The 57671-nt window shown below is 37.1% G+C and carries 47 protein-coding genes, 1 pseudogene and 1 CRISPR repeat array (1 of these 49 only partly in view); of the genes and pseudogenes, 38 read left to right on the top strand and 10 right to left on the bottom strand.

Translation table 11 applies throughout. The annotated features are described in order from the left end of the window. Positions 1–348 precede the first annotated feature (348 nt). Genes CFPU101_RS26220 through CFPU101_RS04260 form a run of 3 tightly spaced genes read left to right on the top strand, consistent with a single transcriptional unit; the run spans position 349 to position 1574 of the window. The gene (locus CFPU101_RS26220) at positions 349–636 is read left to right on the top strand and encodes an HPP family protein (protein WP_374191928.1); all 288 of its coding nucleotides are present in this window, start codon (positions 349–351) and stop codon (positions 634–636) included. Then, positions 554–736, top strand: a complete 183-nt coding sequence (locus CFPU101_RS04255; RefSeq protein ID WP_206814077.1) for a hypothetical protein — start codon at positions 554–556, stop codon at positions 734–736. The genes CFPU101_RS26220 and CFPU101_RS04255 overlap by 83 nt, the downstream gene beginning before the upstream one ends. Positions 737–767: 31 nt before the next feature. Next, the gene (locus CFPU101_RS04260; protein ID WP_206814078.1) at positions 768–1574 is read left to right on the top strand and encodes a potassium channel family protein; all 807 of its coding nucleotides are present in this window, start codon (positions 768–770) and stop codon (positions 1572–1574) included. A gap of 55 nt (positions 1575–1629) precedes the next feature. Here the strand turns inward: CFPU101_RS04260 and clpP are convergent, their stop codons facing one another. The 3 genes from clpP to remA form a co-directional block, all read right to left on the bottom strand. Further along, a complete protein-coding gene (clpP, locus tag CFPU101_RS04265) occupies positions 1630–2235 on the bottom strand; it encodes an ATP-dependent Clp endopeptidase proteolytic subunit ClpP (protein ID WP_206814079.1) in 606 nt (201 codons plus the stop codon). Positions 2236–2343: 108 nt separating this feature from the next. Beyond that, a complete protein-coding gene (gmk, locus tag CFPU101_RS04270; protein ID WP_206814080.1) occupies positions 2344–2910 on the bottom strand; it encodes a guanylate kinase in 567 nt (188 codons plus the stop codon). A 29-nt stretch (positions 2911–2939) separates the two neighbouring features. Beyond that, entirely contained in the window at positions 2940–3206 is a 267-nt protein-coding gene (remA, locus tag CFPU101_RS04275; RefSeq protein ID WP_206814138.1) for an extracellular matrix/biofilm regulator RemA, read from the bottom strand. 229 nt (positions 3207–3435) lie between these two features. On the opposite strand from remA, the gene CFPU101_RS04280 reads away from it, so the two are divergent. Continuing rightward, positions 3436–3843 carry a thiol-disulfide oxidoreductase DCC family protein gene (locus tag CFPU101_RS04280; RefSeq protein WP_206814081.1) on the top strand — a complete coding sequence of 136 codons (408 nt, stop codon included), beginning with the start codon at positions 3436–3438 and terminating at the stop codon, positions 3841–3843. Between the two features lie 65 nt (positions 3844–3908). On the opposite strand, the gene CFPU101_RS04285 is transcribed toward CFPU101_RS04280, so the two are convergent. Next, entirely contained in the window at positions 3909–4643 is a 735-nt protein-coding gene (locus CFPU101_RS04285) for a TerC family protein (RefSeq protein ID WP_206814082.1), read from the bottom strand. Between the two features lie 216 nt (positions 4644–4859). Between CFPU101_RS04285 and psaM the strand changes: the two genes are divergently transcribed. The 8 genes from psaM to CFPU101_RS04325 all read left to right on the top strand — a co-directional run bounded on the left by psaM (position 4860) and on the right by CFPU101_RS04325 (position 12849). Beyond that, the gene (gene psaM / locus CFPU101_RS04290) at positions 4860–4955 is read left to right on the top strand and encodes a photosystem I reaction center subunit XII (RefSeq protein ID WP_073596774.1); all 96 of its coding nucleotides are present in this window, start codon (positions 4860–4862) and stop codon (positions 4953–4955) included. 151 nt (positions 4956–5106) lie between these two features. Then, on the top strand, positions 5107–5466 hold the full coding sequence (locus tag CFPU101_RS04295; protein ID WP_206814083.1) for a hypothetical protein: 360 nt from the start codon (positions 5107–5109) through the stop codon (positions 5464–5466). A gap of 30 nt (positions 5467–5496) precedes the next feature. Continuing rightward, the gene (locus CFPU101_RS04300; protein ID WP_206814139.1) at positions 5497–6387 is read left to right on the top strand and encodes an ABC transporter permease; all 891 of its coding nucleotides are present in this window, start codon (positions 5497–5499) and stop codon (positions 6385–6387) included. Positions 6388–6472: 85 nt separating this feature from the next. After that, positions 6473–7627, top strand: coding sequence for a DegT/DnrJ/EryC1/StrS aminotransferase family protein (locus CFPU101_RS04305; protein ID WP_206814084.1), 1155 nt, complete (start codon positions 6473–6475; stop codon positions 7625–7627). A gap of 17 nt (positions 7628–7644) precedes the next feature. Next, positions 7645–8544 carry a cyanoexosortase B gene (crtB, locus tag CFPU101_RS04310; RefSeq protein ID WP_206814085.1) on the top strand — a complete coding sequence of 300 codons (900 nt, stop codon included), beginning with the start codon at positions 7645–7647 and terminating at the stop codon, positions 8542–8544. Further along, positions 8537–9244, top strand: coding sequence for a cyanoexosortase B system-associated protein (locus tag CFPU101_RS04315; RefSeq protein ID WP_206814086.1), 708 nt, complete (start codon positions 8537–8539; stop codon positions 9242–9244). Before crtB ends, CFPU101_RS04315 begins: the two co-directional genes overlap by 8 nt. Positions 9245–9377: 133 nt before the next feature. Then, positions 9378–10517 carry a polysaccharide biosynthesis/export family protein gene (locus tag CFPU101_RS04320; RefSeq protein WP_374191930.1) on the top strand — a complete coding sequence of 380 codons (1140 nt, stop codon included), beginning with the start codon at positions 9378–9380 and terminating at the stop codon, positions 10515–10517. A 109-nt stretch (positions 10518–10626) separates the two neighbouring features. Further along, positions 10627–12849: a polysaccharide biosynthesis tyrosine autokinase gene (locus tag CFPU101_RS04325; protein WP_206814088.1), complete on the top strand. Its 2223-nt coding sequence runs from the start codon at positions 10627–10629 to the stop codon at positions 12847–12849. On the opposite strand, the pseudogene CFPU101_RS04330 reads toward CFPU101_RS04325, so the two are convergent. Next, a pseudogene (locus CFPU101_RS04330) lies at positions 12850–14375 on the bottom strand (YifB family Mg chelatase-like AAA ATPase). Between the two features lie 147 nt (positions 14376–14522). On the opposite strand from CFPU101_RS04330, the gene CFPU101_RS04335 reads away from it, so the two are divergent. From CFPU101_RS04335 to CFPU101_RS04370, 8 genes are all read left to right on the top strand, one after another. After that, on the top strand, positions 14523–14864 hold the full coding sequence (locus tag CFPU101_RS04335) for a histidine triad nucleotide-binding protein (RefSeq protein WP_206814089.1): 342 nt from the start codon (positions 14523–14525) through the stop codon (positions 14862–14864). A gap of 164 nt (positions 14865–15028) precedes the next feature. Continuing rightward, entirely contained in the window at positions 15029–15586 is a 558-nt protein-coding gene (locus tag CFPU101_RS04340; RefSeq protein WP_206814090.1) for a TIGR02281 family clan AA aspartic protease, read from the top strand. Between the two features lie 126 nt (positions 15587–15712). Continuing rightward, the gene (gene glyS, locus CFPU101_RS04345) at positions 15713–17842 is read left to right on the top strand and encodes a glycine--tRNA ligase subunit beta (RefSeq protein WP_206814091.1); all 2130 of its coding nucleotides are present in this window, start codon (positions 15713–15715) and stop codon (positions 17840–17842) included. 441 nt (positions 17843–18283) lie between these two features. Next, complete coding sequence (gene bchL, locus CFPU101_RS04350; protein ID WP_206814092.1) at positions 18284–19156, top strand: ferredoxin:protochlorophyllide reductase (ATP-dependent) iron-sulfur ATP-binding protein; 873 nt, start codon at positions 18284–18286, stop codon at positions 19154–19156. 134 nt (positions 19157–19290) lie between these two features. Then, on the top strand, positions 19291–20691 hold the full coding sequence (locus tag CFPU101_RS04355; RefSeq protein WP_206814093.1) for a ferredoxin:protochlorophyllide reductase (ATP-dependent) subunit N: 1401 nt from the start codon (positions 19291–19293) through the stop codon (positions 20689–20691). A gap of 89 nt (positions 20692–20780) precedes the next feature. Next, positions 20781–20963: a hypothetical protein gene (locus CFPU101_RS04360; RefSeq protein ID WP_206814094.1), complete on the top strand. Its 183-nt coding sequence runs from the start codon at positions 20781–20783 to the stop codon at positions 20961–20963. 48 nt (positions 20964–21011) lie between these two features. Continuing rightward, positions 21012–21530, top strand: a complete 519-nt coding sequence (locus tag CFPU101_RS04365) for a hypothetical protein (protein WP_206814095.1) — start codon at positions 21012–21014, stop codon at positions 21528–21530. Positions 21531–21535: 5 nt separating this feature from the next. Continuing rightward, positions 21536–22603, top strand: coding sequence for a hypothetical protein (locus tag CFPU101_RS04370; RefSeq protein ID WP_206814096.1), 1068 nt, complete (start codon positions 21536–21538; stop codon positions 22601–22603). Here CFPU101_RS04370 and CFPU101_RS04375 read toward each other — a convergent pair. The 5 genes from CFPU101_RS04375 to CFPU101_RS04395 all read right to left on the bottom strand — a co-directional run bounded on the left by CFPU101_RS04375 (position 22595) and on the right by CFPU101_RS04395 (position 27008). Next, entirely contained in the window at positions 22595–22873 is a 279-nt protein-coding gene (locus CFPU101_RS04375) for a glutaredoxin family protein (RefSeq protein ID WP_206814097.1), read from the bottom strand. The two genes, CFPU101_RS04370 and CFPU101_RS04375, sit on opposite strands and share 9 nt — an antisense overlap. A 4-nt stretch (positions 22874–22877) precedes the next feature. Then, positions 22878–23471: a ribonuclease HI family protein gene (locus tag CFPU101_RS04380; RefSeq protein ID WP_206814098.1), complete on the bottom strand. Its 594-nt coding sequence runs from the start codon at positions 23469–23471 to the stop codon at positions 22878–22880. A 508-nt stretch (positions 23472–23979) separates the two neighbouring features. Continuing rightward, positions 23980–24555 (bottom strand): hypothetical protein, encoded by a 576-nt coding sequence (locus tag CFPU101_RS04385; RefSeq protein ID WP_206814099.1) that lies wholly within the window; start codon positions 24553–24555, stop codon positions 23980–23982. A gap of 117 nt (positions 24556–24672) precedes the next feature. Further along, a complete protein-coding gene (locus CFPU101_RS04390) occupies positions 24673–25563 on the bottom strand; it encodes a pirin family protein (RefSeq protein ID WP_206814100.1) in 891 nt (296 codons plus the stop codon). Between the two features lie 113 nt (positions 25564–25676). Beyond that, positions 25677–27008 (bottom strand): TIGR03985 family CRISPR-associated protein, encoded by a 1332-nt coding sequence (locus CFPU101_RS04395; protein WP_206814101.1) that lies wholly within the window; start codon positions 27006–27008, stop codon positions 25677–25679. A gap of 71 nt (positions 27009–27079) precedes the next feature. Here CFPU101_RS04395 and crn3 point away from each other — a divergent pair, with 71 nt between their 5' ends. From crn3 to cas2, 18 genes are all read left to right on the top strand, one after another. Next, a complete protein-coding gene (gene crn3 / locus CFPU101_RS04400) occupies positions 27080–27418 on the top strand; it encodes a CRISPR-associated ring nuclease Crn3/Csx3 (protein ID WP_206814102.1) in 339 nt (112 codons plus the stop codon). Between the two features lie 2 nt (positions 27419–27420). After that, positions 27421–28347: a CRISPR-associated protein Csx3 gene (locus CFPU101_RS04405; protein WP_206814103.1), complete on the top strand. Its 927-nt coding sequence runs from the start codon at positions 27421–27423 to the stop codon at positions 28345–28347. 98 nt (positions 28348–28445) lie between these two features. After that, on the top strand, positions 28446–29801 hold the full coding sequence (locus CFPU101_RS04410) for a DUF1887 family protein (RefSeq protein ID WP_206814104.1): 1356 nt from the start codon (positions 28446–28448) through the stop codon (positions 29799–29801). A gap of 11 nt (positions 29802–29812) precedes the next feature. Then, positions 29813–31450: a hypothetical protein gene (locus tag CFPU101_RS04415; protein WP_206814105.1), complete on the top strand. Its 1638-nt coding sequence runs from the start codon at positions 29813–29815 to the stop codon at positions 31448–31450. After that, entirely contained in the window at positions 31425–32120 is a 696-nt protein-coding gene (locus tag CFPU101_RS04420) for an RAMP superfamily CRISPR-associated protein (protein ID WP_206814106.1), read from the top strand. Before CFPU101_RS04415 ends, CFPU101_RS04420 begins: the two co-directional genes overlap by 26 nt. Continuing rightward, positions 32117–33721: a hypothetical protein gene (locus CFPU101_RS04425; RefSeq protein WP_206814107.1), complete on the top strand. Its 1605-nt coding sequence runs from the start codon at positions 32117–32119 to the stop codon at positions 33719–33721. Before CFPU101_RS04420 ends, CFPU101_RS04425 begins: the two co-directional genes overlap by 4 nt. Beyond that, complete coding sequence (locus tag CFPU101_RS04430; RefSeq protein WP_206814108.1) at positions 33721–35247, top strand: RAMP superfamily CRISPR-associated protein; 1527 nt, start codon at positions 33721–33723, stop codon at positions 35245–35247. Before CFPU101_RS04425 ends, CFPU101_RS04430 begins: the two co-directional genes overlap by 1 nt. Further along, the gene (gene csx19, locus CFPU101_RS04435; RefSeq protein WP_206814109.1) at positions 35240–35830 is read left to right on the top strand and encodes a CRISPR-associated protein Csx19; all 591 of its coding nucleotides are present in this window, start codon (positions 35240–35242) and stop codon (positions 35828–35830) included. The genes CFPU101_RS04430 and csx19 overlap by 8 nt, the downstream gene beginning before the upstream one ends. Beyond that, the gene (locus tag CFPU101_RS04440; RefSeq protein ID WP_206814110.1) at positions 35827–38061 is read left to right on the top strand and encodes a TIGR03986 family CRISPR-associated RAMP protein; all 2235 of its coding nucleotides are present in this window, start codon (positions 35827–35829) and stop codon (positions 38059–38061) included. Before csx19 ends, CFPU101_RS04440 begins: the two co-directional genes overlap by 4 nt. Positions 38062–38080: 19 nt before the next feature. Then, a complete protein-coding gene (cas3, locus tag CFPU101_RS04445) occupies positions 38081–40810 on the top strand; it encodes a CRISPR-associated helicase Cas3' (RefSeq protein ID WP_206814111.1) in 2730 nt (909 codons plus the stop codon). 44 nt (positions 40811–40854) lie between these two features. Next, positions 40855–42666 carry a hypothetical protein gene (locus CFPU101_RS04450; protein WP_206814112.1) on the top strand — a complete coding sequence of 604 codons (1812 nt, stop codon included), beginning with the start codon at positions 40855–40857 and terminating at the stop codon, positions 42664–42666. 30 nt (positions 42667–42696) lie between these two features. After that, positions 42697–43638 carry a DevR family CRISPR-associated autoregulator gene (locus CFPU101_RS04455; RefSeq protein WP_206814113.1) on the top strand — a complete coding sequence of 314 codons (942 nt, stop codon included), beginning with the start codon at positions 42697–42699 and terminating at the stop codon, positions 43636–43638. Between the two features lie 161 nt (positions 43639–43799). Further along, a complete protein-coding gene (locus CFPU101_RS04460; RefSeq protein WP_206814114.1) occupies positions 43800–44516 on the top strand; it encodes a hypothetical protein in 717 nt (238 codons plus the stop codon). Then, positions 44503–45495: a CRISPR system precrRNA processing endoribonuclease RAMP protein Cas6 gene (gene cas6, locus CFPU101_RS04465; RefSeq protein ID WP_206814115.1), complete on the top strand. Its 993-nt coding sequence runs from the start codon at positions 44503–44505 to the stop codon at positions 45493–45495. Before CFPU101_RS04460 ends, cas6 begins: the two co-directional genes overlap by 14 nt. Then, positions 45492–46073, top strand: coding sequence for a CRISPR-associated protein Cas4 (gene cas4 / locus CFPU101_RS04470; RefSeq protein ID WP_206814116.1), 582 nt, complete (start codon positions 45492–45494; stop codon positions 46071–46073). The genes cas6 and cas4 overlap by 4 nt, the downstream gene beginning before the upstream one ends. Positions 46074–46154: 81 nt before the next feature. Then, positions 46155–47003, top strand: a complete 849-nt coding sequence (gene cas1 / locus CFPU101_RS04475; RefSeq protein WP_242577757.1) for a CRISPR-associated endonuclease Cas1 — start codon at positions 46155–46157, stop codon at positions 47001–47003. Further along, entirely contained in the window at positions 47000–47131 is a 132-nt protein-coding gene (locus tag CFPU101_RS25950) for a hypothetical protein (protein WP_277988733.1), read from the top strand. Before cas1 ends, CFPU101_RS25950 begins: the two co-directional genes overlap by 4 nt. Next, a complete protein-coding gene (gene cas2, locus CFPU101_RS04480) occupies positions 47128–47421 on the top strand; it encodes a CRISPR-associated endonuclease Cas2 (protein WP_206814117.1) in 294 nt (97 codons plus the stop codon). The genes CFPU101_RS25950 and cas2 overlap by 4 nt, the downstream gene beginning before the upstream one ends. A gap of 203 nt (positions 47422–47624) precedes the next feature. Further along, positions 47625–57671: direct repeats of the CRISPR family, unit length 37 nt; unit sequence CTTTCTATTAACTGAATCCTGTTTACGGGATTGAAAC; it runs 2181 nt beyond the window's last position.

Raw genomic sequence — 57671 nt, forward strand, 5'->3', positions numbered from 1 at the left:
AACTCATAAATTATCTATTTAAGAACTGCAATATTCAAAAAAAGATTAGACTCAATTTAAGCATTGCTGCCATGATCATGAAAAGAGAAAAATATTTTAAAAAAGATAAATTTGTTTCGGAATCTTCAAATTAGTAAAATTATCTCTTAGGTGTCTTTTCGAGTGACTCGTTCCAAGCAACAATTGTGACAAAAAATAATGTTCTGTCCCTCATGAATGAAGACCGATCCAGTTTAAATCATTGAGGGAGCAAATCGCTCTTTAAGAAAACGCCTCAACTTACGAGGAGAACTCCTTTTAGCCCTAAGTCCAACTATCCTAGTCCTAATCGTATTAGCCTTAGTTGAGGTGTTAACTCGGCAAAGATTACTTTATGCTTCTCTAGCTTCAAGTGCTTTTTTGATCTATCTCGATCCCCAACACGGGACTAACTCGGCTCGGACACTTGTTATTTCTCATCTAATGGCGGCTATCATTGGCTTTATCGCTTTTGTCTGTATAGGCTCAGGATACTTTTCGGGTGGTTGTGCGATGGTCATATACGATCATATTAATGATTGTTTGCGATGTCGTCCATCCTCCTGCTGTGTCAACTTCATTAAGTCATCGCAGTTTTGCCTTACGTGCGGGGAATGAAAATAATTTAGTCTTGTTCGGTTTAGCGGTAGGTATTACTGCTATCTTAGTCGTCTTAGAACGTTTAGCTCTTTGGATATTAGCCTATTGCAACCGTTGAGCAGGAAAACTTAAAAGCAGGAGTCAAATCGATGAATCCATTCAGTCGAAATTCTAAACAGATTATAGAACAAGAAAGATATGAAATTTTGCAACAGATTGAGGATTGGCTGGATTTACCGATGCTGTTTCTCAGTTTTGTGTGGTTAATTCTTTTTATTGTTGAATTGGTCTGGGGACTAAACCCTTTCCTCGATACGTTGCAAGTCGCTATTTGGATTCTATTTGGGCTGGATTTTTTGCTAGAGTTTGCCCTAGCACCAGTAAAAGTTACTTATCTAAAGCGTAACTGGTTAACCGTTGTTTCTCTGCTACTGCCTGCGCTTCGGCTTTTTCGCTTTACTCGTATTCTTAGAGTTTTCAGGAGTGCTAAAGGGATTCGTAGCTTAAGATTATTACAAATCATGACGCGTACCAATCGAGGAATGCGTTCTCTGGCTACCAGTTTTCAGCGTCGAGGCTTTGGTTATATCATTGGACTAACCACTTTTGTGTGCTTGATTGGGGCGGCTGGAATGTATGCTTTTGAAAAAGATGTTCCATCGGGCTTATCAGATTATGGAACGGCTTTGTGGTGGACAGCGATGGTTATGACGACGATGGGAGCAGATTATTTTCCTAAAACGCCAGAAGGCCGTCTGCTTTGTTTTTTCCTCGCTGTTTATGCTTTTGCGATTTTCGGTTATGTGGCGGCTACCTTAGCGACTTTTTTTATCGGTCAAGATGCGGAAAACCCTTCGGCTGATGTTGTAGGGATGGAAGCCCTTGCAAATCTTCAACAAGAGGTTAAAGCACTTCGTGAGGAAATTCAAGTTATGTTAAACCAAAAACTAGAATAAATATGGATAGCCTTCACTCATCATCAACTAACTGAATCAGGCTATCCATCATAAATCAATTGGTATCAGGAGGATTAAAAGCTGAGGGACGACGGTTAATCACTTGGTCAATGAGTCCATAGTCGCTTGCTTCTTCAGCAGACATAAAGAAATCACGTTCGGTATCCTCAACAATTTTTTCTAATGGCTGTCCAGTATGATTAGCCAAATGTTCGTTTAATAACTGTTTAAGATACAAAATTTCTTTAGCTTGAATTTCGATATCAGTTGCTTGTCCTTGTGCGCCGCCAAGAGGTTGGTGAATCATAATTCGAGAGTTGGGTAAACTCATGCGTTTACCTTTTGCACCAGAACTGAGCAGAAAAGCACCCATACTAGCAGCTAGTCCAATACAGATGGTACAAACATCGGGGCGGATTTGATTCATTGTATCAAAAATCCCCAAACCAGCTGAGACAGAACCACCAGGAGAATTGATATAGAGATAAATATCTTTTTCAGGGTCTTCTGCTTCGAGAAAAAGTAATTGAGCAACAACAAGATTCGCGAGTTCGTCAGTCACTTGTTGCCCTAAAAATACAATGCGTTCACGGAGAAGGCGAGAATAAATATCAAAAGCGCGTTCACCTCGCCCAGAGGTTTCAATTACGGTAGGAATCATTGAGTTTTAGTAAGTAATGACTGATATTTTTCGATTGTACGCTAGTCTTCTACGAGTTGACCAACCCTACAAGTAGTGATTACCATATACTTCTGACTGGGGGATACCTTATTCTTTTTTAAGAATGGAATCAATTTCTTTAATTAGCTCGGCTAGTGCGGTTTCTAGGTCATCATTAATAATCTGTCGATCAAATTCCTCCTTTAAGGCGATTTCTTCTTTAGCGCGTTCTAAACGGCGTAGAATCGCGGTTTCTGATTCAGTCTCCCGTTGACGCAAACGGTGTTCTAATTCAGTAAAAGAAGGAGGCAGAATAAAAATCCGAAATGCGTTAGGAAAGGTTTGTTTAATCTGCTTTGCACCCTCTATTTCGATTTCTAGTAAAACCGAGATATTTTGTTTGAGTTTTTCTTCGACTGCAAAACGAGGAGTTCCATAGCAATTTCCAGCAAATTCCGCCCACTCTAATAACTTATTTTCTTGAATCATTTGTTGGAACAGTTTTTGAGTCACAAAATAGTAATCTTGTCCCTCAGTTTCGTTTCTACGAGGAGGACGAGTCGTAGCAGAAACGGAAAGATGAAGGTTAGGGTAATGTTCCAGAAGACGACGAACTAATGTTCCTTTGCCAACACCACTAGGGCCAGTGATGACAATCAGTTGACCTGATGACATGAATGATTCAGATTAAGTTAGGGTAAAACTTAATTATTATTGAGTTGCGCGTCTTTGTTAATCACAAAGCGATGGGCAACGGTTTCGGGTTGAATGGCAGAAAGAACAACGTGACTAGAGTCAGTAATAATGACGGCACGAGTACGACGACCATAAGTTGCATCAATGAGTCGTCCTTGTTCTTTCGCATCACTTATAATACGTTTAATAGGGGCGGATTCGGGACTAACGATCGCAATAATGCGATTAGCAGAGACAATGTTACCAAAGCCGATATTAATTAGCTGAATATCCATACGCTTACTATAGGGCTTACCCTTATGACAAAGAATTGTCGAGAGAGGATTATTTACCATGTTATCGATAAAAATTGAGCCTTTCAAGGTAAAAAGACATATATTTATCTAATTATTAATTTTTTTTTCGATTTTCTCAGATTTTCCTCCTAACGGCTGAATTGATGTCCAAATATGAAACGCTAAAGTATTAGATATAGTCCAAAATCAAGGTTTAATTGAATGACTTATGGTATATTGTGTTATTTATGATGGTCAATGTAATCTTTGTGTAACATTTACTCAAGTTTTAGAAACATTTGATCAAGGAAATCTATTTCAATATGTTCCGATGCAGGATGAACAGACTTTAAAGCAATTTGGCATCACCGCAGAGGATTGTCAAATGGGGATCATTTTAATTGATAGTCAGCATCCTGACTCGCGTTGGCAAGGCAGTGCAGCAGCCGAAGAAATTGTACGATTATTACCGATGGGAGCATTATTTTTAACTGCTTATCGGAGTCTACCCGGAATGAAATTACTTGGAGATGCCACTTATGAACAGGTTCGAGATCATCGATATGAGTGGTTTGGGAAACGAAACGCCATCTATCAATCGTCTTATCCTATGGGGTGTGCGAATCAAAAAGACTAACCAAAGTTAGAAAAATAAAAAAAGAGACGTTCTTAAAACGACTCTCTTAGCATTATTTAAAAAGATTAATCGACCAATGACTTTTCGGTATTTGCTTTGTCACTTATTTCATCTTGAGGTTTACGCTCAGAAAATCCCCAACTAAACAAAATGGCAATTGCCGCAATCATCAACCATTCTGGAGGGGCTATATGATTATCAAAAACTTTTAGGAATAAGCGCAAACCTACGAAGCCAACCGTAATAAAACCCGCATCTTCTAAATGGACATATTCATCTAACCAGCGAATAAATAAACCAGCTAAAAATCTCAGTGTGATGACACCAATTGTTCCACCCACTAAAATCAACCAAGTTTCATCAGCAACAGCGATTGAAGTTGTTACACTATCTAAAGAAAAAGCCAAATCGGTAAAGGCAATCATTGGAATTGCTTGCCAAAGCGACGTAAAATTAAGACGACGATGTGAGGAGTCATCGTCTTTTTCGCCATTACTCTTAGATGTAAAATAATTAAAAACCAGCCATAATAAATAAACGGCTCCCATTAACTCAAATTGCCAGTATTTGATCACCCAAGTTGCAGTCAAAATTAAAATCACTCGTAGTACATAGGCAACCACTAGCCCAATATTCAGAGCTTTCCTTTGTAGTTGACTATCTTCTAATCCTTGAGCGATCGCAGCAAGAGCGACCGCATTATCAGCCGATAAAACAGCTTCTAGAGCGATGAGAACCAATAGAATAATCGGGGTTTTGAAATTAACACCCACAGATGGATCTAAAATTTGATCTAACATTAATAATTTTTATCAGACAAAAGAGCAGATGAGCCAAACTAGCTACTAGGACTTTTGAAAGTCCTATATTACAGTGTATTATTTTTTCTTTACAATTACCGAGTGGCTCCCCTTGACTAACCCTCTCGGATATAAAGACTTGTAACAAGGTATTTTACAAAAGGCCAACCTTAAAGCAAATTAATGATTGAATGGCTTATTTAGGAGTTATCCACAATGTCAATTTCAGATACCCAAGTTTTCGTAGCTCTCGTGGTTGCTTTGATTCCAGGCATCTTAGCTTTTCGTTTAGCGACGGAACTTTATAAGTAGGTTTTTTCGTCTTAAACCTCAATCTAATCATCCCTTTTTTGGGGTGATTAGTTTTAGCATAGGTAGCCTGTCTCGCTTGTCGGGTGATAAGCTTCATAAAGACGTAAAATGCTTTCTGTGTTTGATGTGACAAGATTATATCTACTTTCTAATGAAAACTGAACTCAGACGACGACAACCGCCCTCTAAATCGAAGAAGACATCAAGACGCTATGATGCTAAACGAGTCCATCAAGGTATAGCGATCGAAGCAACTCTTAAATTAGGAATGAATCTCATCCTGTCAGTTGCTTCAATTACTGCTTTAATCAAGCTTTGGCCCTATCAAGAGATACAACAAGCGAAATTAGCCGAAGTCCGTCGAGCAGTACAGGATACAGAAATTAGGGTGGATAAATTGCGAGGTCAGTTAAATCGAAATTTTGACCCTGAACAAACTCAAAAACTGATGCAAGAACAAAGTTACCGAGTCGATCCTAATCAACGGCGTATTTTCTGGATGTCTCAATAATAATCGGTAGGGTCTAAAATCAGTAATATGATGCCTACTGACGCAATTGAAGTAAGGAGTTTATGGGGTCAAGCTTGGCGGCAGTTTTCCCGTAACAAACTGGCGATGCTTGGGTTACTCCTCTTAATCGTTATTATTTTGGGTGTTTTAATTGGCCCTGTAATTAATCCAACTCCCATCAATCAAATTAATTTTAGTCAATCAACTTTACCCCCAAACTTACAACATCCATTTGGTACTAATGATCTAGGGCAAGATCAACTTGCTAGAGTCTTATTTGGCGGTCGTATTTCTTTATGCGTTGGTTTAGCCGCAATGGTTGTCGCCATCAGTTTAGGCACCCTTATCGGGGCAATAGCTGGCTTTTATGGAGGGATGCTCGATAGCGTGTTAATGCGGTTAACAGATTTATTTTTATCCCTACCACAACTCCCATTATTGCTGTTGATGGTTTATTTGTTTCGGGATTCTCTAAAAGCGATCGCAGGGCCAGAACAAGGAATTTTTATTTTAGTCGTTTTGTTAATTGGTGGATTAAATTGGATGTCGGTTGCCCGTCTAGTCCGCGCCAACATCCTAAAATTAAGAGAAATGGAGTTTATTAGCGCAGCCACGGTTAGTGGTGCTTCTCCATTCCGTCTTATTTGGGTACATCTGCTACCGAATGTAACTGGAATTATTATCGTCGCTGCGACCATTGCCGTCGCCAATGGCATTATCACCGAATCTACACTCAGTTTTTTAGGGCTAGGATTTCCACCAGATGTACCGACTTGGGGACAAATGTTGTACAAAGCAAAAGATTATTTAACAACTGCGCCTCATCTGGCTTTATTTCCTGGTTTAGCTATTTTTATCACCGTTTTATGTATTAATTATGTTGGGGAAGGATTACGCGACGCATTTGATCCAAAATCTTAAGACGGGATTTTAGTCATGTTCCCGTCAATTTTGCTCAATATGTGATATCCTCTTGAGTCAAATATGACGAGTTAAAAAAAATTTAATGACTGCTAATTTAATAAAAGTTCCTTTTGTTGATCTGACTTGGCAGCATCAACCAATTCTAGGAGAAATAGAACAAGCGATCCAAACAGTGATCAAACGGGGCGATTTTGTGCTAGGACAAGCTTTAGCAGAATTTGAAAGCGAATTTGCTCATGCTTGTGGGGTCAATTATGGTGTCGGAGTCGCATCTGGAACTACAGCGATCGCAATAGGTCTTCAAGCTCTCGGAATTTCTACAGGTGATGAAGTGTTAGTCCCTGCGAATACCTTTGTGGCGACTTTAATGGGAGTTATTCAAGCAGGAGCTAAACCCGTTTTAGTCGATTGCCATTTAGACACAGCACTGATTGATTTAGAATTAGCAGTTAAAGCTATTACCCCAAGAACTAAGGCGATTATACCCGTACATTTGTATGGACAGATGGTTTCTCCTCGGCAACTCATCGATTTTGCCCAGACTTATAATTTACAAATTTTTGAAGATGCAGCCCAAGCTCATTTAGCAAGTTGTGAGGGTTACAAAGCGGGTTCAGTCGGTATTGCTGCGGCTTTTAGCTTTTATCCGAGTAAAAATTTAGGAGCCTTTGGCAATGGCGGAATGTTAATCACCCGTGAGCTAAACATTGCTCAAACCGCTAAGACTCTACGCAATTATGGCGCACCGAGTAAGTATTTTCACACCGAAATCGGGACGAATAGTCGGTTAGATACGCTTCAAGCGGCAATTTTACAAGTTAAATTACCCCATCTTGAGCAATGGAATCAATGGCGAAATACGACTGCTCAAATGTATGATCAGCTTCTTAAACCTTTACACTTCTTAGGAATTCAACCCATTGATAACCAAACCAATACAGGTCATGTTTATCATCTGTATGTGATTCGGATTGATCCGACCAATTGTCCTCTACAACGCAAAGAAATACAAGAAGCTTTTAATCTAAGAGGCATTCAAACGGGTATTCATTATCCAATACCCTGTCATTTACAACCAGCTTATCAAACTCTAGGATTCTCTACAGGAGCGTTTCCCAATGCCGAAAAATTGTGTGAACAAATCCTCTCATTGCCGATGTATCCTGGTTTGAGCTTTGAACAAGCTCAATATGTTATTGAACAATTATCTATAATCGTTGGTGGAATCCTTCCTTAAAATGATCTTGAAAGCTTATGCAAACTTCTTTAACTTCGACAAGTTTCCGCGATCGCAATTTTTTTACTTTTTTAATAATAGGTCTATTAGCTATTCTCTATGGGCCAGTGATCCTTCATTGGTATGACGGTTGGCTCAATAAAAGTATTAATATTGAACATGAATATTTTAGTCATGGCTTAATTGGTTTACCCTATGCTGCTTATTTAATCTGGGAACGGCGGAAACAATGGCAGCGTTTACCAAATACCTCTCATCCAGTCGGCTTAAGTTTACTGGTTTTAGCTGGAATTCTCTATCTGACTGGCGTGGCACAATGGGTTAATCTATCTTTTCCCGTGATGCTGATCGGGGTGTGTCTTTGGCTCAAAGGAATCAAGGGTTTAAAATTACAGTGGATTCCTCTTTTATTCATTGTTTTAGCTACACCGAATGAAATCCCTTATTTAATGACCCCTTATACACTGCCTTTACAAACATTTATTGCTAACGCCGCTGGCTTTATCTTGCAACAATTAGGCTTCAATGTCACAGTAGAAGGCATTCATTTAGCGGTACAAGGTAGATTTGTTGAAGTTGCGCCTTATTGTGCGGGACTCAAAATGCTTTTTACCAGTGCCTATGTCACGCTTTTGTTATTAAACTGGACAAACAATTTAACGAAAATCAGATTAGTGATTGTTATGTTAGCCAGTGCGATTAGTATTAGTATTATTGCTAATATTTTTCGCAATACCATTTTAGCCTGGTTATATGGCATTGGTAGAAAAGATTATTTTGATATCGTCCATGAAGGTTGGGGCGGAGATTTATATTCAGTCTTCATGCTATTAACGATTGTTGGTCTGTTTCGTTTGATCCAAAATTATCAAACAAACGAGCCAGTTCAATCAATTGAGGAGCAACATCATGAGTAAATCCTTAAAGCCTTGGTTATTTTCGCAATACATTCTGGTGGGTTTATTAGTGTTGCTGATTGGTATTGGTACTATTCCTAGCTATTTTAGTGGTCGTTGGACTTGGCAAGAACTTTCAGACATTCCTAATATTAAACATCTGAAAAATTTGAGTCAAACGGGATTAACATTACCTGATGCTCAACTCAAAGAACATCAACCATTTTTGCTCGGAAATAAAAAATGGTCAGCCCAAGTTTTCCAAAAATCTGAACAACCTTTTGTGTTGCTGTTGATGCCACAAGATTATCATAAAAATTTACCTCAAACCGAATTAAGTGATCTAAGATACTTGGAAAAATGGAAAATCGATTCAGAGCAATCCATGAGGGTTCCAGTTGAAATCAATCAAAAACGTTATTCAGTAGTCCCACGTTATTTTAAAGCATGGACTAAAACCACCTTTATTATTGTTCAATGGTACGCCTGGCCAGGGGGTGGAAGCTACGCGGCCTCTAATTGGTTTTGGCAAGATCAATGGTTACAATTGCGGCAAAAACGGCTACCTTGGATAGCTGTCACCCTGAAACTTCCGATCGAACCTTCTCAGGAACTTAAAACAATGTTACCTAAAATTAATTCATTAGTTCAAACCGTGCAAACTAATTTAGAAACACAAGTTTTTTCTCAACTCCAAAATACCTCATCTTCCGTCAAGTAATATTCGTCTATTGACAATAAAGAAGGAAAATCCGAGACTTGAACCATTACTCTTACATTCAAAAATAATTACGATGACTAACCGACGATTAATCCGTCCCTTCAATCAATTGGTTTACGTTTGTAGTAGTGTCATGTTGTGGGGCGTACTAGAAATCAGCTTCGGCACATTACCAAGTTTAGGTCAGCGTTCCATTCCTAGACCCGATCCAGAACTACAGCCTGCACCAGAGGCACCCCCAACCTTTACTCCCGAAGATATTCCACCCAGAAATTTTACTCCCCCATTATATGAAGACGAATCAAAGCAATTTCAACTCTATCGTTTAGATATTGGGGATACAATCAATGTGTCTGTCGCCGAATTTCCTGAATTTAATGCTTCTAGCCCGATCGATCCAGAAGGAAATATTCAACTCCCACTGGTTGGAAGAGTGGCTGTAAAAGGTTTAACTCTCGATGAAGTCGAAACCAAAGTGCGTTTTGAATTGGGTCGCCGCTTTTTACGCTCTGAACCAGAAGTATCAGCCGTGTTAGCCCAGCCTCGTCCTGCTCAACTAACGGTTTTAGGAGAAGTGGCTAGACCTGGGTTTTATGTAGTTGCCCCGAGTAGTGACTTAACAGCAGTGATTACTGGTGCAGGAGGAAGTACCTCTAGGGCTGATCTAAGATCCATTATTGTTCGTCGTCCTTTGGTCGATGGCACCGTTTTAGAAGAAAAAGTGAATTTGTATGATCCTTTGATTAAAGGTAAAAGTGTTCCCGATTTTCGGGTGCAAGGTGGCGATACGATTATTATTTCTCGCTTAGAAGTTGGACAAGACAAAGATTATGATCGCTATTTAATCTCTAGAACCAGCCTCAATCAACCAACGATGACTGTTCGCGTTTTAGTTCCTTTGTTGCCTTCGGGACAAGCTTTAAGAAATGTTACCCTTCCTAGTGGTAGCACCTTTTTAGATGTAATTGCTTCCTTGCCCACTACCGATCGCTTACGAATTAATGTGACCGAAGTGGCTTTACTTCGTTTTGATGAAGAGAAACGCGGGGTCATCTCACAAACCGTTAATCCACAAGCAGCACTTAGGGGCGATGTATCCCAAAATTTCCCCTTAGAAGATCAAGATGTAATTGTCGTGAGTCGCACGATTTTGGGTAAAATATTTGCCGTGTTTAATATCATTACGCAACCGATCCGAGATGTTCGCTCTTTTACAAATACAATTACCGATTTTGCTGATGGGAATTTTCGCGGCGGTAATAATAATCGCTAAATATATTAAATTAAACACATTCATTGTTTAGACAAAGAAACAGATTAGAATATTGATCTAAAAGTAACGGTTAAAATAAAGGCATCTTGAAAGAAAGTCTCTTGAACCTATGGCTCCACCAATTATTAAACGATTTCTTATATCCTTCAATCAGTATAAATTACTAGGTCTGTTGGCTTTTCTGTTATCGCTTGGCGGGGCAGTCGTTCTAGCCATTCAACCCGATCCCGAAAGGCCACCAAGAGTTTATAAAGCGATCGGACAATTGGCTTTTCAGACTCCGCCACCTGCTTTTACCAGTACTGGAACACAGATTCAGGAGCAAGGGAGAACCATTAGTAAAGATATTCTGATCTCTCCTAAAGTGTTACTTGGGACGGCGGAAAGGTTACGACTTTCTCAAGAACGGATTCTCGACATTAGAGATAAAAAATTAATTATTACTTTTCCAGATGATAAAGCAGCAACCGATCCTAATCAACCTCAACCTCAACAAGCTCAACAAGACTCGCAGCCTCAAGTCATTACGCTAGAAGTTACCGATAGTACCTTAGAAGGGGCAAAATTACTTCTAGAAACTTTTATGGAAGAAATGGTTAATTATAGCCGTTTGCTAAATTCTTCCCAATTGACAGCCCGAATCGATGCTTTAAAACAACGATTAGGAACGGTTCAAAAAGATCTAACGGCAGCCGAAGAAAATTTTTATCGATACATTAGTAAACAAGGCTCAGACTTACTCGCGGTTCAAGATGGTAGTCTGTTTAGTGCGATTACCAGTAGTCAACAGCGACAACGGGAAATCCGTCTAACGCTTCAAGAAATTGAGGGTCAAATTGGCAGTTTAACCACACAACTCGGACTGTCGCCCAAACAAGCTTATACTTCAGCCGCTTTGAGTGCTGACCCAATTATTGCTAACCTTAGAGCGAGAATTCTAGAAACTGAACTGCAACTAGAACGGCTTCAAAAAGATCTACGACCTGAACACCCTGCATTAGTTAAGTTAAATAAGGATAAACAGGTTAATGAAACTTTACTCCAACAACGCGCCCAAGAAGTGATCGGAAAAGATGGCATCTTTACGACATTACCGAGTCAGGTACGTCAAGAAAGTAATCTTGATCCAACACGTCAGCAATTAGCCAGCCAATTAGTCTCTCTGCAAACTCAAAAAGAAGGATTAATCAAACAATTAGATTCTCTGGTTACTCAAGAACGACAACTGCGTAATCAGTACGAACGTTTTCCTGAGCAACAGTTACAACAAGCACGTTTAGTACAAGCGGTTGAATTTCAAAGGGTTATTTATCAAAATATTTTGACGGCGTTAGTTGATGCTCAATCCGCCGAAGCTGAAACTGTGGGTAGTTTAACGATCGCCCAAAGACCCATTGCGAACGAGGTTATCTATCCACCCAATAACAGAAATCGTCTTTTGATTCTGCTTGCGGGTGCGGGTTTAGGTGTTCTCGCGGGAACGGGTTTGATCTTCTTACTTGCGGCTATTGATGATCGTCTCCATACCCCACAAGAATTACGTGAGGCTCTAATTTCTCGTCAAATCTTACTCTTAGGAGAACTTCCAACAATTGGCAAAGAGCGCTCGCCCATATTAGCTGACGGCGATCCCGACTATCTGGCGTTTTATGAACGATTCCGTAGTAAAATTCGTCGTTTAGGTTCAGAAACGTCTAAAGTTGTGATTATTACCAGTATTACTAATGAAGAAGGTAAAACTTTAACGGCTTATAACTTAGCGATCGCGGCTTCTCTAGCAGGTAGACGAACATTATTGATTGAAGCGGATCTACGTTCACCTTCTGTAGCAACTAATATACAAGTTCTCCCTGATCCAGAAGCCCAAAATGAACCACTACTCTACTATGGAGCTAGAAGTAAATCGATTCGGTTAGCTCCTTCGATCGAAAACCTCTCAATTTTACCGAGTCCAGGCCCACAACGACAAGCGGCGGCTATTCTTGAATCGAGTGAATTACAACTGTTGCTTAAGGATGCGCGGGGACGTTTTGATATGGTGGTAATTGATACTCCGTCTCTCTCTCGCTGTAATGATGCCTTGTTGCTTGAACCGCTAACGGATGGTTTAATCATTGTGACTCAACCTGGACTCACTCGCTCTAGCCTACTGAATGAGGCTCTCGATCAACTTGCCGAGGCTGAAGTATCGATTTTAGGAGCGGTTATTAATAATGTAGAGAATTTAGCAACTCCCGCTAATGCTCAAGGTGATGAGGCTGTACAACCACAGTTTGCTCAGTTAAATCAGCCTAGCACCACTGAAGAAGAAGACGCTAAAGTTGAGGTTTAGTTATTGCATTCGATCAATGGTTCGATATTGAATCGCCTCAGCCACATGGGAACTTTTAATCTGATCTTCGGCGGCTAAATCTGCGATCGTGCGAGCTACTTTTAATATCCGATCCATTGCTCTTGCGGATAATCCTAGCTTACGAATTGCTCCTTCTAATAACTTCAAACTCATCTCATCCAATTGACAAAACTGACGCAGATGACTCGACTGCATTTGAGCATTACAGCGAATGTTTGTTTCGTTTTGGAACCGAGTGTAAGTACGCTCCCTAGCCTCTTTCACCCGTTCTCTAACGATTTGTGAAGGTTCTCCAGTAGTTTGTTGGGTCATTTCTTCGGGTTTGAGACGATGGACACAAACCTGTAAATCAATTCGATCCATTAAAGGGCCTGAAAGCTTGGCCCAATAATGTTCTCTTTGATGGGGTGAACAAGTACAGTTTTGAATGGGATCACCAAAATAACCACAAGGGCAAGGATTGGTACTCGCTACTAGGGTAAACTGAGCAGGAAAAGCGACTGATTGACGGGTTCGGGAAATTGTTACAGATCCGTCTTCAAGGGGTTGTCTGAGGTATTCTAAAACATTGCGTTTAAACTCAGTAAGTTCGTCAAGGAACAGTACCCCACGATGGGCCAAGGAAATCTCCCCAGGACGCGGAAAACCACCGCCACCCACCAGCGCAGCCCCAGAAGCCGAATGATGTGGACTGCGGAAGGGTCGTTCTTGAATGAGTGAACCTCGATCTTTTAAAAGACCCGCGACGGAATGAATTTGAGAAACTTCTAAGGCTTCAGTAAAATCAAGATTTGGTAAAATACCAGGTAAACGTCGGGCTAACATCGTTTTACCGCTACCTGGAGGCCCGACAAAAATCACATTATGTCCCCCAGTGGCCGCAATTTCTAGGGCACGACGGGCATGACTTTGACCTTTAACATCTTTTAAATCGGGCAGAGAACCGCGTTGATCCCCAAAACTGTTCGCCTTAAATTGAATAGGAGTATGGCGTTCTGGTTCATTCAGAAATTCAGCTACTTCCGCTAGATGTTTAAATCCATATACCGAAATAGTCTTGACAATTGACGCTTCTTGTGCATTGCCGAGGGGAACCACTAAACCTTGAATTCCCATTTTCTGGGCCGCCGCCGCGATCGGTAAAACGCCCGCTACAGGTCTTAAACTGCCGTCTAGGGAGAGTTCTCCTAAAAATAAATAATCACCTAATAAATTCGCTTCGACTTGTTCAGAGGCGGCTAGAATGCCCAGAGAAATCGGTAAATCAAAGATTGGGCCTTCTTTTCGGAGATCCGCAGGTGTCAGGTTAATCACGATTTTGCGAACGGGAAAGGCAAAACCCGAATTTTTTAGGCTGCTTTGACTCGTTCTCGTGATTCCTGTACGGCTGTATCAGGTAACCCCACCAATGTGATCGAGGGAAGTCCACCCGCAACATCGACTTCTACGCCGACCTTAACCGCATCAATCCCTAAAATAGAAGCACTCCAAACTCTGGCTAACATAGATGAATCAATAAAATTTATAAATTCATGATCGCTTTGTAGGTTGGCTTTTTTCCTCCGAAATTCTACGGATTTTTAGTCTAGGGTGATCCGCCTGATAATGGTAGGATGAAGACGAGAATCAATATATTTGTCAGATCATAAATTATGAGTGAGACGATTTTTAGTAAGATTATTCGTCGCGAAATTCCAGCTAATATTATCTATGAAGATGATTTAGCGATCGCTTTTACTGATGTTAATCCGAAAGCACCAACTCATATTTTAGTCATTCCTAAAAAACCGATTCCTCAACTTGATGCAGCTACAGAAGAAGATCAAGCCATTTTAGGTCATTTACTGCTGACGGTTAAAAAAATAGCGGCTCAAATGAACTTAAAAAACGGTTATCGCGTTGTCATTAATAATGGTGAAGATGGCGGACAAACTGTATATCATCTCCATCTGCATATTTTAGGTGATCGTCAAATGACTTGGCCACCCGGTTAAAAAAAATCAAATTTACAGATGTTATTTTTTCCTTCTCATCTGGGAATACTACAGGTAAGCTAGTTTAAATTTAATTTGCGCTTAATAATATTTAAAAAACAGCAAGTTAAATATAATACATAGCTATTACTTTAATTCCTGTGCTTTGTTGAATTCTTGTTATTATGACTAAGCTGTTTGCCCTTGTTTTCCTTGCCGTTAGCTTTTCTTTTTCTAGTTCGACCAAACAGTCTTTAGCGCAATCAGAATGTTTTATACAAAGTCAAGATGGTCGTAGTATAGATTTAAGTCGTCTGTGTGGTGATGGACAAAACAAACCCCAAGCAACACCTCGTAATTCAAATTCTTTTACTTTAACTGTTAAACGGCGAATTGGCGGCACTCCCACTGTTGATGTTATTTTTAATGGTCAACATAGTTATGAAATGCTTTTTGATACAGGGGCTAGTTCTACGGTGATTTCTGCTGATATGGCGACTGCAATGGGTGTTAAGAAAGAACGGCAAATCATGGCAAGTACAGCAGGTGGCGTAGTTCCTGCTTATTTGGGTCGTGTCTCAATGCTGCAATCAGGAAATTTATCCCACAAAGATTTAGTGATTGGCATTTCAGATCATATTAGTGGTTTAGGTCTTCTCGGACAAGATTTTTTTGGCGATTTTGATGTCACGATTAAACAAGATGTAATCGTTTTACAACGTCGCTTAGGTGCTAAAAAATAAACAGGTTTGGCTTGTTTTTCGGGTCTGTTGCTAGTAAGTCTCCCGTTCCGTGTTAGCCTAGAGTATTGGTGTTAGATCAACACGGCAGAAGAAGCGACTACCAGAACAGTTTTAGTTTAAAGAATTATGCCTACATTTTTATTAGAAGTTGGTACAGAAGAATTACCCGCCGATTTTGTCGATGATGCAATTAGGCAGTGGAAGGAACGAATTCCTAAGAGTCTAGATACAGAATTACTCACCTCGACAGCAATAGAATTTTATGGAACGCCGAGACGTTTGGCGGTTTTAATCAAAGATTTACCCACTCAACAAAGCGATCGAACTGAAGAAATTAAAGGCCCTCCACAAAGTACCGCTTTTAAAGATGGTAAACCAACTCCCGCCCTTGAAGGTTTTGCGCGTAAACAAGGGGTGAATATTGAAGATATTGAAGTCAGAGAAACCGAAAAAGGGGCTTTTATTTTTGTTAAGAAAAAAATCCCAGGTAAGAAAACGGCGGACATTTTGCAAGCATTAATTCCGCAATGGATCACGGGGTTAGAAGGAAGGAGGTTTATGCGTTGGAGTGACGGAGATCTTCGTTTTCCGCGTCCGATCCGTTGGTTAGTTGCTTTACTCGATGATGCGGTTTTACCCCTTGAATTAATTAATGGATCGACTACCTTAAATAGCGATCATATTTCCTATGGTCATCGTATCTTACACCCAGAGGCGATCTCGATTTCTACCGCATCCGCTTATTTAGAAACCTTACGATCTGTTTTTGTCGAAGCGGATCTAGCAGTGCGTCAAAAGACAATTATTCAACAAATTGAGGAACAAGCGACTAAATTAGGCGGTGTTGCTGAAATTTCTCCTAGTTTACTCTCTGAAGTGATTAACTTAGTTGAATATCCGATCGCTGTAGCGGGTAATTTTGATTCAGAGTTTCTAGAACTTCCCCCCGAAGTGATTATTACTGTGATGGTGACACATCAGCGTTATTTTCCAGTTCAATCATCTAACGGTTTATTGCCTCACTTTATTACCATTGCTAATGGTGATCACAATAAAGCTAATATTATCGCATCAGGGAATGAACGAGTGATCCGCGCCCGTTTAGCCGATGCTCAATTTTTCTATAAAGCAGACTGTGATGAACCTTTAGAAAGTTATCTACCGCAACTAGAAAACGTCACTTTCCAAGAAAAATTAGGAACCATGCGCGATAAAGTCGATCGCATTATGGAAATTTCTCAATTAATTTGCGATCAATTAGAACTCGATCCCAGTATTCGCAGTGAAGTCGAAAGTACGGCGATGTTGTGTAAAGCGGATCTGGTAACGCAGATGGTGTATGAGTTTCCAGAGTTACAGGGGATTATGGGACAAAAATATGCTTTAGTCAGTGGTGAAAGCGCAAATGTCGCCCAAGGTATCTTTGATCATTATCTCCCACGTGGTGCAGAAGATGCAATGCCACAAACGATTACAGGGCAAATTGTAGGTTTGGCCGATCGCATTGATACTTTAGTTAGTATCTTTGGACTAGGTATGATTCCCAGTGGCTCGTCTGATCCGTTTGCCTTGCGTCGGGCGGCTAATGGTATCATTAATATTACTTGGAATGCTCAGTTACCGATTGATTTAGCGCAAATCCTAGAACAAGCTTCATCTGATTTTGCAGTAGCACATCCCGATCAAACGTCTCCCTTGTCAGTTTTACAGCCGTTTTTTATCCAACGAATTCAAACGTTATTACAAGATGCTCAGATTGATTATGATTTAGTCAAAGCGGTTTTGGGAGATAATGATCTAGAGTATACCGAACGAGCATTAAGAGATTTACTTGATGTCCGCGATCGTGCTTTTTTCCTTCAAGAGATCCGCAACAATCATCAGTTAGATGAAATTTATGAAACGATCAACCGTTCAACTCGTTTAGGGGCGAAAGGAAGTTTAGATACACAAACTCTCGATGCAAAATCATTGATTAATCCAGAATTATTTGAACAACCTTCTGAAAAAGCGTTTTATGAGGGATTAATTGCACTTTTACCACAAACTAATATTGCACTTGCTGATCGAGACTATCAAGAGTTAGTGAACGGTTTGAAAAATATTGCGCCCGTCGTCAGTCAATTTTTTGATGGTGATCAAAGTGTTTTAGTCATGGCTGATGATCCAAAGGTTCGTGAAAATCGTCTCAATTTACTGGGTTTATTACGCAATCATGCTAGAGCCATAGCAGATTTTGGTTTAATTGTCAAGTAAAAAATTAAAAAGAAGAACGAGAAAATGTAATTATTCTTTGTAAAACTCTTACAGTTCATTCTAAGAATAGACAAAACCAATATAGTTAATCAATATTTTGTAGGGGTTTGGTTGCCAAACCCTTATTAATTAAGGAGCATCGATGAATCACCTCTAGAGAATGTGTTACTTAGTGCGATCGTATTTTCGTTTTTTAATTTTTTTGTCTTTTGTTCGTATTTAATATAAAACAGTATATAAATTATATTTATATAGACTTGAGTGCTTTTTATGGGTTTCTCAGTTATAAATTTTGTTTTTACTCGCACATTAGCTTAATTATTCTGTTTTGCTACATATTTAAAAAATAAGACCCCTAGCAATCGCATCAAACTTAGACAATAATGCGATCAATGAGATTTGAATGATAAGACAACTTCCAAGAGATCAGGAGAGGACACCTTGACATTAAAACTAGCTGTTTACGGAAAAGGCGGAATTGGAAAATCGACCACAAGCTGTAATATTTCGGCAGCTTTAGCCAAAAGAGGCAAAAAAGTTCTACAAATTGGATGTGATCCAAAGCATGATAGTACCTTCACCCTGACAGGTTTTCTCATTCCCACCATCATCGATACGCTACAAGAGAAAGACTTTCACTACGAGGACATTTGGCCAGAAGATGTAATTTATGATGGCTATGCTGGTGTAAAATGTGTAGAAGCAGGTGGCCCACCAGCAGGTGCAGGATGTGGTGGCTATGTCGTTGGGGAAACCGTTAAACTCCTCAAAGAACTCAACGCATTTGATGAATTTGATGTCATTCTCTTTGATGTACTTGGTGACGTGGTTTGCGGTGGTTTTGCTGCACCTTTAAATTATGCCGATTATTGTTTAATTGTTACAGATAATGGTTTTGATGCCCTTTTTGCCGCGAACCGTATTGCTGCATCAGTAAGAGAAAAAGCGAGAACGCATCCTCTTCGTTTAGCAGGTTTAATTGGAAATCGTACATCAAAACGGGATTTAATCGATAAATATGTTGATCATGTAACGATGCCTGTTTTAGAAGTCTTACCCTTGATTGAAGATATTCGGGTATCGCGGGTTAAAGGAAAAACTCTGTTTGAAATGGCAGAGAGTGATCCATCTTTGAGCTATGTTTGTGATTATTATCTCAACATTGCCGATCAGATTTTATCTCGTCCTGAAGGTGTTGTCCCCAGTGAATCACCCGATAGAGAATTATTCACTCTGTTATCTGATTTTTACCTCAATCCTAAAGAAACTCCTGTGATGAGTGCCGATGAGGAATTAGATTTAATGATGGTGTAAATAATATATTTTGGGCTTGGAAATCAAGCCCCTGCATTTAAACATTAAATCCTAGTATCTGTAGGGGTTTGGTTTCCAAACCCTCCTTTTTAAAGCGTAACCAATTCCGAACATAGATAGGAGAACTTAAAATCATGACCGTTGCACAAGAACCATCTGCTTTACAATTTGAATGCGAAACAGGGAATTATCATACTTTTTGTCCAATTAGTTGTGTTGCGTGGTTATATCAAAAAATTGAAGATAGTTTCTTCCTTGTTATTGGAACGAAAACCTGTGGCTATTTTCTACAGAATGCGATGGGAGTAATGATTTTTGCTGAACCCCGTTACGCAATGGCAGAATTAGAAGAAGGGGATATTTCAGCACAACTTAATGACTATGAAGAATTAAAACGTCTCTGTTTACAGATTAAACGCGATCGTAACCCAAGTGTGATCGTTTGGATCGGGACTTGTACGACTGAAATCATTAAAATGGATTTAGAAGGATTAGCCCCGAAACTTGAAGCAGAATTAGGTATCCCCATTGTAACCGCACGTGCCAACGGTTTAGACTACGCATTCACCCAAGGGGAAGATACTGTACTCGCTTCAATGGTGCATAAATGTCCAGAAGGAGTCAAACAGGAAGAAGAAAAAGAAGAACGCAACGCGATTCAAAAATTGATGGCTTTTGGACGCAAAAAAGAAGACGTTAAAGCAGAACAAGCTGAGTATGCGACTCATCCTCCTTTAGTACTTTTTGGCTCATTACCTGATCCTGTTGTTACTAATTTAACCTTAGAACTCAAAAAACAGGGTATTCAAGTTTCAGGATGGCTACCCTCAAAACGTTATACAGAATTACCCGTTATTCAAGAAGGATATTATGTTGCTGGTGTTAATCCCTTCTTATCTCGTACCGCTACGACTTTTATGCGTCGTCGTAAGTGTAAACTGATTGGCGCACCGTTTCCAATTGGCCCCGATGGAACCCGCGCTTGGATTGAAAAAATCTGTTCAGTATTTAATATTGAACCGAAAGGATTAGCCGAAAGAGAGGCGCAAATCTGGGAAAGTTTAGAAGATTACGTGAAATTGATTCGCGGTAAATCAGTCTTTTTCATGGGCGATAATTTGTTAGAAATTTCTTTAGCTCGTTTCTTAATTCGTTGCGGAATGAGTTGTCCTGAAATTGGCATCCCCTACATGGATAAACGTTATCAAGCTGCTGAATTAGCACTACTAGAAAAAACCTGTCAAGAAATGGGTGTGCCTCTGCCGACGATTGTTGAAAAACCAGATAATTATAATCAGATTCAACGTATCTATGAGCTAAAACCTGATTTAGTGATTACTGGAATGGCACACGCAAATCCTTTAGAAGCACGAGGAATTAATACTAAATGGTCGGTAGAATTTACCTTTGCTCAAATTCATGGTTTTACAAACGCCAGAGATATTCTAGAATTAGCGACTCGTCCTTTACGTCGCAATAATAACCTGAAAGATTTAGGCTGGGAAAAATTAGTCAAGGAGTCGGCAAAGGTTTAGAATACTTGAATTTACAATAACAGATTAGTTAAAATGAAAGGTGGGCAGGTTGCTCACCTTTTTATATAACTTTATAAAAATTTTAATTAATGCCCAAAGAAGATATTAAACAAATTAATAGTATTGCTAAAGATTTTAGAATGACTAAAGATGAAATAGAAGGATTTGGTGAATTTATAGAAGAAGCTAAACGTTTAGGAGATAGAGGAACAAAAAACGATAGAGAGATTTTACATATGAAGAACTTAAACAAAAGGCAAAAGAATTTTTAGGCATTGAGTAAACGTATTAAGTAAGAAACATATTAAATTTAAACAAAAATGAAAGTTAACATTATTGAAAAAATTAAACAAGATCAATATTTAGAATTACTCCGAAAAATAGTTAGTCCGATAATTACTCTAATTTGTTGGTCAGTAAGAATTAGTTACGGTGATGAAGTTAAATTACATATTGGAGACAAAGTTCCTTATTCAAGTAAAAAGTTAATTTACCTAGAAAAAGGCTCTTGGGTTTTCGGAACTAGAGGAACCGACTGGAAACTGCTTTATCAAGATCAAGTCATTACAAGTTCTGTCTTAAATGTAGAAACCTTTGAACAAAAAATTAAAGTTATTGAAGGAAGCAAAATCAGTGACTTTGATATTCATTATCCTAGTTTAGTTCTTACTATAACTTTTAGTAATAATTATCATTTAATTATTTTACCAGATTTAGAAGATGATGATTCAGATGTAGCTTATTGGGAATTATTTACACCAGAGCATATGGTAATAGAAGTTAATCCTAGATTTACTTGGTCTTATCTTCCTTCAAATGTCCCTCTAACAAATTTGTAAAAATTATGAAAGATGATCAACCTTCCTACACCGAAAAAACAGAACGCTTAAAAGCTTGGGTACAAATAGTTAAATCAATTACCCCTTATATTTGGTTGCTGGTTATTTTGGTTGTTTTTATTCCTTTAATTGGTCAATTTTTTATCACTCGTTCTATTTCACAGAATATACCACAAAAAAATCTTCCTAAAACTGAAATTGTTTCCATTACACCGCTTAAGCAATCTAATTTAGACCAAGCATTGCTAGAAGCTTTGCAAAATGCCGAAACCACCGCTAAAAATTCTGCATCAAAAGAATTAGATGACTGGATGGATGAACTGACTGAGCGAGTTGATACCAGTTTTTTACCTTGGTATTTTGACTATTTTAATCAAAAGAAAATTGAATTTACAGCCCCGATAACTTGGATGACATCAGTTGTTACACATTGGATAGATACTAATAATCCTTCACCGAGTCAAGCAGTAGCAGAAAAATTAACTCAAGATTTTCAAACTGAGTTTGCTAAACGAGTCCTTCGTCCACAAGTTGAACAACTAAAACAAGAACGAATGACGAAAGAAACAACACAAATTTATATTGATGAACTCAAAAATAATCTTGCTCAAGTTCAAATTAAATATGCCATTCCCCAAGTAGAATGGGAACGCTATTTAGAGGGGATTAGTTTGACGATCGCTGATACTGAAGGAAATTTATCTAATCTTTCGATGAAATTATTAGTAGGTGGTAGCACTTATTTTTTAGCTAAAGCAATAGTTCCAGTAGCCGTAAAATTAGGTAGTAAAGTAATGGCAAAAATTGCAGTTAAAGGAAGTGCAAAACTCGCAGCTAAAACGGGTGGTGCAGTTGCTGGTGAATTAGGTTTCTTACCTTTTCTTGATCCGATTGTTGGTGTAGGGATTATTATTTGGGATGTTTGGGACTACAATCATACGGTGCAAGTTGAAAAGCCAATTCTTAGAGCAGCAATTTTAGATTATTTACAAGAGATTAAAGTTGCTTTACTCGATGACAATATTCTATCGGCAATTCATCAGATAGAGGAAAGTCTTATTAAATCAATTTAAGATTAAATTCTTATTCAAGATATTTTCGATTTGTTCAACCGTTGCACGAGGAGAAGAACGAGGTAATGTTTTTTCACCTTTAGATAATTTTTGGACTAATACAGGTACTTCATATTGATATGCTTCAAACCAGTCAGAATTAGTCGTAATATCTCTAATTTCTAAAGACCATGCTTGAGTTTTTATAGATTCAATTTGTTGTAATTTTTCTAGCAGTCCTTCACAAAGATGACAACCCACTTTACTGTACAAAATTAAATAGACATTCATAAAGTTAATCTTTTGTGCTGATTTCTATAACAATTCGTATCTTTCCATTATCTAATATCTCTGGTGACTCAACAATTATTCCTTGGTGAGCTTCATCTTGATTTTTTGGCTGACTGACTATAATCATGTCACCTTGATTAAAAACATTAGTCTCTCTTGTGTTTGGTTTCTCAGTGGAAGAAACTTTGTTAATTGCTTGATCAATACATTCATTAACGGCTGCATCTGCTAAATGATTATCTTTACGAGGAATCCAAATAATATTAATTTTATTGAATTGCGAGATTAAGCGACGAGCTTGATTAAATAAGTCTTGTAACTTATCACTTTTAACCTTCCATAATCCATTAACTTGATTGATAATTAACTGACTATCTCCTCTAACTTCTAAAGTTTTTATTCCCAATTGCTGCGCTTTTTCTAAACCAATGACTAAACCTGTATACTCAGCTTCATTATTAGTCGCATATTTCATAAAATTACTAACAACAAAAGATTCATCCTCAGATAATTGAAGAACTGCTGCACCTGCGGCTATCCCTGGATTTCCTCTAGAACCCCCATCAAAATACAGAATAGGTATTGTTGGCTTGTTCATTGGTCAAATAAAATATAAATAATTTCTCTTTTAAATAATATAACATTTTCATAATAAATTAAATAATTTCATACTTGATTAATTAATTATTCTGTTGCGTTTTTTACCTTTTTAAGATAATCTTTTGATTTGTTTTAATATCAATAATTACCTTGATTTTGAGCTATTCATTTAATATTAAATTTTTGATTATAGCTTGCTAAATGAAACTGATGTGTTGTATACTGTATAAAATAGATATACTAGCGTAAGTCATAACTATTTTTAGTATTAGCGATCGCATAGAAGTAATAACAGCATTTTAAATGATATCAGAATGACTGATCAAGCGGTACTAAAAGAAAAACTTTTAAAAGCTCAGGTTTTTCCCATATTTTAAAGATAAACAGCTAATTATAGTAGCCGAACATCTCAAAAAAATCAAAATACCTCGGTAGTATCGTATCATTCCGAAAAAAATTTTCCGTGATAACAGCAAGGTTATTCGGCATTGTAATGGTGACAAATGTTAATCTGGAAGGGCGAAACCCGTTCTAGGATCGCGGATAAATAAACCGAGAACCAATGATGACATCACCATATCCCAAACTGGGGTTACTCGCTCTGCATCATCCACCCAATAATCGAACGTAATTAAACACTGAACACCAGAACCTAAACCGATCGCAATTCTAGAATAAGCGGGACGATTTTCTTGTGGATCGATAAATGCAATTTGAGTCCAGACAATACGTGCAGTTTGTCGCTTAAGTTGATGAATTTCCCCCATTTCACCAGGTTCGCGTGAATCATCCTCAACGACTTGTTTTAGAAGATTACGCAGTGGAAAATCTGTCCAATCTGCGGGCGGCAATAAATTATAAGAAACTTCTAAACGACAATCATCATTTGGTGGCTTTTGATCAAGAAACTGGAACGAATTTTCTTGCGGTTCAAAATGCCAATCATGAGGAACATCAAAACGTACCGCCCCTCGCCCTGCAACAAAGATCCGCGTATTTGGTTGAGATTTCCAGTTATGATCCTCTGCAAGTTCTATAGTTTGTTTAACCCAATTCAGATCGTGCTTTTTGCGTTTAGACATAGACACCTAGACAGTTAACTTCTCTTTTATTTTGACGCACTTTTTAGTAGTCGGTTAATCCAAATTCAACTAAGCTTAACTATCTTACAAGTAGACAGAGAAATATTGCTCCTTTTTCTACAAAGGTTGTTCTCTTTTAGATGTTTCTTCTGGTAATGGAATAAATTCAGTTTCTCCCTGAACTTGAGCAAAACGTTTTTCTTTCCAATCTTGTTTTGCTTGCTCAATACGTTCAAGACGACTAGAAACAAAATTCCACCACTTGTATCTTTTACCCAAAGGTTCCCCACCAACAATGATACAACGAGCGTCACCCGTCGCACTGATGTCTACCGATGTTCCAGTAGTCAAAACGACTAAACGATGTTGTTCGATGGGTAAATTATTGATGACGAGTCCTTCTGTAACACTGTAAACAGCTTGTTCTGTATAGTTCGCTGGTAGAGTAAACTGAGAACCCGCAGACATTTGTACATCTAAATAAATCATCGGTGAGAATGTTTGTACTGGAGAAGTTTGATCATAAGCTTCACCAGCAATTAAGGTAAAAGACACTCCAGAAGTCTGCCAAGACGGTAAACTATTTGCCTCATGGTGTCGGAACCAAGGTTCTGTTTCTTCGTATTCATCTGGAAGGGCTACCCAAGTTTGAATCCCGTGAAGGGTTGCCTCTTTATTGCGTTCAGACTCAGGTGTTCTTTCTGAATGAACGATACCTTTACCTGCTGTCATCCAATTTACCGCACCAGGACTAATTTCTTGGACACTGCCTAAACTATCACGATGCAACAACACGCCATCAAACAAGTAAGTAACTGTTGCTAGGTTGATATGAGGATGCGGTCTGACATCAACACCTTTACCCGGTGGAAATATTGCGGGGCCAATATGATCAAAAAAGATAAAGGGGCCAATTTGAGTCAGGATATCAGAAGGAAGAAGACGACGGGCTTGAAACCCCCCCAAATCTTGTACGTGTGGCTCAATGATATATTGAATACTATCCATGAGAGTGAGATAATCGGCGTAGTAGAATTCAAGCTACTTTTAACTATTACCATCATTAGCAGATCTGTCAAGAGATTTGGTTTTAAAAAGAACTTTGATGACTTTTAAGTTTACTATTCTTCACTCAAATAAATTTCGGCTTCTTTTGCGACTTCTTGTAACATTTGTTGACGTAATTTATAAGGGAGCAAAACTTCTACATTAGGTCGCCATGCCCTCAGACGATGAATCACATTAATATCTCCATCTCGATAATTAACACGATAATAAGCATCATCAGATGAACGAAGTTTAAGTATATCTAGTACAGTTTGTTGCTCATTTGTATCTGTTGATTTTTCGATTAATTCTTGCGCCTCGTGGTAATCAATTTCTTTAAAGGTTTCATGACGAAAGGTATTCTTGATATATTTGTCGTGGAAATTACGTCCAAATCGCAATAACATCAACTGAGACGGGAGATAAAAATCAAATCCCCAAACTTGTCCGATTTCTTTTTGAATCAAATTAGTATCAGGTAGTTGATGAGGATAGTATTTTAATAAGTTTTTTGGAAGTTTGGGATCTGACCAAGTTAAAGGTGTTATTTGCTCAATTCGATCTAAGCGATAATTATAATAATCCCCCTGCTGATTCGGGGTTTCACCAAAAGCACATAAATAAATAGCACGTCGTGAATAATATAAACAGATGGGGTAAACAATACACTTCACAACTTTTTCTAACTTAGCACTGTCATATATTAACTCTACTGGTGGTGTTGGGAATTGTTGCCATAAATCTTTTAGTTGCGCCTGATGATCTTCTAATCGATCTTGTGCAATAGGACTAATAATAAAGTCTATTTCTAAAAAAAATCGATTAAAACTTCCAATGGGTTCAGCAAAGTTCTGTAATGTGATCTCTAATTCAGGAATTAAAGCGTTGAAATTAGAACTATTTCCCTTATTTTGAATAACTTGAGGAAAATCAGGAAATTGATTAACTTTTTGATAAGTAGTCTTTGATTTGTTTAACCAACCTAACTCAACGAGAATACGCAAATCGTCTTGTAAAGAACGACGGGTTACTGCAAAAAGACGAGTTTCAAGAGTATCATCAATAGTTTCATCCGATAATTGATCATGCTGTTTAAGAGAATTGCGCCACTGAGTTTCATCTTCTAAAACATTTATCAGCCAGTCAGAAACCGTTTTAGCACAGTTACAATGATCATCGTGCTTTGGAGGTATTTTATCAGTTGGTTCATGAGTAAAGAAAGCCTGTTGCCACTCAGCAAATTTAAACGAATGATCTAAATTTAAAGAATGTGACTCCTCTCCATACAAAAACTTTAGCCATACCCAAAGACGGATCGCACGTAATAAATTTTGTTTCAGCGAACCTCGTGCCAGCCATTGTAACAGTTCGATGGATGGATCTTCTTGAAAGGTTATCTCAGTCATAGAATAAATTCGGATGATGCTACTTCCAAGTATATGTTAAATTAACAACAACTTAAAAGAACGAAAAAATTATGAGTGCAGTTTACTTAACTATTATTCCCCATATCACCCAATCTGGTATCCCCTATCAACACTTGCGTATCAATATTTTGAATGAAAACGGTATCATTACTCCAAATGATCTTAAAGGATTAAAATTACCCAAAGAAATTGGCTACAGTCAGGGAATTGTCATCGAAGGAAAAGCACCTATTTGGCTATATGGATACTTAGTACATGAATGTCATCCCGCAGCATGGGTAGGGTGTTATGACACACGCTTAGGTGCAGTTGTAGTAGCAACTCATACCCCCGATGTAAATATTGCTCAAGTGTTCAAAATCAATTTACCTGACACCTCTTCCAATTAACTATGACAACAAAATCCCAAGTTCAATTAGAGATTATTCAACTACAGGGAAACAATACTTATCAAACTCTAGCAATTAACTTACTTCAACCCCAAAGTTTAATTACTGTTGAAGAGATGTTAACCCTAGAAATACCCCAAGAACTCGATCGTACTCAAGGAATTATTTTATATGGTTCTGCTCCCATTTGGTTATATACCTATTTAATCGAGCGATTATCTTCTTATCCTTGGGTAGCTTGTTTTAACCTTAATTTACAAGCGGCTGTTATTGTTGTCAGTCAAGTTTCATCACCGACAGTTGGGGACAGTATACCCATTCAATTTACCACAATTCCAAACATCACAATTATCATCGGCGGCCCACCCAATAGCGGTAAAAGTGTTTTTTCTAATGCACTAAGAAAAACATTAGCCAAATATCAACCCGAAGCACAAGTTTACTTACATCGTGCTAATTGGGATGGAGAGGGAAATCACACTTATGAAACACCCGAAGAATTAGCAGAAAAACTAAAACAACGCAATAAAACTAAAATTCATCTCAAACCGAATGCAGAAAAATTAGTACCAGAATACTTTACATATCATGCTCAATCTGTAACAAAAATCCGTCAAGTTGTCGATATAACCTTAGTCGATGTTGGTGGTAAAGCCGATATTGCTAAAAACCCAGTTATAGAACAGTGTACTCATTACATCATTATTAGCAGTGACCCCGAAAAAATACAGGAATGGCACGAGCTTTTTAGTCAAAAATTGCAACCCATAGCCGTAATTCACAGCGTCTTAGAAGAGAAAATAGAAATCCTCAAAACCGAACCTTTTTTAGAAATCGTCGCAGGAAAATGGGTACGAAATCACGTCAGGCAAATACCAGAAGTTTTGCTGAAAGGGATTTTGAGATGTTTATGTAAAGAAATATGTTAATCAATGATAATCATTTACATAACTTTGCTCATATTTACATAAAAAATGATAGTTTTCCTTAAATTTTGGGAAATCTAGGTGTAGTGACAGGAGAGTGTATGAGTATTCCAAAAGAATTTAAAGTCGATCATCTATTTTTACTCGTTGGGGAGAATCCATTACCGAATTATGTAGCAGCTAATCTTTTACTAAACAAAGACGGCGGAACACCTTATCTGGTATACACCACAGGAACAGAGGATAAGGCAAAACGTTTAGGAGAAATTTTACAGAGCGAATTAAATGGATTGAAACAAGCTCAACTTATCTCACTAGGTAAGTATGAATCCGACGCTAACTATATTCAAAATAAAATTAGTTCAAAATTGGGAGAAATTAAGACGGGTAAAATTGGGTTGAATTATACGGGTGGAACCAAAGCTATGTCGGTTCATGCGTACAGAGCGTTATTCTATGAAAAAAATAGTAATCAGTCTTTTCAACAGCGTCCTGAAATAATTTTTAGTTATCTTGATGCACGTCATTTAGAAATGTGTATTGATCGAGAAGAAGGAGAACCAAAACGTATTAAAGTTAAACCTGAAGATTTACAAATAAAGTTAGAAAAAATATTTCATATACATGGATGGAAATGGTTAGATAAACGAAAACCTATTGAAACGCCTCAATTTCCTAATGCTGCTCAGTCCTTTGCTGAATTTCATACAGATGAGAATTTAGTTAAGTTATGGCGGACTTGGTGCGACGAAGTATTACGAAAGCTAACTAAGGATAATAAAGATAATTGGTTAACAGAGAATAAGCTTAAACAAGTCCCTTTTTTAAATCTAAAATTTAATGATAAAGACAATAATGAAGTGAGCCTAATAGATTCAGATTCTATAACTAAAGCGTTAGCACAATTAGGTGTAATTGGAGAAGAAATATCTTTACAATCTATTAAAAGCCAAGATTTTGATAAAGTAAAAGATATTTGTCAATGGCTTGATGGTGAATGGCTTGAGCATTATGTTTTGAAACAGGTTCAGTCTATTTCAAAAGATTTAGAAATTGATGATAGTGCTACTTCATTTTGGATTAAAGACCCAAACAGCAACAAAAATAAATTTCAATTTGATGTCGCTTTTACGAGAGGCTATCAGCTTTTTGCTATTTCTTGTACTACATCTACAGACAAATCGCTTTGTAAATCAAAACTTTTTGAAGCTCATATACGAGCTAGACAGTTAGGCGGAGATGAAGCTAGAGTTGCTCTAATTTGTTGTGCTAGTGATAATGATGAAGATTCGCAAGGCAAGAAAAAGTACACTATAAATGCGTTGAGAACAGAAATTATAAATGTTTTAAACTCATCACCTGAAAGTAGTAAAAGAGATTATAAACTAGAAGTTTTTGGTCGTGATGATTTAATAGATTTGGAGCAAAAAATTATGACTTGGATTTACAATGTATAGGAAGCAATAAAATGAGCAAATTTACAGTAACTATTATAGATACAACAGGTATTCAATCTTATATCTTTGGTAGTAATCGGTTGAGGGAAAATATTGGAGCGTCCCACATTTTATTGCAGGTTACAGGAGATTGGTTAGAAGAGACGTTAAAAGATTTGGGCGTTCCTAGAAATCAGCAACAAGAACCTATTGAAAATAGTCAATTACCTGCTGAATTAGTTTATGCAGGTGGTGGTAATGCTATGGTCATATTTAGAACAAAAAGTATTGCTGTTGAGTTTACAAAAAAACTAAGCAAAAAAGTTTTAATAGATGCTCCTGGTATTAATCTAGTCGTTGCTCATACAGAATTTGAATGGGATACAGAATTTTTATATGAAATTGTCGAAAAATTAATGCAAGAGAAAATGGCACAGAATAAATATAGTCGAATTCCTTCTACACCTTTACTTGGTTTAGGGGTAAATGCTACTTGCAATTCTACTCAACTACCAGCAATAGGAAGAAGTGATGAGCCTAAATATAAAATGCCATCAGGTAGTAAAACTTATTTAGTTTCTAGAGAAACAGGAGCAAAACTTAAGTCAGTTCAAAAAGCTAATGATATATTAAAACAAAAAATTTTTAATACAGATGTTTTAAACAAATATGAGCTTGCTGAAGACTTTGATGATTTTAGTCGTACAGAAGGGGAAAGTAGTTATCTCGCTGTCGTTCATGCAGATGGTAACGGAATGGGAAAACGCTTTCAAGAATTTGGTGAAGGAAAATGTAATAGAGACTACATCAAGGCTCTGCGTCAACTTTCTAAAGATGTACATGATGCTGGAATCAAAGCTCTTGAACAAATAACAAAGATTTTAGCCGAATCTATTAAAGAAGATGAAGATGGAAATAAAACAGTTAAAGGAAAATTTAAAATTAAAGATAACTTTTTTCCCTTTCGTCCTATTGTTTATGGTGGCGATGATGTTACCTTTGTCTGTGATGGACGTATTGGACTAGAGTTAGCTGCACTTTATCTTGAAAAATTACAAGAATATAGTTTAGCAGACGAAAAACCACTCAAAGCTTGTGCAGGAATTAGTATTGTTAAAACTCATTATCCTTTTGCTCGTTCTTACCAACTGAGCGAAGCATTATGTAAAGAAGCTAAAAGATACACAAAATTCGAGTCAAAAAGTCAGAAAAAAAGACCAGAAGAAAAAGCTAATTTTGTCGCTTTAGATTGGCATATCGCATCTAGTGGTTTATCAGGTTCTCTTCAAGAAATACGAGAACGTGAATATCAAGTTTCTGAAGGACGGTTAAATATGAGACCTGTACGCTTAGAAGCACATCTAACTGATTGGAATATTTGGAAACATTTTACTAAAGCTGTTCAAGAATTCAATGATGAGCAGAAATGGAGTCGCAATAAAGTTATAGCTTTACGGGAAATATTACGCCAAGGCTCACAAGTAACTCAAGACTTTCGCTCTGTTTATAAATTGAGAGAATTTCCTTCTTTTATTAGTAATACAGATCAAGATTTAGTTAAAAAAGGGTGGCTAGATGAAGTTTGTGGTTACTTTGATGCAATTGAAGCAATGGATTTTTATTTTACATTAGGAGACGGTTCTAATGAGTCTGTATCACCTGAAAATTAAATTGTTGAGTGACACGACTTTCGGACGAGGAGACGGGGTAGCAGGTTTAATAGACTCCGAAGTAGAACACGACTCGGATGGTTTTCCTTATTTACGAGGTCGTACTCTCAAAGGTTTACTCAGTGAAGAATGTGACAATCTAATTGCTACTTTACCAGATGGCAATATCTGTGAATATTGGCAAAAAGTCGCTTGTGCTGTGTTTGGTTCTCCTGGTAGCACTCTTAAAACAATCGCATCTGTTCACGTTGGAGATGCTTGTTTACCAAAGGATTTACGACAAGCGATCGCATACCAAATTCAGGACAAAACATTAACTAAAACTGAAGTCTTGGATGCTTTAACAACTATCCGCCGTCAAACTGCTATTAAACCAGATGGAACACCAGAAAAAGGTAGTTTACGTTCTTTTCGAGTCATTATACGTCAACTTGAATTCACTGCCGATTTAATTATTGAGACAGATCGAATTGAGATAGCTAAGGAAGTAATTGAACTCAACCAAATGTTGTCTTTATTAGCAGTAGGTGCATTAGCACTGAGATATCTAGGTAGTGGACGAAATCGAGGTAGAGGTTATGTGCAGTGCAGGCTCTTGGATCAAGTAGGTAATGATATTACAGAAGAATTTAGTAAATATTTTGGTAAAACACAAGAGGTAGCTGTATGAAGGGAATTAAATTTTCTATCCATGCTTTAGAACCCATTCTTGCAACTTCATTTCAAGGAGATCCTAACAGCGATGTTTCATATTCTTACATTCCAGGGAGTATGATTCGAGGTGCGGTTATTGGTCGCTATTTACGTCATTATCAGTTACGAGAACTCGATCTCAACGATACTCAAGTTCAACAGCTATTCTTTGATGAAACGAAAACGCTTTACTTAAACGCTTATTTAGAAAGTAACGACGAAGGTAAACGTACATTACCAGTACCTCTATCTTGGTTTAAAGATAAAGATGCAAGCTTACCAAAAGCTGACTCAACTGGTTTTATGCAGATTTATGATCGGGCTATTGAGTATGATTTATCAGATGAGGAGAATATCACACTCAAAAATCTAGAACAGAAGTTTTGTACACTAAAAAGAAAAACAGTTACTTTATATTCCGAAAAACGCCGCATTAACATTCATAATTTTCGGAATCGTCAAAAAGGCACAGCAACCAAAGAACAAGGGGAAATATTTCGATATGATGCCTTAGATTCAGAGCAGACTTTTCAAACAGCAATACTATGCAAAGACCCTGAATTAATAAAAATATTACAAAAGCTTTTACCAGAATCTGCAAATTTATGGTTAGGTGGTTCACAGAGTGCAGGTTATGGAAAAACAGAAATTAGAAATATTCAACAGTTATCAACTGACTGGTGTGAAATAGAGATTAAAGCTAATAAGCGATTTAATCACGAGAAATTAACAATCACGCTTTTAAGCGATACTATTTTACGTGATCAATGTGGACAAGTTACAGCTAATGCTCATTTAATAAAGCTAGAACTTGAAGAAATATTAAGTCATGATCTCCCTAACGTCAAAATTTATGCTAATAGCATTATCGTCGGAGGATTTAATCGTAAATGGGGTCTGCCACTCCCTCAAGTTCCTGCTTTATCTGCTGGTAGTGTAGTTGTTTTTGAAGATGTATCATTAACTTCAGAACAAATAGAGCATCTTGAATTTTTTGGAATTGGAGAGCGTCGTAATGAAGGTTATGGTAGGGTTGCTATTAATTGGACAGATGAAGCAAAATTATCTGCAATACAACCTAATACAACTGAAAATGAGCAGGTTCATTTAGAATCCACTTCACAAAATTTAGCTAATTTAATACTCGATAGAATATATCGTCAAAGATTAGAAAAGCAATTAATGAATAAATTGGGTGAAGCTGATACTAAAATTATAAATTCAGGTAGTATTACAAATAGTCAACTATCTCGACTTTTGTTAGTAGCTATAAAAGGTTTATCAAATAATAGTTTTGACACTGTTAAAGAATTTTTAAACCCTGAAAATTTAACTAAAAAAGCTCGTGATCAACTTCAAAGTGCCAGAATGGACAATGGTAATTCATTATATGACACGATTCAAAACTGGCTAAATACTCCTAAATCTTGGATTACAAATCCTCAAGATGTGGAAGTAATCCTTAATTCTAGCTTTCAAAGAAATGTAAACGATGAAACTGGAATTCAGCTTGTAAATGAATATACATTACGCCTCATTATGGCAACAGCAAAAAGAGCGATGAAGGAGAAAAACTGATGAAACCAGTACGATTAGCACGTGATCATCGTCATATTACTCAACGAATCATTATTAAGGGAACTTTGATATTAGATACACCAACTTGTCTAGGCAGTGGTGACATAGAAGGTGTTACTGATATGATGTTAATTCGAGATAGTATTTCAGATCACGCTTTACTTACAGGTGCTTCTATTGCAGGTGCTTTGCGTAACTATGTTCATGAATATGAAAATGGATATGGTAAACAGGAGAAAATAGAGCAACTATCTACTTTTCTCTTTGGTGCCGTTCGTCGGAAAGATTATAAAAATGATGACAGCGATCAAAGTCCTCGCAGGGATGATAAAGGTGATGAAGGTGACCAAAGTCCTTTAATTGTTCATGACTCTATTAGTAGCGAAGTTCCTACAATTGAATTGCGAGATGGAGTTAAAATCGATAGTCAAACTGGAACAGCAACCGATAAAGCTAAATACGATTTGGAGTTACTTGCAGCAGGTACAGAATTTCCACTTTGCTTTGAGTTATTGCTTGAAAAAGATCATTCTCAAATTAAGAAAGCTTTATGTATTGCTCTGCAAGGGTTAGAAAACAAACAGATCAGCTTGGGGATGAAAAAGCGTCGCGGTTTTGGTCGCTGTCATGTTGATAAGTGGGAAGTGTGGGATTTTGACTTAGCACAAGAGAGCGATCGCATTGCTTGGCTTACCTTTGAGCGAGATTGGGGAAAACAATCTGCTAAAGCTCCACAAATCGGAAAGATTAGTGAGATTTTTAAGATTAATCTTAGTACAGACGACAAACGTGATCGCTTTACCATCCATGCAACCTTTAACCTTGCCAGTCCATTACTGATACGCTCAGGTCAAGCAGAAACAGGAATTGCACCAGATGTTGTACATCTAAAATCAAACCGTAATGGTGAGTTGAAACCTGTTCTATCAGGTACAAGTCTAGCAGGAGTTTTGAGACATAGAGCCGAACGAATCGTCAACACATTAGATATATCAACAACTATTGTAGATGACATATTTGGGCCAGATTTTAGCAAAGACAAAACCAAACAAGCCAAAGCTAGTCGTTTAGTTGTTCATGAAAGTGAGATCGATAACACAACTGATTTAGTACAAACTCGAATTGCGATTGACCGCTTTACAGGTGGTGCATATCCTGGTGCTTTGTTTCAAGAACAACCAATATTTCCTCAAGGAGAAAAAAACTTAGAAATCAATCTAGAATTGCGTAGTCCTCAAGAACATGAAATCGGTTTACTTTTATTGTTGTTAAAAGATTTGTGGACAGAAGATTTACCTGTTGGTGGTGCTATTAGTGTTGGACGAGGAAGATTAAAGGGGATTGAAGCTATTTTAACTTTGCAACAAAAAGATAAACATCAAAAATGGAGAATCTTTCAAAATGACGCACAGCTTAAAGTAGAAAATATTGAACAAGTTAATTTATCAGAGCAGCAAGTAAAAGAAGAATTACAAAAATATGTTTCAGAATTAGTAGATTATACGATGAAGAGGGATCATGAATAAACCTGATTGTGTACCGCTAGAAGATGCTAAAAATATAGTTGATACCAAATCCTTAAATGATTGGTTACAAAATGAAGCTAAACAACACCAATTGACTTATCTATTAGCTCATGCAGATGATGGGGTGATTTGGGGACGATTTGAGTCAGATGGAACACTTATTACTCAAACTGAACCAAAAGATCTGTTTTCAGAATATAAATTTGCTAAACTACGTCTTTGTACTCTTCAACAGTGCCGAATTTTTAGCAAAAAAGCTGAAATATTATTATGGAAAGTTGGTCAAAATTGGAAAGCAAGATTAATTACAGATGACCATTTATTAGAAGAAGATTATATTTATGAAAATCAGATTCTTTGGGGAACTAAAGGAATAGAGAAAGATTGCTTTACTTTAGTATCAGATGGTTCACAAGGTTTAAAACACGCGGTTCCTCTAACTGGAATCGTTTTTAAAGATGAAACTGCTCGGCCTTTGCGTTTATCAGTTCGTAACTATATTGATTATAACGATGATGGTGTAGCCAGAATTTATTTAAGTCGTATTGTTAATGTTTACTATCAGAAGGAGATAAAAAAATGAATCCAAAACATATAAAAAATGTACCAAATGATAGAAAAGCTGTTGCACCTTACAATTTTGTAGAGCTACCTGAAAAAGTAGTAGAAGCACAATTACCTTTACCTAGTGGAGATTGCTATCATTCTGACCGTAATACGGGTAGAATTGAATGTACTTTGACTACAGAGTCACCACTTTATACTCGTTGCGGTATGACACCTGATGAATTTAAAGCAGGAAAAGAATCTAAAGATTTACCAAACTTTTTCTATACTGATAAATTTGATAAACCTGCCATTTCTGGTAGTAGTTTACGGGGAATGTTACGGACATTAGTGGAAATTGTTAGCTTTAGTAAGATTGATAAAGATAAAGTTTCAGATGAGCATAAATTCTTTTTTCGTGCAGTAGCAGCAGATAGAGATGATCCTCTTAAAAACGAGTATAGCTACCATCTAGGTCGACAAGGTAATAATGTTAAAGCTGGTTATCTTCAGCAACAAGGAAGTAATTGGTTTATCCGTCCTGCTTCAAATATTGACGGTCAATCTTTTTTTTGGATAAAAGAGACAATAGCTCAAGTTGCTATTCCTGAACTAATACCAATGAAAAATTATGAAACCTATCATCCTCAATATTTTGTCAATATAAGCTTTGAAGACGTTTACACAAATAACGGACGTGATTTTGTTAATAATATTAGTAAAAATAGTCAAGATTATCAACATATTGGTGTTTTGGTTACTGCTGGTAATATGCTTGAAGGAGCAACAGAACAAACAAACTGTTTACGGAAAAATCATTATGTTATAAATCTACCAGATGCTAACGCAAATTTGATTCCTATTGCTCCAGAAGCTATAAAAGATTATTGTAATGCTTTAACACCTTTTCAAAAACAAGAACCCCCTTTTAGTACAGATAAGGGAGTATTAAGAAATGGCCGCGCTATATTTTATTGTCCCCCTAAACTTGGCGATTCTATAAAACTATTTGGTCAAAGTCCTAACTTCCGAATTCCTTATTTACCAAAAGGAAAAACTAGAGCCTCTTCTGCTGTTGACTTTATCCCTGACTATTTAAAAGATATTAATGTTATTGATTTAGCTGATTCAATCTTTGGCTGGGTAAGACGTGAACCTAATAAAGTCGTCAAAGAAGTAGAAGTCAGACAACATTCTGGTAGAGTTTTTATCACAGATGCTCTATTTCAAAAAGCAGAAAGTAACCTTTGGTACACAGGAAATATAAAGGATACAGTAATCCCTCAAATTTTGAGTAGCCCTAAACCAACGACATTTCAGCATTACTTAGTACAACCTCAAGAAACTGAGGCTAAAAAGGAAAATCTAAAACACTATGCTAGTAAACCTGTTGAAAAAACAGTAATTCGAGGACATAAACTATATTGGCACAAAGGAAATGAGCCAGACTTTAAACATCCTGAACCTCAGAAAGCCTCAACAAGTCAGATAACTGAAATTAAACCAATTAGTCAAGGTGTTACCTTTAAATTTACCATCTACTTTGAAAACCTAACAGATGTAGAACTAGGTGCTTTGTTATGGGTACTCAATCATGCTAAAGGTAAACATCGTCTAAAACTTGGTATGGGTAAACCTTTAGGTATGGGTACAGTTAAAATAGAAAGTGAATTATATCTCACTGATTGCAAACATAGATACAATCATTTATTTAGTAATACTCAATGGGCAATAGGAAGAACAAAATCATCATCGCAAGACTTTTCAAAGTATATAAGTAATTTTGAGGATTATTTAAAAAACGAACTTCAGCTTAGGGAAAATTTTTCTGTTATTCCTAGAATTCAACAGCTTTTAGCTATGCTAAGTTGGAACACAAATCCTGCACAAGACTATTTAAATGAAAGACGCTATATGGAAATTGAACGCCAGCAACAACCTTATCTTGGTAACGATTTTAATGAATATAAAGCTCGTCTTGTACTTCCTACACCTTTACAAATCAGATTACAAGATAACCCATCTCTCTTCTCAGAGAATCAAATAGTCAAGGCTAAAGTTGTTGATCTTAAAGAAGAACAAATACAAAAAGGTAAAAAAAATCAATTAAGAACAATTATATCTTATGAAATATCCGGCTCTGATTGTTTATCGCTAGAAGAAATTAATAAAGAAAAAGTTTTTCTTAATGTAGGGGATGTTGTAAGAGTTAACATTGTAAAAGTTCAAGGAATAAGTATTAGAAAAGTCAAACGTATTGAATCTTAGCTTTTATATAAATATCTAAATGATTAAACAACACTTTCAAGAATTAACAAGTTTTACACCGCGACAATTCCAGTTAGAGACGATTCAAAATATCCTAAATCATCATAATACGATTCTTCGCGCACCGACTGGATCGGGAAAGACGGAAACCGCGATCGCACCTTTTCTTTTTGCTAAAACTTTTAATTATGATTTCCCAAATAAGCTTATTTATGTTGTTCCTTTACGCACTCTAGCAAATAGTTTACGTCAACGTGTACAGGAATATATTGACAAATGGCACGATATATATTCTCTTTCTCGCCGTTTAGTTGTTACTTTACAAACGGGGGAAAATCCTGAAGATCCTTGTTTTGAAGGGGATATTATTTTCTGTACGATCGACCAAATGTTAAGCAGTTTTTTAAATATTCCTTTTTCGGTGGGGAGGGGTTCAGCGAATGTTAATGGGGGGGTATTTTTTACTTCATATTTAGTTTTTGATGAATTACATTTATTAGATGCTGATCGTGCTTTTACGACGGTTCTAAAAGTATTACAACAAATTAAAGGTCTTACACCTTTTTTATTGATGACGGCGACTTTAACTGATGAACTTGTACAGCAAATTAGCACAGAAATTGCTAATAGTCAACTAAATTTTATTAAGGTTGATGAATCAGATTTATTAGAAATTGAAGGCGATCATCAACGATATTTTCAGGTTGTTTCGACTCCTTTAAGTGCAGAAGTTATTCTAAATGATATCCAAGAAAATCAGCGCAAACGTGTCATTATTATTTGTAATACTGTTTCCCAATCACAAGGATTATTTAAAGATTTAGATGAATTGAATGATTCTGGAGAACTTAATCTTACTTTACTCCATTCTCGTTTTTTACCTGAAGATAGAGCAAAAAAGGAAAAGTATCTTACAGAAAAGTTTTCTCAAAATTATTCAGATGATGGAACTTGTTATGTTTTGATTTCTACTCAAGTTATTGAAGTGGGTTTGAATATTACTTGTGAGGTGATGCACACTCATTTATGTCCGATGAATAGTTTACTTCAGCGTGTTGGACGCTGTGCTAGGTTTAGAGGAGAAAAAGGAAAAGTTTATATTTATCAATCAATTGAATTTTCAGCAAATAACACAGAATTAGCAGAACAAGACCTAGATTATGAACCCGATGAAGGTAGGGGTTTGGTCTCCAAACTCAACTTAGATACCAAACCCAATTTAGACACTAAACCCAATTCAGCTACTAAATCAAAGCGTCTATATCCACCTTATGAAAATGATGTTTGCGAAATGACGTGGGATGTTTTACAGACTCATAGCCCTACCGAAAAAGTAACCTTTAATCATGAAACTAATTGGATTAATAAAGTACATTGTAGCGAAGATATTAAAAACTTTGAACGACGCAAGAATAATAGAGGTGAATTTGAGCAAAATTGGGATAAAGCTGTTTTTGCAGGAGAACAATCACAAGCAAGTAATTTAATCCGTTTAGTAGATAATCGTACTGTTTTTATTTGGGAAGCTCAAGCTATTATTATTGATGATGATGCTGAAGATGATCAAGTTAATGTCAGTCGCTTACCTGTGTTCTCTATTCCAAAATCTACTTTATGTAAGGTTTATCAGGATGCGAAAGATGAGGTTTATCGTCGTGGTTGGATTTTTAGTAAAATTTGTTATGTAAAAAGTGATCATAAAGAAAGCTATGCTCAAGAATCTTATATCCCTATTTCTTCTTATTCTGAGTTGGTAAGTCAACCAAGATTACTTTTAAATCAAAATTATGCTTATTATGATGACGAAATTGGTTTAGTGATGGGTTTAGATGTTGAACGGTTTAATCTAGATTCCAATGACAGTCAATTTAGTTCATATCAAAAAAAGAAGAAACAAAAACAGACTGAGTATCGCTATCACATGGATACTTATGTCGGACATTTGGGGATGATGTGGACTTGTTGGAATAAATCCTTTATCTCTAATGATGGCAAAAAATTAATCAGTGTCAAAGATGAACTTTTATTGTTTGGTGGTAAGTTTATTCAAGTTAAAATTTTTCCTCATCTTTCTCGACAAGATGCTGAAGTTTTATTTGAATGCTTAGTATTTTTAGCTATTTTGACTCATGATTTGGGTAAGTTACAAATTAAATGGCAAGATTGTATGAGGGGATGGCAAACGATCGCACATCAATCATTTAATGGCAAAAATCCTAAATCCTATCTACTCGCACACACCGATTATAACCCTGATGCTCGGGAACAGAAAAAAGCTTTAAAAGACCATGAAAAACGCAATAAACGACCTAATCATGCGGTTGAAGGTGCTTTTATTGCTCAAGAAATTTTAGCAGAATCTTTAGGAGTTTTGTTAGAAGAAACTTTTCAAGCAACAGAGGAGCAAATCATTAATCTTATCTATATTATTCTAATGGCTATTGGTCGTCATCATACCGCGTGGGCGATGGGATGGCAATCAGATGATCTTGCAAAAATAGGAGAACTTAAATTACATCCTGATGCGATAAAAATTATAGAGCAAAGTTGGAAGCGTCTTTTACCTTCTCATTTACCGCTACAACCTGTCACCATAACCCAACTCACCTACTTATCTGAAGAATTTAGATTAGATGGTTTTACCAGTGATGATGAGGAGTTTTATCAATTATACCTATTGGTGGTGCGGGCGTTGCGTTTATGCGATCGTCGTGCTGTCCAACTCAGTGATTTTTCGGAAGCCTCCTAATCCGAAGCAAGTATAGAATAGCAACAATAGTTAAACCGATCGCAATGGTAACAACTTTACGGGTACGGAAACAGTTTAATACTTGTGCAGATATCTGTCGGACATTAGGACTCGCAAACCTGATCGAACGTGCCTTAAGTATTGCACAGATGAAAAAAGAAATACACCTAAAAGATACAGGAACGCACTATGAGATTAAATTGAGTGTTGATGTAGATTTAGATGAGATCGCAAAACTATCTTATTTCGATTCATTTCCTCTCGTCTACGGACAAAAAACCGACACTAATAAGCTTCCCATTGAGCAAACCAATCCTTTTAATGTGGTGATGGAAGTCGAAAAGCGCAAACGGTACTTAGAGTTGAAATATCAACAGCGTATCAAGAAAATAGAGATACAAGAAGAAATAGATCCACCTAACGCTAGGACACAAAATGGAGCAATACTAATTACTTTACGCCATGAATCTAATCATAACGCTTTGTGGCTCGATACATGGAATCTAAAAGAACATTTTGGGGTTTTCATTGCAGCACTTTTGCATGGTTTTAGTACTTCTCCTGATACCGCGAGTGAGTCTGTCGCTGAGTATTTTGAGCAAAAAACAGGGGTTAAACTTCCTTCAGTTGCAAGTGCAGTTAAAATTTATTTTCCGAGTTCTGTACAAGGAGTCAGTCGTATTAAAGCAGATGGGAATGCGTTTAGTTCTCAAAAAGCAGACTGGTTAGATACTTGGTTGATAGCAGGAGGAATCTTTCAATATGCACTAGCTGAAAGGGTTAAGGTTTCTGAAAAATCCTTTGACTGGCGGTTAGTGGTACTAGATCCCCAAGATATTACCCTTAATGAATATTCTATAGTGTTGAATCAACTACGACAATACGATCCCCCTAGTGGTAGTCATGGAGTCGCTAAATTCGACGCGGAATTATCCCTAAAATTTACTAAGGAGTTATTGAATTACTATCCCGTCAATTCTTCCCCTGCAAATACGCAAAAAAGAAGATTTGTCAAGAAATCGGTTAAGGATCGGGTAAAAGGATTTAAAGGTATTCACTTTAACTCAAAAGGTCAAGTTTATGGGGTAAAAGATATTTTTTCCTTTGGTTTACCCAGTTGGATCTCACCCCAAACCGAAGCAGAAAAAATCACTTACCAAAAAATTTTAGATGAGCATCTATGGATTATCAATTATCTTGCTTTAGATGATGGTCATGCTGAACTTTTAACCGTCTATCGAGACTTTATCACGACTGATAACCTAAAAAGTTTTTTCCGCTTTACTGCTAGTTACGGAGACTATATCACTCGAAGTCTAGCTGATAAGGAGGCAAAAAGACCCCCACAATTTTCGATACAAGGATTAGAAAATATGGTCAAAAACAGCCAAAAAACTCAAGATTGGTCGATTAGCGAAATTACTCAAAACCCTGGCTTTCTCAGGATTGCTCAAGCGATTAATAGTGCAACGGTTTATGCAGGATCAATTCGTGATGCTGAGGGGAAACAAAAAGAAACAGGATGGGAACGCATCTACGGTTTAGCACAACGCTTAAGCAGTCAATCTGGTTCTAAAAAAGAGTTTATCACGGAACTAACGGCATTTTTAGCCAGCTATGAAAATGAGAACTTACGCATTGATGACAAACTCCAACAAGAAGATAAAAAACGGCGTATATGGGTCAAAAAAGAAGATTTAGACCAATTGATCGCCCTAATTGATGATAAACGATTTGGCTGTGCTTTGGTAGCTAATCTCTTGATTGCTTATGGATATGCCAAAGGTTGGGGAAAATCAGCCGAAAACACTGATAAAGATCCTTCAAATGCGTCATTAGAATCTCTAGCGAGTTAATTTATTGATTTTTTACAGGACACATTATTTATGACTCAAGAATTTATTTCTGTCTATTCTCTCTCGATAAGTGGTTTGATGTCCCTACAATTACACGCTTTGAATAATGAAGGGAATGAGGGTAATCAATCGATGACCCGTCGTTATTATATTGTAGAAAAAGGAGATGCTGAACCTAAATTTGTCAATGGGATTTCTGGAGATATGCTTAAACATATCCAGTCAGAACATCTGCAACGTATTGCAATAGATGAGAATTTAGCGTTATCGGAAGGGGGTAAACAAGGTCATCCCGATCGCATTGGTTTCGATCTTGATCAAAATTTACCTGTTTTTACCACAGATGACAAGGATTTAACCACGAAAACCCAAAAAGTCCTACAACGTTGTACAATCAGCGATCTACAAGGGTTTATGGTGACAGAAAAGAAAGGACAAACACTAAAACGAGAATCAGTCATCGAATTTGGTACAGTGATAGGAGTTCCCACCTTCGTCAAAACCCAAAGTTATTTTCATGCAAAATACGGGACAGAAAACCCGACACCTTATAATGTACAGGTGAACTCTGGTTTATATGCAACTATCTTAAATGTAGAAGCGTTTCGCATTGGTTATAATCCTCATACTTTTGATTATGCAATTAGTCCAACTGAACGTAAACAACGTTTAGACGCTTTACTCAAAAGTATCCTCTATACTTATCTTCAACCCAATGGGGCCAAACGGAACACTCTTTTACCCCATCCTGATTATTTTGAAGGTGCGATCGCAATTAGTACCCGTCGTTGTCCTGCACCTATGGTAAGTCCTTTGGAGTTTGAATATCAACGTCAGATCACCAGTCTTGCTGATACCCTCAATCGGATCAATGGCGATGGAACAATACAAGTGTATTTCTTTGAAACGATCGCAGAATTCGCCGAACAAATCGAAGAATTAATTAATGTAATACAACCGTATCAAATGTAGGGGTTTGACCTCACCCTAACCCTCTCCTAAAAGGAGAGGGAATTATGGGAAAAGCCCCTCTCTTCGTAGGAGAGGGGTTTGGGGAGAGGTGAAGAGAGAACTATAAAGAAACTGTAAACCTTGTAAATGTAAGGGTTTGGTCTCCAAACCCAATCAAAAATATGTCAAAAAAAATAAATGAATGGTTGACAGTTAGTTATCAACCCGTCAGTCTATTTACCCTCAAGCGTTCCGATGCGACGAATATGGCCGCTAAATCAAATTTAGTGCCAACTCCTTATACGATTAAAATGGCGTTACTAAAAGTGATGTTAGAAAATTTTGGAAAACATCACGCGAATGATTTTGCAAAATGGATCAAAAAAGAGTTTGCATGGATTCGAGATTTACAAATTTATATTCAACCTCCTGAACGAATCATCGTCAACCGCAACGGTTATAAACTGCGTTATTACGACCAAACAACGGATAAAGCGGATAAATCTCGTACTACTTTAGCGATGCAAGATGGTTTTGTCTTTCGAGAATGGATATTCTTGGAAGGAGAGTTACAACTTTGTTTCGGCCCTACACAACGTTTAGAAGAACTCGAATATCTTCTATCTCAGATTAATTACTTTGGTAAACGCAGTTGTTTTTTCCAGTATTTAAGCGATCGTACATACTCTAGCATTGAACCGCAATTACAACCAACATTAGATCAAGGGTTTATCCTACAACCCCTTGATGATATGGGAAAAACAACAACGTTTGATAAAATTAATCCTTTTTCCACAGAACGCGCAACCTTGAATAAAGACAGAATTCCTAATATGGGATTTTTACCACTACGACTAATTGAAACAAGTACCCGCTACGATTTTTATGAAAGATACTAAATTTTCTTTGCTAACCCTAGTCTTGCAACCTTGTTCTGAAAATCCCCTTATCAGTCTCAGTGAATGGTTATTAGAATATCGATCGTTGATTGCATTTATTCCTTTAACGTCTCAACAAGGTGTAGATAAAGTCATTGTTGCTATAAACGATCCTCGCTTATACCCGACACTATTGCAACTCATCTTTAAACAGCTAAATACTAATACGGTAGTTGAGTGGCAAAATAAAGCTTATCGAGTTATTGGAGTCGAAACCGATCCTAATACACTGCATATCTTCCAAATTCAAGTTTACCCCCAAAAACCTCTCCCCAAAACTTTAGGCCGAGGAATACACGCTTTATTTTTTACATGGTTAGCGGAAGCTGATCCTTGTTTAGCTGAATCTATCCATAAAAGTGATTTAATTCCAATGAGTTTAAGCATTTTTCCTGATGTTGTAAAAACTCGAATGATCTTAAAAATTGGATTGATTAAACCTTTTCTACTCTCTCCTTTACTTTATGGTATCTCTCGCCATTTAGATCATGACATCATTCTTGCAGATGTTCCGTGTCGTCTCGGACAAGGAATTAGACTTTTACAAAGTAGTACCTATTCAACTTTATTTCAAATTCCGACCGAAAAAACGATTAATTTACGTCTACAGTCTCCAACCAGTTTCAAACAAGATAAATTCATTCAACCCTTTCCTTTACCACAATTATTTTTTGAAAGTTTACGCAAACGTTGGAATCAATTCGCACCTGAAGAACTTCACTATCCAATGATTGAATGGGAAGGTTTAACCAGTGCTTTTGAGTTAAAAACTCATGCTTTAAAAATGAAAGGAAGTCCTGAAATTGGTTCTACAGGATGGGTTTGTTATGAATTTCCAAGTTTAGAACAAGCCAAAATCGCTACTACATTAGCACATTTTGGTCAGTTTGCAGGTGTCGGTCGAAAAGTGGGAATGGGAATGGGACAGATTCAGTTATGAATGAAAATTATTTGCCTTTAGCTTATCTCAATGCGTGGGAATATTGTCCGCGACGCTTCTATTTGGAATATCAACTCGGTGAAATGGATGATAACGAACATATCATTATGGGTCGTCATTTACATCGTAATATTGACGAAGAAGGAATTATTCAAGAAGAAGATACTACGATTTACCGACATCAATGGGTGTGGAGCGATCGCTTAATGGTTAATGGAATTATTGATGCAGTTGAAGAAAAAGACAATCAACTTATTCCGATAGAATACAAAAAAGGACGAATGGGACGACATTTAAACGATCATTTTCAATTGTGTGCTGCTGCTATTTGTTTAGAGGAAAGATTGGGAAAAACAATAGCTTTTGGAGAGATATTTTATCATGCTAGTCGTCGCCGTCAAAAAGTTGATTTTACTCCCCAACTACGACAATTAACCGAACAAAATATCCAAATGGCGCAACTAGCAGTTTATCAACCGATACCTTTACCACTTGATAATATCAAAAAATGTAAAGATTGTAGCTTAAAAAATATTTGTCTTCCCGAAGAAGTCACCTATCTTAAAACCTTAATTTAAAGCTTGATCTTAGCTAGATTTCATTAGGTCAACTCAAGCCAACTTACTCTTAACTAATTTACTGATTACTGGTAACTGATTATGTCTGTTCTTTATGTCTTGCAACCCGAAGCGGTTATTAGCAAAACTTACGAAGCTTTTACCGTTGCTAAAAAACTCGAAGATGGTACTTGGAAAAAAGAAAATGTTGCTGCACAAACAGTAGAACAAATTGTTTTAATGGGAAATCCTCAATTAACTGGAGATGCTTTGGTTTATGCTTTAGAATTAGGAATACCTGTTCATTATCTAACAGTATTTGGTAAATATTTAGGTTGTGCGTTACCAGGTTATTCTCGCAATGCAAACTTAAGATTAGCTCAATATCAAGTTTACAACGATCTGCAACGCCGTTTACTTCTAGTGCAAGCGATTGTTACTGCGAAAATTCATAATCAATACAACGTACTCTATCGTCATAACCAACCCGAAAACCCTCTAAAAAATCGCAAAAAAGAAGTCAAACAAAAACAGACTATTGATGAAGTAAGAGGTATGGAAGGACTAGCAGCAAGAGAATATTTTTCTTACTGGACACAAATGTTAGGGAATAATTGGACTTTTTCAGGCAGAAATCGTCGTCCACCTACCGATCCAGTTAATTCGCTTTTAAGTTTTTCCTATGGATTATTGCGAGTACAGGTCACAGCTGCAACCCATTTAGCAGGTTTAGATCCATACATAGGTTATTTGCATGAACCTAACCGAGGACAACCTTCAATGGTCTTAGATTTGATGGAGGAATTTCGCCCGATTATTTCCGATAATATCGTTTTATCAGTTTTAAATAAAGGTGAAATAAAACCGAATGATTTTTCGGAAAGTTTAGGAGCATATACACTTTCTGAAGCTGGACGCAAAATATTTTACAAGCATTTGAACGTAAGATGAACGATCAGTTTAAACATCCTGTATTTGGCTATCAATGTACTTATCGTCGTGCAATTGAGTTACAAGCTCGTTTGTTGAGTCGGCATCTTCAAGAAGAAATCATTTATAAACCATTAACACTTAGATGAATACACAATTTTACCTAATAATTTACGATTTACCAGACACAAAAGCAGCCAATAAACGCAGAACACGGCTGCATAAACTTCTATCGGGTTATGGTAAATGGACACAATATAGTGTTTTTGAATGCTTTCTTACAGCCATTCAATTCGCAAAACTTCAGCAGAAAATTGAAGAATTAATTAAACCCGCAGAAGATTCGGTTAGAATTTATGTACTAGATGTCGGTTCAGTTAAACGTACCATTACCTACGGTTCCGAAAAACCCCGACACCAGACCGTTATCATTTTATAATGGTTTCTAGAGCTATTTTTGGCAAATCGAAGTGAGGGCGAAAACCCTAGGGGTTCTGCCAAAAACTCTAGAACCTTGACAAATCAATAGTTTTAGTGTTTGATCAATATAGTTAATGAGGCTTTTAATGAGAGTTATTTTCAATTATTTGAGAACTGAGATCAGGTTTGTCAAATTCCTATTTCAAACTGGCTCTCTGAAAGCTTTCTATTAACTGAATCCTGTTTACGGGATTGAAACTTTTCTAACTTCGGAGGATCAATTAATCTTAAAGAGTCATGATTTATGTCATCTGTTTACGGGATTGAAACTTTTCTAACTTCGGAGGAGGTTAACCCCTTTGGAGGAAAGATCCCATCTTTAATCCTGTTTACGGGATTGAAACTTTTCTAACTTCGGAGCGATTGGATACGATTCGCATGGGTCTTTCTATTAACTGAATCCTGTTTACGGGATTGAAACTGATTCAGACACCCTCGGATTTACTCAACGACAAGCTTTCTATTAACTGAATCCTGTTTACGGGATTGAAACGTTGATTCCGTTTTTCCCTACTGCACTCTACTCAAGCTTTCTATTAACTGAATCCTGTTTACGGGATTGAAACATGAAATTAATAACGCACTTCAAGGGGTAAAACAACTTTCTATTAACTGAATCCTGTTTACGGGATTGAAACATTCCTTACTCGTCCAATAACAAACCCCTTTTTCGGTCTCAAACTTTCTATTAACTGAATCCTGTTTACGGGATTGAAACATTCCTTACTCAAATGATCGCAATAGCGTTCTATCGCCCTTTCTATTAACTGAATCCTGTTTACGGGATTGAAACTGATTGGGCTAGTTGGTTTCTGTGGTTGAGACGGTTTTATCTTTCTATTAACTGAATCCTGTTTACGGGATTGAAACATAACGATCACGTTGTCGTGCCGTACCGTGTCGAAACTTTCTATTAACTGAATCCTGTTTACGGGATTGAAACTAGAATTGATTAAGTCGGCAGAAGACCCCTGTTTTGCTTTCTATTAACTGAATCCTGTTTACGGGATTGAAACTGTTTATGCCCGCATCATCGGCATTGAACACGAAACTTTCTATTAACTGAATCCTGTTTACGGGATTGAAACTGCCTAAATGAAATCCTGTCTGAACGCGACGAAAACTTTCTATTAACTGAATCCTGTTTACGGGATTGAAACAATAGAAAGAGAAATCTTGGCTTTTTTGTTGACACGTATCTCTAAACTTTCTATTAACTGAATCCTGTTTACGGGATTGAAACCGGTTACACCACTTCCATCAGCGTCGTAGCTAGAGCTTTCTATTAACTGAATCCTGTTTACGGGATTGAAACTGGCATCTCTCGCTTCGGTAGAGGACGGGTCAAAACTTTCTATTAACTGAATCCTGTTTACGGGATTGAAACATACCAATAAAGAATATGACGATCGCATTTTTAGCTTTCTATTAACTGAATCCTCTTTACGGGATTGAAACAAGTGAATAAATCGACCCAGATTCCGTTCCCACTGCTTGCTTTCTATTAACTGAATCCTGTTTACGGGATTGAAACAATAAAGCGCTCCTTAGTCAGTAAAATTCTGGTGCTTTCTATTAACTGAATCCTGTTTACGGGATTGAAACTCTTGCTCTCTCTTGAAGTGGTTAGCCTTCGATCTTTCTATTAACTGAATCCTGTTTACGGGATTGAAACATTAAAATCACACTTTAATTATTATTAAACATTCACTTTCTATTAACTGAATCCTGTTTACGGGATTGAAACGACTAATCATGGACGCAGATAGAGAAGATGCTGAGTCTTTCTATTAACTGAATCCTGTTTACGGGATTGAAACTCGCTTCCCGTCGTCGCCACATAATAATTTCGTCTTTCTATTAACTGAATCCTGTTTACGGGATTGAAACAATCCTTTAATGGGCATATATTTAATCCTCGTAATACTTTCTATTAACTGAATCCTGTTTACGGGATTGAAACCTCCTAAAATAAAGCCAGCCTTAGAACTAAAGGAACTTTCTATTAACTGAATCCTGTTTACGGGATTGAAACGCCATCTACATCACTACTGGGGTAGTCACCATGACTACTTTCTATTAACTGAATCCTGTTTACGGGATTGAAACGCTACAAGAAAGGTTGGGCGTTTCATCACTGGAAAGCACTTTCTATTAACTGAATCCTGTTTACGGGATTGAAACTATCAAGATCACTCAAGAACGCTCGAAGCTACTCGGACTTTCTATTAACTGAATCCTGTTTACGGGATTGAAACAATTTGCTACAGGTCATTGGGATTGTCGTGTGATTGACTTTCTATTAACTGAATCCTGTTTACGGGATTGAAACAATAAATACTTACTTAGGTTTATGTAAAAGAAAGACTCAAACTTTCTATTAACTGAATCCTGTTTACGGGATTGAAACTTTAGAAACCGCGCATCAAACCCTGCTCAATGATGCTTTCTATTAACTGAATCCTGTTTACGGGATTGAAACTGTAATTTTCTTCAATCCAAAGGTATTAGCTATGTACTTTCTATTAACTGAATCCTGTTTACGGGATTGAAACAAGTGATTGAAGTCGAAGCCAAGCCAATAGAGAAACCTTTCTATTAACTGAATCCTGTTTACGGGATTGAAACTTAAACGGAACTGGAGACCTAATCGAAAAATCAAACTTTCTATTAACTGAATCCTGTTTACGGGATTGAAACTTCTTTTGTGACGACTTCTCTGATGATACTCATGATTCTTTCTATTAACTGAATCCTGTTTACGGGATTGAAACATCCAGTTAGAAAATCAATTAGAAAAGGATTATGACTTTCTATTAACTGAATCCTGTTTACGGGATTGAAACAAAACTAACTTCAATGGAGCCGTTGAGAATGTCCGTCCTTTCTATTAACTGAATCCTGTTTACGGGATTGAAACATTGAGAGAGGATAACCCCGCCCCACTGTACCTGACTTTCTATTAACTGAATCCTGTTTACGGGATTGAAACTTAGCTTAAATGCAAAATTACTTTGAGCCATTAATCTACTTTCTATTAACTGAATCCTGTTTACGGGATTGAAACCCTAAAGCTTGGTTCAAAAGTAAAGAGCAGGAAAAACTTTCTATTAACTGAATCCTGTTTACGGGATTGAAACACTTCGTCAAGTAATATATAAATATCATCTTGAGACTTTCTATTAACTGAATCCTGTTTACGGGATTGAAACTACCAGACTTCAAAGAGTTTTTCTGCTTCAATATACTTTCTATTAACTGAATCCTGTTTACGGGATTGAAACTAAGCATCCATGAATTTGAGGGGAGCTCCCACAAACCTTTCTATTAACTGAATCCTGTTTACGGGATTGAAACTATTAATAGAACCAAGGTTCTCGTAGCCAACCGATACTTTCTATTAACTGAATCCTGTTTACGGGATTGAAACACTACGACCTCAAGACGTGGCAAGAACGCACATCACTTTCTATTAACTGAATCCTGTTTACGGGATTGAAACATTAATGGAGACTGAACTCTGCGAAAGGCAGCCGACTTTCTATTAACTGAATCCTGTTTACGGGATTGAAACGTTATCAAGAGTCTCAAGTGACCAACCCCCCAGAACTTTCTATTAACTGAATCCTGTTTACGGGATTGAAACCAGCTAAAGGAGGTTTTCAACTAGGTTCGGGTTCGGGTTCTTTCTATTAACTGAATCCTGTTTACGGGATTGAAACACTAGCTGGTACCGACCTCCGATGGTTAATAAAGCTCTTTCTATTAACTGAATCCTGTTTACGGGATTGAAACTTCTAATTCCGATAATTTGGGTTCAACTGCTAAAAACACTTTCTATTAACTGAATCCTGTTTACGGGATTGAAACTTTAGTATTGGCTTCGACGATTTTCTCGAAGAACCAACTTTCTATTAACTGAATCCTGTTTACGGGATTGAAACATGTTCACAGGCTGTGTTACATTACCCCGCCCTCGACTTTCTATTAACTGAATCCTGTTTACGGGATTGAAACAAGAACAGGCCCGATTGTTGAAGCTTAAATTATTTGAGCTTTCTATTAACTGAATCCTGTTTACGGGATTGAAACTTGTAGCCTACCTTTGTAGGCAATGACGGGAGTCCGCTTGTACTTTCTATTAACTGAATCCTGTTTACGGGATTGAAACTACTTGTTTACCTACATCATCGCTGTAAATATATTGCTTTCTATTAACTGAATCCTGTTTACGGGATTGAAACCAGTAATCTTTCTTGTGGATGGATTGGAGATGCAGCCTTTCTATTAACTGAATCCTGTTTACGGGATTGAAACGCCAAGAAAAACCCGTTAACCGTACCCCAGCCACCCTTTCTATTAACTGAATCCTGTTTACGGGATTGAAACGCTACTGGTGATGCGGGTGGGTTTAACTTAGAATCTTTCTATTAACTGAATCCTGTTTACGGGATTGAAACCTGGTGTGTTAGTTCACCATACTATCTTTTAGAAAACTTTCTATTAACTGAATCCTGTTTACGGGATTGAAACTTGAAATTAGCCAACCAATCAAAGGGCAAATCAAACCTTTCTATTAACTGAATCCTGTTTACGGGATTGAAACGAGATGGAGCGACTGAAGCAGTATCAAGTAGTGCTGTCTTTCTATTAACTGAATCCTGTTTACGGGATTGAAACAAAAATCGGGTCAATCTATCCACACACTCAGTCAATTCTTTCTATTAACTGAATCCTGTTTACGGGATTGAAACTGGTTGTCGATTCTGTCGAAATGATTTCGACACAACTTCTTTCTATTAACTGAATCCTGTTTACGGGATTGAAACACCCCTACTCCATCCGCGTCGTAGCTAGAATTGACTTTCTATTAACTGAATCCTGTTTACGGGATTGAAACCAAAGAAATGCACGATATCAAGGGGTTTGCTTGGGGTTTCTTTCTATTAACTGAATCCTGTTTACGGGATTGAAACTAAGATACACGGTTTGTTCATGGTTAGGGAAAGGCTTTCTATTAACTGAATCCTGTTTACGGGATTGAAACATGCCGCGGGAGTAAAGATTCTAGAATAAATTACACTTTCTATTAACTGAATCCTGTTTACGGGATTGAAACAGTGAGGGCTTCATACTCTTCGTTTCCATTACGGGCTTTCTATTAACTGAATCCTGTTTACGGGATTGAAACTCTAACCAAGCCTTATAAGGAGTCTCTAAACTAGAAACTTTCTATTAACTGAATCCTGTTTACGGGATTGAAACATTGAGGACCTAGCTGCCCAGATCCCCAAACCGATTAGCTTTCTATTAACTGAATCCTGTTTACGGGATTGAAACCTCATCAGTTTGGTACACACTCCATAGCTTTTTCTCTTTCTATTAACTGAATCCTGTTTACGGGATTGAAACACGCCTAAACTAAACTCTTTGCGATAATTTAGTTTGACTTTCTATTAACTGAATCCTGTTTACGGGATTGAAACTAGTCCACATAACGGACTTTACCGTCTTCAACAACTTCGCCTTTCTATTAACTGAATCCTGTTTACGGGATTGAAACCTAAATAGTTATAGTACAGTACATTTAAACTAGAACTGGCCTTTCTATTAACTGAATCCTGTTTACGGGATTGAAACTTGGCTTTATTCAGAGGCAGATGTTCGATTAAACAACTTTCTATTAACTGAATCCTGTTTACGGGATTGAAACTGGACACTCTACTGACTCATTTACAAGAAATCCTAACTTTCTATTAACTGAATCCTGTTTACGGGATTGAAACTGTTACTTTTTGCTTCCCCAGAAAAAAGGTTTATATCTTTCTATTAACTGAATCCTGTTTACGGGATTGAAACCCCCATAGATCAACTCAAACAAGACTTCCTTATTTTCTTTCTATTAACTGAATCCTGTTTACGGGATTGAAACAAAAACAGCCATACATAGTCGTTGTAACTGAGTGTGCTTTCTATTAACTGAATCCTGTTTACGGGATTGAAACCCTAAATAAAGCGTCTACCGATATTGAAGGAAAATACTTTCTATTAACTGAATCCTGTTTACGGGATTGAAACTCCTGTCTCAAAAATAAAATACCCTTCCTCAAAGTCTTTCTATTAACTGAATCCTGTTTACGGGATTGAAACGCACCGCCGCACTGGCCCAACTAGAAACTATTACCTTTCTATTAACTGAATCCTGTTTACGGGATTGAAACTGTTTAGGAGATCTTTAGTCGGGAATCTCCAGTCCTTTCTATTAACTGAATCCTGTTTACGGGATTGAAACAGTCTGGTGCCACTCTGGGGTTGCTTGAATTGGAGCTTTCTATTAACTGAATCCTGTTTACGGGATTGAAACAGGCTGTATATATAATATTATCCAATGGTGAATCTCTCTTTCTATTAACTGAATCCTGTTTACGGGATTGAAACATACGAGTATCGATTAGGGTGTTGATGGCTTCAGGCTTTCTATTAACTGAATCCTGTTTACGGGATTGAAACCAAATCTTTGTCTTCAACTAACTCTTTTAGTTTAGCTTTCTATTAACTGAATCCTGTTTACGGGATTGAAACAAATAACTCATTTAACCTAGACGAATAGGATTTGAGCTTTCTATTAACTGAATCCTGTTTACGGGATTGAAACATACTAAATTAGCCATGGTGGTTTGTTTCTTCTTTCTTTCTATTAACTGAATCCTGTTTACGGGATTGAAACGGCATTGCTTGGGGAGATAAAGATTATAACTATAAACTTTCTATTAACTGAATCCTGTTTACGGGATTGAAACTTTAATCATTAAAATCATAAATCATTAAGGGATAACTGCGATGCCTTTCTATTAACTGAATCCTGTTTACGGGATTGAAACAAAATAAGTATAGCCCCGCCCTAGAAGTTCTAGGGCTCTTTCTATTAACTGAATCCTGTTTACGGGATTGAAACTCTAGCAGGGACTTACACACAAGCCCTTCATATTACTTTCTATTAACTGAATCCTGTTTACGGGATTGAAACTACAGTAATAGCTTGCCCAGCGTGCCCAGGCAGACCTTTCTATTAACTGAATCCTGTTTACGGGATTGAAACTATGTTCCGATATTTCTTCGTGGAGAGTCGTTTCAATCTTTCTATTAACTGAATCCTGTTTACGGGATTGAAACAGCCCGTCACCATCAAGAGTAATTAGCTTGCCTCGAAACTTTCTATTAACTGAATCCTGTTTACGGGATTGAAACTTAAACGGAACTGGAGACCTAATCGAAAAATCAAAGACTTTCTATTAACTGAATCCTGTTTACGGGATTGAAACGAAACAATTACAATGGCTAAGGCGGTGCAGTAATGCCTTTCTATTAACTGAATCCTGTTTACGGGATTGAAACTTAAAAGACTTATTTACACAGGTGCGCTATTTTCAGGACTTTCTATTAACTGAATCCTGTTTACGGGATTGAAACTTTAAGTCTACATAGTTACTGCGCGCGCTCTTAACTCTTTCTATTAACTGAATCCTGTTTACGGGATTGAAACCTTAACTAAGGTGTGATGACCAGTAAGCGTGTAATTCTTTCTATTAACTGAATCCTGTTTACGGGATTGAAACTTTAAGCCGTTGGGCTTTTACTACCTCAAGGGCTCTTTCTTTCTATTAACTGAATCCTGTTTACGGGATTGAAACCTGAATAGTACTCCCTCTACCTTCAAGATAGTAATAACTTTCTATTAACTGAATCCTGTTTACGGGATTGAAACTAGGGTAGTCCAGTCCCAAGCGTGGCCACAATCAAACTTTCTATTAACTGAATCCTGTTTACGGGATTGAAACATCCCGACGGGAACAGGATGGCTTGAACCTAACTTAAACTTTCTATTAACTGAATCCTGTTTACGGGATTGAAACATACAATACCCCAAGCCAAAGCTCTGAGAGGTAACTTTCTATTAACTGAATCCTGTTTACGGGATTGAAACTTTCTGATGGAATCATACTGGTTTCATCTAACAAGACTTTCTATTAACTGAATCCTGTTTACGGGATTGAAACAATCCTTGTCAACTTTAAGTTCGCGGCGGGTTACGACCTTTCTATTAACTGAATCCTGTTTACGGGATTGAAACCTTAGATACAGGATGCCCAAAGCTTACAAGTCTTAGCTTTCTATTAACTGAATCCTGTTTACGGGATTGAAACGTTTTAGTAGCTTTCATGTATTAGATGTGTTGTTGTTGCTTTCTATTAACTGAATCCTGTTTACGGGATTGAAACAGTTCCTAAGTTATGCTTGATTAGAGATATCCATTTCTTTCTATTAACTGAATCCTGTTTACGGGATTGAAACACACCTGGAAGCACAGCAGGAAATATAGGGGTTTCAACTTTCTATTAACTGAATCCTGTTTACGGGATTGAAACAGCAGCGTCTCGTCTATTTCTTTGGCGAGTTCACTCTTTCTATTAACTGAATCCTGTTTACGGGATTGAAACTGTGCTTGTTCGTTTTTTTCGACTCTGGCTCGTTTACCTTTCTATTAACTGAATCCTGTTTACGGGATTGAAACAAGTTCTATCGGTTGGAACTGAGCTTTACCCATTAGGCTTTCTATTAACTGAATCCTGTTTACGGGATTGAAACAATAAAGGTAGGTTAATTATGGTTATTAAATTAAACAACTTTCTATTAACTGAATCCTGTTTACGGGATTGAAACAGCTAATTAATGCTTTAGAAGGGGGCGTTCTAAAAGACTTTCTATTAACTGAATCCTGTTTACGGGATTGAAACTAATATATGATTCTGTTTCTAAATTATCTAAAGATACTTTCTATTAACTGAATCCTGTTTACGGGATTGAAACAATAATTTAGATTCTAAATATTCGATAACGTCTTTATTCTTTCTATTAACTGAATCCTGTTTACGGGATTGAAACAAATATTTGTGCAGTTTTTTATTTATATGACATAGTGGACTTTCTATTAACTGAATCCTGTTTACGGGATTGAAACGAAGCTAAATCAAAATCTGGATAATCACTTCTAACTCTTTCTATTAACTGAATCCTGTTTACGGGATTGAAACATCTCTCTAAAACTCTCAGGTATACTGCAAAGTTTCCTTTCTATTAACTGAATCCTGTTTACGGGATTGAAACTTTTTAATTTGTCTTAATCTCACTTCTTTTTCCCAACTTTCTATTAACTGAATCCTGTTTACGGGATTGAAACGGATATGCTAATTTACTATTAGGGTCATGTTTATACTTTCTATTAACTGAATCCTGTTTACGGGATTGAAACAGAAGAGAAATTATTAGGAAAACAATCTAAACTTTTCTTTCTATTAACTGAATCCTGTTTACGGGATTGAAACAACAATATTCACAATATGCTGAATGTTCTTTAGATTCTTTCTATTAACTGAATCCTGTTTACGGGATTGAAACGATTAGCTTATATGCGGTCTAGAAAACGTGCGGGTCTTTCTATTAACTGAATCCTGTTTACGGGATTGAAACGCTAACACTAAACTAGATAATGGATGTGATAAAGATTCTTTCTATTAACTGAATCCTGTTTACGGGATTGAAACATTTCTTTTAGCTCTTTTACCTCATCTATTAAATACTTTCTATTAACTGAATCCTGTTTACGGGATTGAAACATTAGTTTCTTACTATTTACTTTACAAAAATTAATTAGCCTTTCTATTAACTGAATCCTGTTTACGGGATTGAAACTAGGAGAGCGTGGAGTTTTAACAAATGAAGTTATTACTTTCTATTAACTGAATCCTGTTTACGGGATTGAAACATAAAATTAGATCTTCATCTATTGAGTCTGACCCATCTTCTTTCTATTAACTGAATCCTGTTTACGGGATTGAAACATTTTCGGAGCCCACTTGTTCTAAGTCATTAACGACTTTCTATTAACTGAATCCTGTTTACGGGATTGAAACCTTAGATACAGGATGACCAAAGCTTACAAGTCTTAGCTCTTTCTATTAACTGAATCCTGTTTACGGGATTGAAACTGATCAGACCCACGTTATGGCACTCTAGAGCCTGTAGGTCTTTCTATTAACTGAATCCTGTTTACGGGATTGAAACCTACTTTTGGCTTTCTATCTCCCTACGCGTCAACTTTCTATTAACTGAATCCTGTTTACGGGATTGAAACAACTTTTTATTGATTGG

It is taken from the genome of Chroococcus sp. FPU101, assembly GCF_017312365.1.
GTDB lineage: Bacteria > Cyanobacteriota > Cyanobacteriia > Cyanobacteriales > Microcystaceae > Chroococcus.

Excerpts from the sequence above, each read along its gene's own strand:
- CFPU101_RS04255 (WP_206814077.1), top strand. The coding sequence starts at position 554 with ATGATTGTTTGCGATGTCGTCCATCCTCCTGCTGTGTCAACTTCATTA.
- CFPU101_RS04260 (WP_206814078.1), top strand. The coding sequence starts at position 768 with ATGAATCCATTCAGTCGAAATTCTAAACAGATTATAGAACAAGAAAGA.
- clpP (WP_206814079.1), bottom strand. The coding sequence starts at position 2,235 with ATGATTCCTACCGTAATTGAAACCTCTGGGCGAGGTGAACGCGCTTTT.
- gmk (WP_206814080.1), bottom strand. The coding sequence starts at position 2,910 with ATGTCATCAGGTCAACTGATTGTCATCACTGGCCCTAGTGGTGTTGGC.
- remA (WP_206814138.1), bottom strand. The coding sequence starts at position 3,206 with ATGGATATTCAGCTAATTAATATCGGCTTTGGTAACATTGTCTCTGCT.
- CFPU101_RS04280 (WP_206814081.1), top strand. The coding sequence starts at position 3,436 with ATGGTATATTGTGTTATTTATGATGGTCAATGTAATCTTTGTGTAACA.
- CFPU101_RS04285 (WP_206814082.1), bottom strand. The coding sequence starts at position 4,643 with ATGTTAGATCAAATTTTAGATCCATCTGTGGGTGTTAATTTCAAAACC.
- psaM (WP_073596774.1), top strand. The coding sequence starts at position 4,860 with ATGTCAATTTCAGATACCCAAGTTTTCGTAGCTCTCGTGGTTGCTTTG.
- CFPU101_RS04295 (WP_206814083.1), top strand. The coding sequence starts at position 5,107 with ATGAAAACTGAACTCAGACGACGACAACCGCCCTCTAAATCGAAGAAG.
- CFPU101_RS04300 (WP_206814139.1), top strand. The coding sequence starts at position 5,497 with ATGCCTACTGACGCAATTGAAGTAAGGAGTTTATGGGGTCAAGCTTGG.
- CFPU101_RS04305 (WP_206814084.1), top strand. The coding sequence starts at position 6,473 with ATGACTGCTAATTTAATAAAAGTTCCTTTTGTTGATCTGACTTGGCAG.
- crtB (WP_206814085.1), top strand. The coding sequence starts at position 7,645 with ATGCAAACTTCTTTAACTTCGACAAGTTTCCGCGATCGCAATTTTTTT.
- CFPU101_RS04315 (WP_206814086.1), top strand. The coding sequence starts at position 8,537 with ATGAGTAAATCCTTAAAGCCTTGGTTATTTTCGCAATACATTCTGGTG.
- CFPU101_RS04320 (WP_374191930.1), top strand. The coding sequence starts at position 9,378 with ATGTTGTGGGGCGTACTAGAAATCAGCTTCGGCACATTACCAAGTTTA.
- CFPU101_RS04325 (WP_206814088.1), top strand. The coding sequence starts at position 10,627 with ATGGCTCCACCAATTATTAAACGATTTCTTATATCCTTCAATCAGTAT.
- CFPU101_RS04335 (WP_206814089.1), top strand. The coding sequence starts at position 14,523 with ATGAGTGAGACGATTTTTAGTAAGATTATTCGTCGCGAAATTCCAGCT.
- CFPU101_RS04340 (WP_206814090.1), top strand. The coding sequence starts at position 15,029 with ATGACTAAGCTGTTTGCCCTTGTTTTCCTTGCCGTTAGCTTTTCTTTT.
- glyS (WP_206814091.1), top strand. The coding sequence starts at position 15,713 with ATGCCTACATTTTTATTAGAAGTTGGTACAGAAGAATTACCCGCCGAT.
- CFPU101_RS04355 (WP_206814093.1), top strand. The coding sequence starts at position 19,291 with ATGACCGTTGCACAAGAACCATCTGCTTTACAATTTGAATGCGAAACA.
- CFPU101_RS04360 (WP_206814094.1), top strand. The coding sequence starts at position 20,781 with ATGCCCAAAGAAGATATTAAACAAATTAATAGTATTGCTAAAGATTTT.
- CFPU101_RS04365 (WP_206814095.1), top strand. The coding sequence starts at position 21,012 with ATGAAAGTTAACATTATTGAAAAAATTAAACAAGATCAATATTTAGAA.
- CFPU101_RS04370 (WP_206814096.1), top strand. The coding sequence starts at position 21,536 with ATGAAAGATGATCAACCTTCCTACACCGAAAAAACAGAACGCTTAAAA.
- CFPU101_RS04375 (WP_206814097.1), bottom strand. The coding sequence starts at position 22,873 with ATGAATGTCTATTTAATTTTGTACAGTAAAGTGGGTTGTCATCTTTGT.
- CFPU101_RS04380 (WP_206814098.1), bottom strand. The coding sequence starts at position 23,471 with ATGAACAAGCCAACAATACCTATTCTGTATTTTGATGGGGGTTCTAGA.
- CFPU101_RS04385 (WP_206814099.1), bottom strand. The coding sequence starts at position 24,555 with ATGTCTAAACGCAAAAAGCACGATCTGAATTGGGTTAAACAAACTATA.
- CFPU101_RS04390 (WP_206814100.1), bottom strand. The coding sequence starts at position 25,563 with ATGGATAGTATTCAATATATCATTGAGCCACACGTACAAGATTTGGGG.
- CFPU101_RS04395 (WP_206814101.1), bottom strand. The coding sequence starts at position 27,008 with ATGACTGAGATAACCTTTCAAGAAGATCCATCCATCGAACTGTTACAA.
- crn3 (WP_206814102.1), top strand. The coding sequence starts at position 27,080 with ATGAGTGCAGTTTACTTAACTATTATTCCCCATATCACCCAATCTGGT.
- CFPU101_RS04405 (WP_206814103.1), top strand. The coding sequence starts at position 27,421 with ATGACAACAAAATCCCAAGTTCAATTAGAGATTATTCAACTACAGGGA.
- CFPU101_RS04410 (WP_206814104.1), top strand. The coding sequence starts at position 28,446 with ATGAGTATTCCAAAAGAATTTAAAGTCGATCATCTATTTTTACTCGTT.
- CFPU101_RS04415 (WP_206814105.1), top strand. The coding sequence starts at position 29,813 with ATGAGCAAATTTACAGTAACTATTATAGATACAACAGGTATTCAATCT.
- CFPU101_RS04420 (WP_206814106.1), top strand. The coding sequence starts at position 31,425 with ATGAGTCTGTATCACCTGAAAATTAAATTGTTGAGTGACACGACTTTC.
- CFPU101_RS04425 (WP_206814107.1), top strand. The coding sequence starts at position 32,117 with ATGAAGGGAATTAAATTTTCTATCCATGCTTTAGAACCCATTCTTGCA.
- CFPU101_RS04430 (WP_206814108.1), top strand. The coding sequence starts at position 33,721 with ATGAAACCAGTACGATTAGCACGTGATCATCGTCATATTACTCAACGA.
- csx19 (WP_206814109.1), top strand. The coding sequence starts at position 35,240 with ATGAATAAACCTGATTGTGTACCGCTAGAAGATGCTAAAAATATAGTT.
- CFPU101_RS04440 (WP_206814110.1), top strand. The coding sequence starts at position 35,827 with ATGAATCCAAAACATATAAAAAATGTACCAAATGATAGAAAAGCTGTT.
- cas3 (WP_206814111.1), top strand. The coding sequence starts at position 38,081 with ATGATTAAACAACACTTTCAAGAATTAACAAGTTTTACACCGCGACAA.
- CFPU101_RS04450 (WP_206814112.1), top strand. The coding sequence starts at position 40,855 with ATGGTAACAACTTTACGGGTACGGAAACAGTTTAATACTTGTGCAGAT.
- CFPU101_RS04455 (WP_206814113.1), top strand. The coding sequence starts at position 42,697 with ATGACTCAAGAATTTATTTCTGTCTATTCTCTCTCGATAAGTGGTTTG.
- CFPU101_RS04460 (WP_206814114.1), top strand. The coding sequence starts at position 43,800 with ATGTCAAAAAAAATAAATGAATGGTTGACAGTTAGTTATCAACCCGTC.
- cas6 (WP_206814115.1), top strand. The coding sequence starts at position 44,503 with ATGAAAGATACTAAATTTTCTTTGCTAACCCTAGTCTTGCAACCTTGT.
- cas4 (WP_206814116.1), top strand. The coding sequence starts at position 45,492 with ATGAATGAAAATTATTTGCCTTTAGCTTATCTCAATGCGTGGGAATAT.
- cas1 (WP_242577757.1), top strand. The coding sequence starts at position 46,155 with ATGTCTGTTCTTTATGTCTTGCAACCCGAAGCGGTTATTAGCAAAACT.
- CFPU101_RS25950 (WP_277988733.1), top strand. The coding sequence starts at position 47,000 with ATGAACGATCAGTTTAAACATCCTGTATTTGGCTATCAATGTACTTAT.
- cas2 (WP_206814117.1), top strand. The coding sequence starts at position 47,128 with ATGAATACACAATTTTACCTAATAATTTACGATTTACCAGACACAAAA.